Source organism: Ensifer sp. ENS02, from assembly GCF_014851885.1.
Lineage (GTDB): Bacteria > Pseudomonadota > Alphaproteobacteria > Rhizobiales > Rhizobiaceae > Ensifer > Ensifer adhaerens.
Genome location: NZ_JACVAO010000027.1, coordinates 1 through 57,671, shown reverse-complemented (window position 1 = coordinate 57,671; position 57,671 = coordinate 1). Strand labels below are relative to the sequence as shown.

The 57,671-nt window shown below is 58.0% G+C and carries 53 protein-coding genes (1 of these 53 running past the window's edge); 28 read left to right on the top strand and 25 right to left on the bottom strand.

What is annotated here, in order from left to right:
* The 5 genes from IB262_RS33330 to IB262_RS33310 form a co-directional block, all read left to right on the top strand.
* On the top strand, positions 1-3,581 hold the final stretch of the coding sequence (locus tag IB262_RS33330) for an SAM-dependent methyltransferase (RefSeq protein WP_210337814.1). 6,028 nt of this gene lie to the left of the window's left edge; only the last 3,581 of its 9,609 coding nucleotides appear in the window; its start codon lies beyond the left edge, outside the window; its stop codon occupies positions 3,579-3,581.
* Complete coding sequence (locus tag IB262_RS33325; protein ID WP_192494461.1) at positions 3,578-4,144, top strand: hypothetical protein; 567 nt, start codon at positions 3,578-3,580, stop codon at positions 4,142-4,144. Before IB262_RS33330 ends, IB262_RS33325 begins: the two co-directional genes overlap by 4 nt.
* 1 nt (position 4,145) lies before the next feature.
* On the top strand, positions 4,146-4,715 hold the full coding sequence (locus IB262_RS33320) for a hypothetical protein (RefSeq protein WP_192494460.1): 570 nt from the start codon (positions 4,146-4,148) through the stop codon (positions 4,713-4,715).
* 287 nt (positions 4,716-5,002) lie between these two features.
* Entirely contained in the window at positions 5,003-5,890 is an 888-nt protein-coding gene (locus IB262_RS33315) for a metallophosphoesterase (protein WP_192494459.1), read from the top strand.
* A 273-nt stretch (positions 5,891-6,163) separates the two neighbouring features.
* Positions 6,164-6,787 (top strand): hypothetical protein, encoded by a 624-nt coding sequence (locus IB262_RS33310; RefSeq protein ID WP_192494458.1) that lies wholly within the window; start codon positions 6,164-6,166, stop codon positions 6,785-6,787.
* Here the strand turns inward: IB262_RS33310 and IB262_RS33305 are convergent.
* The 5 genes from IB262_RS33305 to glnH form a co-directional block, all read right to left on the bottom strand.
* Complete coding sequence (locus IB262_RS33305) at positions 6,747-8,018, bottom strand: hypothetical protein (protein ID WP_192494467.1); 1,272 nt, start codon at positions 8,016-8,018, stop codon at positions 6,747-6,749. The two genes, IB262_RS33310 and IB262_RS33305, sit on opposite strands and share 41 nt — an antisense overlap.
* Complete coding sequence (locus IB262_RS33300) at positions 8,015-8,989, bottom strand: glutaminase (RefSeq protein ID WP_281435758.1); 975 nt, start codon at positions 8,987-8,989, stop codon at positions 8,015-8,017. The genes IB262_RS33305 and IB262_RS33300 overlap by 4 nt, the downstream gene beginning before the upstream one ends.
* Positions 8,990-9,053: 64 nt before the next feature.
* Positions 9,054-9,782 (bottom strand): glutamine ABC transporter ATP-binding protein GlnQ, encoded by a 729-nt coding sequence (gene glnQ / locus IB262_RS33295; protein ID WP_192494456.1) that lies wholly within the window; start codon positions 9,780-9,782, stop codon positions 9,054-9,056.
* Positions 9,779-10,435, bottom strand: coding sequence for a glutamine ABC transporter permease GlnP (glnP, locus tag IB262_RS33290; protein WP_192494455.1), 657 nt, complete (start codon positions 10,433-10,435; stop codon positions 9,779-9,781). Before glnP ends, glnQ begins: the two co-directional genes overlap by 4 nt.
* A gap of 66 nt (positions 10,436-10,501) precedes the next feature.
* A complete protein-coding gene (glnH, locus tag IB262_RS33285) occupies positions 10,502-11,248 on the bottom strand; it encodes a glutamine ABC transporter substrate-binding protein GlnH (RefSeq protein WP_192494454.1) in 747 nt (248 codons plus the stop codon).
* A 254-nt stretch (positions 11,249-11,502) separates the two neighbouring features.
* Here glnH and IB262_RS33280 point away from each other — a divergent pair, with 254 nt between their 5' ends.
* Together IB262_RS33280 and IB262_RS36225 are read left to right on the top strand one after the other, a co-directional pair.
* Positions 11,503-14,592 carry a hypothetical protein gene (locus IB262_RS33280; RefSeq protein ID WP_192494453.1) on the top strand — a complete coding sequence of 1,030 codons (3,090 nt, stop codon included), beginning with the start codon at positions 11,503-11,505 and terminating at the stop codon, positions 14,590-14,592.
* A gap of 424 nt (positions 14,593-15,016) precedes the next feature.
* A complete protein-coding gene (locus IB262_RS36225) occupies positions 15,017-15,241 on the top strand; it encodes a hypothetical protein (protein ID WP_246802810.1) in 225 nt (74 codons plus the stop codon).
* A 49-nt stretch (positions 15,242-15,290) separates the two neighbouring features.
* Here IB262_RS36225 and IB262_RS33270 read toward each other — a convergent pair whose 3' ends face one another.
* Complete coding sequence (locus IB262_RS33270) at positions 15,291-16,043, bottom strand: helix-turn-helix transcriptional regulator (RefSeq protein WP_192494466.1); 753 nt, start codon at positions 16,041-16,043, stop codon at positions 15,291-15,293.
* Positions 16,044-17,272: 1,229 nt separating this feature from the next.
* Here IB262_RS33270 and IB262_RS33265 point away from each other — a divergent pair.
* The 4 genes from IB262_RS33265 (at position 17,273) to IB262_RS33250 (ending at position 19,814) form a co-directional block, all read left to right on the top strand.
* Positions 17,273-18,187, top strand: coding sequence for a VOC family protein (locus tag IB262_RS33265; protein WP_192494452.1), 915 nt, complete (start codon positions 17,273-17,275; stop codon positions 18,185-18,187).
* Positions 18,188-18,734: 547 nt separating this feature from the next.
* Positions 18,735-18,992 carry a hypothetical protein gene (locus tag IB262_RS36220; RefSeq protein WP_246802809.1) on the top strand — a complete coding sequence of 86 codons (258 nt, stop codon included), beginning with the start codon at positions 18,735-18,737 and terminating at the stop codon, positions 18,990-18,992.
* A gap of 41 nt (positions 18,993-19,033) precedes the next feature.
* On the top strand, positions 19,034-19,378 hold the full coding sequence (locus tag IB262_RS33255; RefSeq protein ID WP_192494451.1) for a hypothetical protein: 345 nt from the start codon (positions 19,034-19,036) through the stop codon (positions 19,376-19,378).
* Complete coding sequence (locus IB262_RS33250; protein ID WP_192494450.1) at positions 19,329-19,814, top strand: hypothetical protein; 486 nt, start codon at positions 19,329-19,331, stop codon at positions 19,812-19,814. The genes IB262_RS33255 and IB262_RS33250 overlap by 50 nt, the downstream gene beginning before the upstream one ends.
* 365 nt (positions 19,815-20,179) lie before the next feature.
* Here the strand turns inward: IB262_RS33250 and IB262_RS33245 are convergent, their stop codons facing one another.
* Positions 20,180-20,617: a PaaI family thioesterase gene (locus tag IB262_RS33245; RefSeq protein WP_192494449.1), complete on the bottom strand. Its 438-nt coding sequence runs from the start codon at positions 20,615-20,617 to the stop codon at positions 20,180-20,182.
* A 389-nt stretch (positions 20,618-21,006) separates the two neighbouring features.
* Here IB262_RS33245 and IB262_RS33240 point away from each other — a divergent pair, with 389 nt between their 5' ends.
* Complete coding sequence (locus IB262_RS33240; protein WP_192494448.1) at positions 21,007-21,492, top strand: hypothetical protein; 486 nt, start codon at positions 21,007-21,009, stop codon at positions 21,490-21,492.
* A gap of 120 nt (positions 21,493-21,612) precedes the next feature.
* Here IB262_RS33240 and sctT read toward each other — a convergent pair whose 3' ends face one another.
* From sctT to IB262_RS33180, 12 genes are read right to left on the bottom strand one after another with little or no spacing between them, the layout of a single operon-like run.
* Positions 21,613-22,425: a type III secretion system export apparatus subunit SctT gene (gene sctT, locus IB262_RS33235; RefSeq protein WP_192494447.1), complete on the bottom strand. Its 813-nt coding sequence runs from the start codon at positions 22,423-22,425 to the stop codon at positions 21,613-21,615.
* A gap of 4 nt (positions 22,426-22,429) precedes the next feature.
* Positions 22,430-22,702 (bottom strand): flagellar biosynthetic protein FliQ, encoded by a 273-nt coding sequence (locus IB262_RS33230; protein WP_210337812.1) that lies wholly within the window; start codon positions 22,700-22,702, stop codon positions 22,430-22,432.
* A gap of 8 nt (positions 22,703-22,710) precedes the next feature.
* On the bottom strand, positions 22,711-23,364 hold the full coding sequence (sctR, locus tag IB262_RS33225) for a type III secretion system export apparatus subunit SctR (RefSeq protein ID WP_192494446.1): 654 nt from the start codon (positions 23,362-23,364) through the stop codon (positions 22,711-22,713).
* The gene (gene sctQ, locus IB262_RS33220) at positions 23,357-24,385 is read right to left on the bottom strand and encodes a type III secretion system cytoplasmic ring protein SctQ (RefSeq protein WP_192494445.1); all 1,029 of its coding nucleotides are present in this window, start codon (positions 24,383-24,385) and stop codon (positions 23,357-23,359) included. The genes sctR and sctQ overlap by 8 nt, the downstream gene beginning before the upstream one ends.
* Positions 24,382-24,876 carry a hypothetical protein gene (locus IB262_RS33215; protein WP_192494444.1) on the bottom strand — a complete coding sequence of 165 codons (495 nt, stop codon included), beginning with the start codon at positions 24,874-24,876 and terminating at the stop codon, positions 24,382-24,384. The genes sctQ and IB262_RS33215 overlap by 4 nt, the downstream gene beginning before the upstream one ends.
* Complete coding sequence (locus IB262_RS33210) at positions 24,873-26,180, bottom strand: FliI/YscN family ATPase (protein ID WP_192494463.1); 1,308 nt, start codon at positions 26,178-26,180, stop codon at positions 24,873-24,875. The genes IB262_RS33215 and IB262_RS33210 overlap by 4 nt, the downstream gene beginning before the upstream one ends.
* 23 nt (positions 26,181-26,203) lie before the next feature.
* Positions 26,204-26,818 (bottom strand): FliH/SctL family protein, encoded by a 615-nt coding sequence (locus IB262_RS33205; RefSeq protein ID WP_192494443.1) that lies wholly within the window; start codon positions 26,816-26,818, stop codon positions 26,204-26,206.
* Positions 26,815-27,459, bottom strand: a complete 645-nt coding sequence (locus IB262_RS33200) for a hypothetical protein (protein ID WP_192494442.1) — start codon at positions 27,457-27,459, stop codon at positions 26,815-26,817. The genes IB262_RS33205 and IB262_RS33200 overlap by 4 nt, the downstream gene beginning before the upstream one ends.
* A 7-nt stretch (positions 27,460-27,466) precedes the next feature.
* Complete coding sequence (gene sctJ, locus IB262_RS33195; RefSeq protein ID WP_192494441.1) at positions 27,467-28,267, bottom strand: type III secretion inner membrane ring lipoprotein SctJ; 801 nt, start codon at positions 28,265-28,267, stop codon at positions 27,467-27,469.
* Positions 28,268-28,273: 6 nt separating this feature from the next.
* Positions 28,274-28,705, bottom strand: coding sequence for a hypothetical protein (locus IB262_RS33190; RefSeq protein ID WP_192494440.1), 432 nt, complete (start codon positions 28,703-28,705; stop codon positions 28,274-28,276).
* Positions 28,706-28,740: 35 nt separating this feature from the next.
* Positions 28,741-28,926, bottom strand: coding sequence for a hypothetical protein (locus IB262_RS33185; RefSeq protein WP_192494439.1), 186 nt, complete (start codon positions 28,924-28,926; stop codon positions 28,741-28,743).
* A gap of 1 nt (position 28,927) precedes the next feature.
* Positions 28,928-29,593: a type III secretion protein gene (locus tag IB262_RS33180; protein WP_192494438.1), complete on the bottom strand. Its 666-nt coding sequence runs from the start codon at positions 29,591-29,593 to the stop codon at positions 28,928-28,930.
* Between the two features lie 213 nt (positions 29,594-29,806).
* On the opposite strand from IB262_RS33180, the gene IB262_RS33175 reads away from it, so the two are divergent.
* The 7 genes from IB262_RS33175 to IB262_RS33145 all read left to right on the top strand — a co-directional run bounded on the left by IB262_RS33175 (position 29,807) and on the right by IB262_RS33145 (position 35,543).
* Positions 29,807-29,959, top strand: coding sequence for a hypothetical protein (locus tag IB262_RS33175; protein WP_192494437.1), 153 nt, complete (start codon positions 29,807-29,809; stop codon positions 29,957-29,959).
* A gap of 77 nt (positions 29,960-30,036) precedes the next feature.
* Positions 30,037-30,921 (top strand): FHA domain-containing protein, encoded by an 885-nt coding sequence (locus IB262_RS33170; protein ID WP_192494436.1) that lies wholly within the window; start codon positions 30,037-30,039, stop codon positions 30,919-30,921.
* A gap of 12 nt (positions 30,922-30,933) precedes the next feature.
* Positions 30,934-31,317: a hypothetical protein gene (locus tag IB262_RS33165; RefSeq protein WP_192494435.1), complete on the top strand. Its 384-nt coding sequence runs from the start codon at positions 30,934-30,936 to the stop codon at positions 31,315-31,317.
* Between the two features lie 67 nt (positions 31,318-31,384).
* Positions 31,385-31,633, top strand: coding sequence for a type III secretion protein (locus IB262_RS33160; protein WP_192494434.1), 249 nt, complete (start codon positions 31,385-31,387; stop codon positions 31,631-31,633).
* A gap of 14 nt (positions 31,634-31,647) precedes the next feature.
* The gene (gene sctV / locus IB262_RS33155) at positions 31,648-33,723 is read left to right on the top strand and encodes a type III secretion system export apparatus subunit SctV (RefSeq protein ID WP_246802808.1); all 2,076 of its coding nucleotides are present in this window, start codon (positions 31,648-31,650) and stop codon (positions 33,721-33,723) included.
* A 37-nt stretch (positions 33,724-33,760) separates the two neighbouring features.
* Positions 33,761-35,113: a type II and III secretion system protein family protein gene (locus IB262_RS33150; protein ID WP_192494432.1), complete on the top strand. Its 1,353-nt coding sequence runs from the start codon at positions 33,761-33,763 to the stop codon at positions 35,111-35,113.
* A gap of 31 nt (positions 35,114-35,144) precedes the next feature.
* Positions 35,145-35,543: a hypothetical protein gene (locus IB262_RS33145; RefSeq protein WP_246802807.1), complete on the top strand. Its 399-nt coding sequence runs from the start codon at positions 35,145-35,147 to the stop codon at positions 35,541-35,543.
* Between the two features lie 4 nt (positions 35,544-35,547).
* Here IB262_RS33145 and IB262_RS33140 read toward each other — a convergent pair whose 3' ends face one another.
* Positions 35,548-36,303, bottom strand: a complete 756-nt coding sequence (locus IB262_RS33140) for a tetratricopeptide repeat protein (RefSeq protein ID WP_192494431.1) — start codon at positions 36,301-36,303, stop codon at positions 35,548-35,550.
* Between the two features lie 163 nt (positions 36,304-36,466).
* Here IB262_RS33140 and IB262_RS33135 point away from each other — a divergent pair, with 163 nt between their 5' ends.
* Positions 36,467-37,504, top strand: a complete 1,038-nt coding sequence (locus IB262_RS33135; RefSeq protein WP_192494430.1) for an EscU/YscU/HrcU family type III secretion system export apparatus switch protein — start codon at positions 36,467-36,469, stop codon at positions 37,502-37,504.
* A 103-nt stretch (positions 37,505-37,607) separates the two neighbouring features.
* A complete protein-coding gene (locus IB262_RS33130) occupies positions 37,608-38,276 on the top strand; it encodes a L,D-transpeptidase (protein ID WP_246802806.1) in 669 nt (222 codons plus the stop codon).
* 20 nt (positions 38,277-38,296) lie between these two features.
* Here the strand turns inward: IB262_RS33130 and IB262_RS33125 are convergent, their stop codons facing one another.
* The gene (locus IB262_RS33125) at positions 38,297-38,998 is read right to left on the bottom strand and encodes a DUF1629 domain-containing protein (RefSeq protein ID WP_192494428.1); all 702 of its coding nucleotides are present in this window, start codon (positions 38,996-38,998) and stop codon (positions 38,297-38,299) included.
* A gap of 158 nt (positions 38,999-39,156) precedes the next feature.
* Here IB262_RS33125 and IB262_RS33120 point away from each other — a divergent pair.
* The 6 genes from IB262_RS33120 (at position 39,157) to IB262_RS33095 (ending at position 46,393) form a co-directional block, all read left to right on the top strand.
* Positions 39,157-39,920 (top strand): IS5 family transposase gene (locus IB262_RS33120; RefSeq protein WP_192494427.1). Its coding sequence is split into 2 segments (ribosomal slippage): positions 39,157-39,484 and positions 39,484-39,920, totalling 765 coding nucleotides; the frame shifts between segments, so codons are not numbered across the junction.
* Positions 39,921-40,430: 510 nt separating this feature from the next.
* Positions 40,431-40,961 (top strand): dihydrofolate reductase family protein, encoded by a 531-nt coding sequence (locus IB262_RS33115; protein WP_192494426.1) that lies wholly within the window; start codon positions 40,431-40,433, stop codon positions 40,959-40,961.
* Between the two features lie 509 nt (positions 40,962-41,470).
* Positions 41,471-43,075, top strand: a complete 1,605-nt coding sequence (locus IB262_RS33110) for a serine hydrolase (RefSeq protein WP_192494425.1) — start codon at positions 41,471-41,473, stop codon at positions 43,073-43,075.
* Between the two features lie 118 nt (positions 43,076-43,193).
* On the top strand, positions 43,194-44,747 hold the full coding sequence (locus IB262_RS33105; protein WP_192494424.1) for an ISL3 family transposase: 1,554 nt from the start codon (positions 43,194-43,196) through the stop codon (positions 44,745-44,747).
* Positions 44,748-44,982: 235 nt separating this feature from the next.
* Entirely contained in the window at positions 44,983-45,537 is a 555-nt protein-coding gene (locus IB262_RS33100) for a hypothetical protein (protein ID WP_192494423.1), read from the top strand.
* Between the two features lie 115 nt (positions 45,538-45,652).
* On the top strand, positions 45,653-46,393 hold the full coding sequence (locus IB262_RS33095; protein WP_192494422.1) for a metallophosphoesterase: 741 nt from the start codon (positions 45,653-45,655) through the stop codon (positions 46,391-46,393).
* A 283-nt stretch (positions 46,394-46,676) separates the two neighbouring features.
* On the opposite strand, the gene IB262_RS33090 is transcribed toward IB262_RS33095, so the two are convergent.
* Positions 46,677-50,303 carry a LysM domain-containing protein gene (locus IB262_RS33090; RefSeq protein WP_192494421.1) on the bottom strand — a complete coding sequence of 1,209 codons (3,627 nt, stop codon included), beginning with the start codon at positions 50,301-50,303 and terminating at the stop codon, positions 46,677-46,679.
* Between the two features lie 83 nt (positions 50,304-50,386).
* The gene (locus tag IB262_RS33085; protein WP_192494420.1) at positions 50,387-53,410 is read right to left on the bottom strand and encodes a peptidoglycan-binding protein LysM; all 3,024 of its coding nucleotides are present in this window, start codon (positions 53,408-53,410) and stop codon (positions 50,387-50,389) included.
* A 1,045-nt stretch (positions 53,411-54,455) separates the two neighbouring features.
* Between IB262_RS33085 and IB262_RS33080 the strand changes: the two genes are divergently transcribed.
* Positions 54,456-55,289 carry a helix-turn-helix domain-containing protein gene (locus IB262_RS33080; RefSeq protein ID WP_192494419.1) on the top strand — a complete coding sequence of 278 codons (834 nt, stop codon included), beginning with the start codon at positions 54,456-54,458 and terminating at the stop codon, positions 55,287-55,289.
* A gap of 213 nt (positions 55,290-55,502) precedes the next feature.
* On the opposite strand, the gene IB262_RS33075 is transcribed toward IB262_RS33080, so the two are convergent.
* Together IB262_RS33075 and IB262_RS33070 are read right to left on the bottom strand one after the other, a co-directional pair.
* Positions 55,503-55,829, bottom strand: a complete 327-nt coding sequence (locus tag IB262_RS33075) for a hypothetical protein (protein ID WP_192494418.1) — start codon at positions 55,827-55,829, stop codon at positions 55,503-55,505.
* 59 nt (positions 55,830-55,888) lie between these two features.
* A partial coding sequence (locus IB262_RS33070; RefSeq protein ID WP_192494417.1) for a LysM domain-containing protein occupies positions 55,889-57,671 on the bottom strand: 1,783 nt, incomplete at its 5' end.

The window sequence follows — 57,671 nt, the reverse complement described above, 5'->3', positions numbered from 1 at the left end:
GACCATCGAGCAATCGGTTGCCTCCGGTTGTATTCTACAGCGATGCAACGGGTATCGGATTGCGTGTTCCGGATGACCCTATCGCACATGTCAGGATAAACTGTGGGTTTGATAGCGAAGGCGATCCGATTATCGCTGATGGTATCGTTGAGGTGACGCATGTTTACAGGGGAGACCTGCCTCCTGGAAGCGGCGCTCAATTGCTCGCCCGTCTCCTTCGCGCATACAATGTTCAACCAACCAAGGGTATCGGCAGGGCAATCGCGAATGAAAACACTTTGGAGATCCATCAAGGTGGCGGTAGTCCGGAAGAATCAGCCTTAGGTCGAAGCGCGATCCGCGCACTTGCGATGCTTGGCCTGGAACCTGGAACTTTCCAATTTGAGCGAGGGCGAGGCGGTGGACTCGATTTGGTCATCGACGTTAGGGCAGGTCTAGGCGCCACTGCCCCTCTTGTTTCAACGGATCCAGCTGCGAAATCGCTTGGAAAGAAGGGCTCCACTAAAAATGGAGTTGTCGATCTAACTTCGAGCCGTAGCGGCGACCCAATTGAAGTCCGCGTCACGGAGCATGACCGAACAGACGACGAAGATCCGCCCGCCGACGGTGTCGGCGCGGGGCGTCCAGAGCCTGATCCTCTTCCACTGCCGGGTCCGAGTGAGCGGCTGCCACAGGGGCAGGACGATGTTCCTGCTGTCGAGCCAGGCAGCGGTGCGCAACCTTCAGCTCAGGGAAGGGCTTTGGCTGAGATTGAGGAAGATCTTGGCGCTTTGGACGAAGCGATACGGCACGGCGATTACAGAGCGTTTGGGGATTGCCTGCAACGGCTGGCAAGCGGCCACCACGGAAAACCCGAGCTGTCTGGACCTGCCGGCGACGACGTCCGCACGTTTGCGGAACTCGCCGACAGGACACTTCTGTCGGGCGGTCCGCCTGGCAATGCTGATGCCGCGCAGCGCGCGGAATATCTGTCGCTGAGCGTTACCCCGCTCAGGGATGCCGCAAGGCGGCTGCAGGCGGGCAAGCCCGTTGACCCAGCCGCGGAGCCGGATCCGTTTGAGACAGACCATTCCCAAAACACAGCCATCAGCCCATTGTTGCCCAGGGATGTGGCTGTGTACAACGCGCAAATCGCTAAAGTGGTGATGGCGAACTTGGCATCCAAGTTGACCGCCTCTGCGGGCCAGTTTCAGCCGGTGATCTATCCGTATCGCGGGAGAAAAGTGCCTGGTTTCGAAGACCAGCGCAAGCGTGAACACCCACGGCCGGTGGAAGCGCGACCGCAACCGAAAGACCGCACTGAGATTGCGCGTGATCAGAAGGCTCTCGACGCCAAGCAGCAGGCAATCGACGAAGCCTATTTCCATACGCTCGGCGACGCCACGCTCTGGCTGAGCACGTTGGACCTCTCTTTCAGGCAAATTGAGGGTGGTGCGGAAGCTGCAAACGCTGTTTCGAACATGATCAAAGGAATTAGAGCCCTGCCACGTGATGTCGCGGGATCTCGCCGCGCCGCGACGCACTATTGGAAGCTGGTGGAAGGCGCTCAAGCGCTCCCGGCACAGCTTGGCGCCTTCATAGAACGGCTGTCGGGCGGCACGGTCGGTCGCGCCGAACCGACTTATGCTGAGGTCGTCGCGGAAGCCGATCTTGCCATGCGCTGGGCCATTACCAGGATCGATCGGCTGGCAGGCGGCCCGATCGATCGGGGCAATCGATTGCGAAACGCGGAAAGATTTCTGCAGGCTCTCGAAACCGAGATGGACGTCGCGACCAAAGGATTGGAAGCGATCGAGGCTACGGTAGCTGTCGTTCCGGCAAATGGCCTGGCTGCGAAAGACGTTCGTCTCGTGCGTGACATGACGGCCGATCTGCGTGGCCTTCTTGGCCCGATATTTGCTCGTGAGGAACCCGATCGTGATCTTATTCTTATGGCACAACTTCTCTTGATGCGGCTCGCGCGCAATGTTCGCGACTTGCGATGGGACCTCAGTTTCCGTTCCACTGAAGACCTTCAAAATCTGCCACCTGAGGTCCGGTTGTATCACAGCACGAGAAAGGCGCTTCGCGAGCGTAAATCACCGATCGAGGATTTCGAGCGGGTTAATGTGAGCCAACGCGATACCGAACATACCGATTCAGCCGGCGCCCGGGAAATGGTCGGGCCGAGCCTGGTGGAACAGGTGGCATATGCTCTTCAGGCAATCATTCGCGATGTTGGCGTCCGACATATTCCGGAGCTCACACTGGGCGCGACCGATATGGCAACGGTGATTGGCAATTTGGAGACGCTCGTAAACCGTGCTTCGAGCTTGCTCAATGATAAAATGCCGAGAGAATACAAAGAGCAATTGGTCTTCGACATGCTCGAGACAATCGCAGACGTCAGCGGGCGGCTGCAAATTATTGTCCTTGCCATGGAGGAGAAATTTGCCACAACGGATGGAGAGCAAAAGCGCGGTTACAATGAACATATCCAATCTGCTTTGGATGCGTTCGCCAATGCGCAATCGACCCTTGCCGCCCTCGCTGGCTGCGAACAACTGCCTGCCTTTGCGACGGTCGCAAGCGGCGCTGCGACGAAGGCAATCCAAAACGTGGAGGAGGCAGCCGACGCGTTGCGCCTTTACGCACTGGAGACGCTTGAGGTTTCACTTGATGGAATCGACAGTGGGACGAGTACAGTTGGCGCGTTTCACCGGGTTATCCCGAGCCTTTCTCCAGAGCAAATGCTTGTGCATTCATCGCGGGGATTGCCGGATCAGGCCGCCAATGTAAGGATATCGCCGGTTACTATCAGCTCAACGCGAGCGCGATCTTCGCAATTGTCATTGCCAATGCTTGAGATAGTCAGGGCGGAAGGGGATCGCCGCATATCGGCGAGCGCCGACTATCCAAGGCTCCGGGCGGCCTTCGACAAACCGACTTCTGTGGGCAGGCTTTCGCATCTTGAGATGTTCGGCAGGCGCCGGCCACGGCAAGATATCGGACCGCCCGGTTTCGCGCCATCAATCAAGCCATCGCCCCAGATTGCTCGATTCCACCAGCGGGATGGTGGCAAGGCGATAACCGAGACAGGTGGTGGCAAGTCGACGTGGTCCGTAGCTAAACCGGCCCTTTACGAGCGTTCCGGGCTCCGCAGGCGCGTGCCGGTTGGGTACGAGACCGAATATCAGAATGAAGGCACTTTCTGGACATCCAGGATCCCCCAACTTGAGGCATTCGTGCAGATCGAAATCGTGGGCGCTGTCGACGGCGCGTCCAGCGAGATTTGCGATTCAATCGTTGTTTCGCATCTTTTTCGCGGTGGGTTGCCAAGTGGAAGCGGTGCTTGGCTACTGGGTGATCTCATTCGCCGTTCAGGATTTTTGCCCCAACGCGCGTTGATCGTGAGGAATATTCGCGAGGAAAACACACTGTTGTCATACGCCCGAAAGGCCGATCCAGCATATTCCTTGTTTGGAAGGCTGGCTGCGAACGTAGCGAGATCTCTCGACCTTGATCCGGTGTCCTTCACGTTTTTGAAACGAGGGGAGGAAATTGATCTTGTTGTTGATCTCCGACCGATGGCTGCAGCATGAGGCAAGCAACACCTAAAGTCCTTGGAGGCGCCGGGTTTGGCACCGCTCTCGCAGTCGCTTTCGCGGGCTTCTTCGGGGCCTTCTCAACGATGCCGCAGCAACAGGCCCCGATTTTTGCGAACGACCGAGCCACAGAAGCCGGTCAATGGAAGCTTGAACCGTCTCAAGTCTATATCACTGCCGAACGGGCATTTGGCGTCTCGCCAGTAAAAGGTGAGCTGTTGCTCGTGTTTGAGGCGACGCTCGAGAACCGCACCAGTCAATCGACCAATGACTACCTTTCGGTCTTTCGCCCGGAAGACAAACTTGGCCCGATACTGAAGGCGCCGATCGTCGTCCTCACGCGCGACGGGTCATTTGGTCCGGAGCTTCATCCCGGCATGCCGGAGCGGATTGCCTATATGTGGCGGATGCCTGCGACTGTGCCCATTCCGCAAGAGATAGGTTTCACAGTTCTCGCCAAATCATTTAAATCACAGGATAATCTCTACGGAATGCCCAATTGGCTTAACCAGCATGCGATCGGGACGTTCCGATTTCTCAACATAGGCAAGGGATCGTAGCGTGAGACGCGCGATACGCAATTTGGCAGCGCTTGGCGCGACAATTTTTGTTTGCTACGGGTTGCAACAAACAAAACCCCGATATTCCGATTTGACTGGTCCGATTGCGGTGAACGGCGTTGTCGACGAAGCCGTCGACGGACGCACGTTTTCCATCAAGCTCGACAGGCTGACGCTTGCCAACAACGTCTCTCGTTCGCGGTTTGGCAAGTTGTCCGTCTATTCCACCAGCGGTGTCTGGATCATCATAGAGGCAACGCTTGCTGCAACGACATCGACGACAGTGATATCGGAGGCTGTTTTGAAGGGACCAACAGGGCTCGAATACCGGCAGTCGCGACGACTGGGCCCCGGCTCGAAGATGGCCCCGCACCGGGCTGAACCCGGGCTCCCCAAAAGCGTTCTGTTTTTCTTCGAGGTCCCACGCAATCAGGTTCGCGGGTCAACGCTCCTGGTTTCGGAGAACCGGGTCCCGCGTCTTGATGCCCAAGTTCGGATAGGATTGGAGCCATTACTCGCCGACCCGACGCAGGGGCCGACGCCAATCTTGGATGCCTATCGTTTGCCGTGAGCCTTGGCTTCAAGACGGTTCAAGTGAGGCTCATGTCGCCGGTCTCGCGCAGCATTCAAGGATGCCGGGGGGTGCCAGCAGAATGGCCGTGACGCACATGAAGTTCGCCCGTCTGATCGCAATCGCCTGGACTTCATCGACCGGTGGGGCGGGGGCAGATCGTCGCGTGGATTGGCCGGCCGAGGTCTTCGACAACATTTCAGTTCGAACGGATCACACTGTTCCTGAGCCGAATCGTGTGAAAATCATTGCAAGAAGGCCCACTGAACCTGACGTTAGGGAGCGAAATGAAAATTCACATCATCACTGATATTCACCACAAGCTGCCAGCAAGCCCGACAGATAGAAACTGGGACAGCCTTCTTCATGTACAGTCCTTCATCGAGGACGCAATCAGGCAAGAAGCTGATCTTATTGTCGACCTTGGAGATCGCATCTCCGACATAGACAGAAAGACGGACTATCAACCATCAACCGAGCTTGCAGACATTTTTGGAACTTTTGCGGGAAAGCGCGTCCATCTGCTTGGCAACCACGACGTTGAAAACCTGACGATTGCCGACCACGAGGAGATCTTTCGCCAACCGATGCAAATCATCGTTCATGACCTCGGCGCGCTTCGCCTCATCGCTTGGCAGCCAGACGTATCTTGTAAGCTGGGCGACGGCTTTCCAAGAGCTGAACCGTATCTTGTTTGGCTGATTGATGCGTTAAACTCCGATAGCAGGCCGGCAATAATTGCCAGTCATGTTCCGGTTTCCGGTCATTCGCAAATTGGAAATTGTTACTTCGAACGAAACCCACATTACGCGACCTATCCTGACCATGCAACGATCCGGAAAGCGGTTGAGCGCACAGGCAAAGTGGCGATTTGGCTTTCCGGCCACGTTCATCGCAATACGATCACTTCCGTCAACAATATTCGACACCTCACAATTCAATCATTGAGCGAGCAGTTCACTACTCTACCCCTCATAGCGCAGTCCTGGGCGTGTTTGAAAATCGAGGACGGCCGTTTCACCCTCGACGTTGTCGGCAATGATCCTTTCCATATCCAGCTTCCCTTCATGCGATCCGGCGATCGACCTTCGATCCCGCCTCACGCGCCCTATTCGGAGACAGATCGGCTCCGCGAGATTGCCTCAGGGTCGTCATCTGTCGTCAGGGAGAACTGAGCTGCTCTATTAATACGATGACGTCATGGCTCTTGGAACCGCATTGCACGCTTCGACCGGCCGGCGTCCCGAAAGAATCGCGAAAATGGATACTGAAGCTTTACGCACAACTGCAGCATGCGTAGAGCGAAAGGGTCCGATTTCATAGGCTTCTATCCCGGGACCCTATGGTCAGCGTTATAGGATTGCGTGTCGAGAGAATGTCGCACCGATTGAGATTTCCCCGGCAAGGTCGTTCGCGGATGCGAACGTGAAAACAGGAGTAAGTGATCGATGACTGTCACCTCGATTAATGCAAGCAACAATGACAAGGCGGAGGATCGTTCGCGCCGGCGCTCTATGTTCGCGCTGTTCATCCTCTTGTCCGTGACCTTCTTCGCGATCACATCCGATGGGATCGAGACGCTTTTGAAGAGCAGCGAGATCACGCCCCGCGGCGTATCATTCGGGGCCGAGGCCAGCTATGCCGGCGGCCGCTGGCGTCTTAAGGAGCTTCGCATTGTTGATGCAGAGGATGTGCCCGAAGGCGCTGCGGCAGTTCAGACCATTTTCGAGGTGACAATCGAAAGCAGCGATCTGATGACAGCTTGGTCAGACTGCGGCATATCGTTGCAAGATACCGATGGACGGCGATGGCAACCGGTTCGGGGAGATTCGCTCCCGATCGCTGCTGGCGCGATGACCTGCGGCGAGGCGATGATGTCAGGCGCTCACCCAGGGGACAAAGTTGCGATCGCCGACACCTTCCTTGTTCCAAAGCAAGCCATCTCGTCGATGCGGCCGTCCGTGAGCGTGTTTGAAGAGCGTTCCGATTTCCTGAGTTTCTCGGTACGTCCCGATCAGAAGCCGCTAGAAACTAGCCCTTCGTGGCGTCAAGCCTTGCGACTGCTGTATTGAGGACCGCTGCAAGGAAACAGATCCGCACGGGCTCGATGAGGAAGCCACGCGAGGAGTCCTGAAATGGACTTCCGAAGAGAAGTGACAGTGCCTGGCTGGCAACCTGCCAGGTCTCAAGGTCATGAGGACCGATCAGGCGACTGGCACCGAACCACAACCAGGCCGAGCTCCAATCCAGCAGCCGGTAACCGATGATCGAGATCGCCAGCAAAGTGACGCTCGTGCCGACTGTCAGCCGCACGCTGTTGGCGATGGGCAAATAGCGTGAACGATACGCTTTGACAAAGTGCTCGACGAATTCCCGGACGAACCTGGGGATCATCGCATAGCGTTCAAATAGATACGCGGTGTGTCTGTGCGTGCGCTTCAGTTCGCTGGCACCCCCAAGATCGAGTCCGTAGATCAATGCAGCCATCGCCAGCCATATCAGCGGTACCAACATGAAAAAAAAGAGGTCAGCGGCCAACGACGCCGCAGGAACCGTACTTCTATCCACCGGTAAAGCGATGCTCGCATAGGCCGCAGGAGCAAAGTCGAGGGAGCCAAGCTCCATCGACTGCACAAGCGACCAGGCTTTTGTCGTCTTCAACCAGTTCAGGGCGTAATCCTGCCATTGGCTGATGACGAAGAGCCCGACAAAGATCCAGTTCGTTTCGCACGCCACGATCGCGATGTGCCAGAGCGTCGATGACGACTTCGACAGCACCTGTTTGGCCAGCTTGCGGGCAGCCCAGGAGATCGCCACCGAAATTAGTAACCACCGCGAATCCATGACATCGAGCACGTTTGCATCCGAGCCGAAAGGCGCCAGCGCCAAGGCGGCCCGTGAATACTCCCTGACAATGTTTCCAAGGTAACCCCACGCGGCGTAATAGGCGAGAAACGGCAGCAACGCGATTGAAACGACATTCGCGAAGCGACCTGCCGCGTCGTTCGGGCCGCCGGGCGGAGGGCCGGAAACAGGCACCGGGTGCCCGGCCGCGTTGGCAAAGCACGGGAGCGCCGGGCGAACGATATGGAACATGACAACGGTCACAACCAACTGCCCGAGAACCATGAGCGTGAGGAAAGCCAGTCCAGCCATATGATTGGCAATGGCAACATGGGCAGCCAGCTTTAAAAGCACATCGGCCGCCAGATTGCCGATCAGTGCCGTTGCGATCAGTTGCGGCCAATATCTCGCCAGCAAACGAACACTCAACGCGATTGGCTTGAAGCTGGGCGCCATCATTCCTTGCTCGCCTCTGGCTGCGACAAATCGGGATGCACGTGGATCTTCTTTGGCGGTCTGGCGAATATCGACCAACCCATGGTCTTTGCAAGCTGCTCGAGTGCCAATGTGCCTAGCAACGAGTTGCCATGCCTGTTAAGACCGGGAGACCAGACCGCAATGGAAGCCACTTCCGGAACGATCGCCAATATTCCGCCTCCGACACCGCTTTTGCCGGGCAACCCGACCCGAAACGCGAAATCGCCCGAGCCATCGTAGTGGCCACAGGTCAGCATGAGCGCGTTGATGCGCCGAACCGCCGCGGCCGAAATGATTTTCAGCCCGCTTGCCTGTTGTCCCGACATTGCAAGGTAGCGGCCAGCTGAGGCCAGTTGGCGACAACTCATCGCCATCGCGCACTGGTGGAAGTAAACGCCCATTATCGCATCGACGGGGTTGGCAAGCGTCCCAAATGATTTCATGTAGTGGGCAAGCGCATGGTTGCGAAATCCGGTAGCCGCTTCCGACCTTGCAACCGCCTTGTCGACATAGATGCCGTTGGCTTGCGTCAACTCCCGCACGAAACGAAGGATGGAGCCGATGGTCGCGCGCGGCTGTTGTCCCTCCAGAATGATATCGGTGACAGTGATGGCGCCGGCATTTATGAAGGGGTTTCGCGGAACGCCATCCTCGTGCTCCAGCTGGACGATTGAATTGAACGCATTGCCTGATGGCTCTCGTCCGACACGCTGCCAGATCTGGTCACCAATCTTGCCAAGTGCCAGCGTCAGCGTGAAAACCTTGGAGACGCTCTGGATCGAAAACGGTTCATCGCAGTCTCCGCCGGCGACGACCTCGCCGTCCATCGTCGTGACGGCGAGCCCGAAACGCTTGACATCGACCTGCTGCAGTTGCGGTATGTAATCGGCAGTGCGCCCACGTTCCGTCTCACGGCGCATGGCATCAACGATTTCCCCGACGGCGCGTCTCAAGACAGCGTTTCGTTGCTGCTTGAGATCCGGGTGCTCGCCGTCGAGAGACCGCAGTCCGGAAAGACTAGTCAACATGCTTGAGAAAATCTCTCAGGCGTGGATTGGCCGGGTTATTAAGAAGGTCCGCTGGGCATCCATCTTCTACGATCTTGCCCTTCTCCATGAAGATAATACGCGTGCCGACCTTGCGGGCGAATGCCATTTCATGGGTCACAACGATCATCGTCATGCCCTCATCAGCCAGCTCCTGCATGACATTGAGCACCTCGTGGCGCAGTTCAGGGTCGAGCGCTGAGGTTGGTTCGTCAAACAGCATCAGCTTGGGCTTGACTGCGAGCGCACGTGCAATCGCGACGCGTTGCTGCTGCCCACCCGACAGTTCCGAGGGATAGTGTTTGGCGTGTGTTGCAAGGCCGACCTTGCCGAGCAGGGCCACAGCCTGTTCGTCCGCCAGTCTGCGGCCAACGCCACGAACCTGTCGCAACCCGAAAGCGACGTTTTCCAGAGCCGTCTTCTGTGGAAACAGATTGAATTGCTGGAAGACCATGCCTGCTTCCTGGCGGATGAGGCAAACCTGACGAGCATTGCCCTTGACGCTCAATCCGTCAACGATGAGGTCTCCGTCATCAATCGTCTCAAGGGCATTGATGCAACGAAGCAGCGTCGATTTACCGGATCCCGATGGGCCGATGAGCACGACGCGGTCGCCGGCCTCGATCGAGAGGTCGACCTCATCGAAGATTGTCATGGGGCCAAAGGACTTCGAAACTTTCTGAAATTCAACGACACTCATAGAATGCGCATCCTTCTTTCGGCCAGCTTAAGGGCGAGCGACACCGTGCCGGTCAGTACAAGGTAAATGAGTGCCACCGCCGACCATATCTCGACGGCCCTGAAATTCGTGGCCATGATTTCCTGCCCTTGGCGGGTCAGTTCACCGACGCCAATCACGATAAACAAGGACGTGTCCTTGAGGCTGATGACACATTGATTGCCAAGCGCCGGGATCATGCGTCGAAAGGCGATGGGACCGACAACATGGACTACAACTTTCCAGAACGGCAGTCCGAGAGCCAGGCCAGCCTCCTTAAGGCCGCGCGATACCGAAATCACCGATCCCCGCACAATTTCAGCAATATACGCGCCGGCGTTGATCATGATTGACAGGATCGCCGCCATCAGCGGGTCGATGCGGATATCGGCGAGCATCGGCAGCGCGAAATAGATGAACATCACTTGCACGACGATCGGCGTGCCTCGGATGAACTCGACATAGGCAACCGCCAATGCGCCAAGCAGCGTGTTGCCAAACGCTCTTAGAAGCCCAACGACTACGCCGATTGCCAAGCCGCCGGCCAAGCCGGCGGCGGCAATCAAGATCGTCTGTCGTGCTCCTTCGAGAAGGTGGGGCAGGGCGCCCCAAAAAGCAGACCATTCAAACTGCACGAGATTTACCTTTCTTCGAAAACCTCATCCTGGTGTCCGAACAAACCAAAACGGTTGGACGGGTGATCAATCCTGCGGCGGCGCTGTGCCGAACCACTTCTGGTAGATCGCAAGGTAGGTGCCATTGCCTTTCAGCTTGGCGAGCGACGTGTTCACCTTGGACACGAGGTCGCTCCCCTTGGGGAAGGCGATGCCGTACTGCTGAGCCTCGATCGAGGATCCGGCCGCTTTCACCTTGCCCTGGCCAAACTTGTGAATGTAATAGAGGATGCTCGGCGTATCGTGCATGGCCGCGTCTGCGCGACCGGTAATAACCTCAAGAAACGCATTGTCACTGTTAGGGAAGAGCCGAAGCTCAGTTTTCTGAAAATTCGCCTTGGCATAGTCAGCTGCCGACGTGCCCGTTTTCACGGCGAGCGTCTTGCCATCAAGGTCCTCTACAGCGGCGATCGGGCTGTCCGCGGGAACAAGAAGCAGCAAACCGCTATCATAATAACCGTCGGAAAAGTCTACAACCTTTCGACGTTCTTCAGAGATGGTCATGCCGGCAATACCGACATCTACCTGCTTGGTTTGAAGGGCGGGAAGGATCCCGTTGAAGTCCATCGGCTGAAGTGTGTAGGTCACACCGATATCCTTGGCGAGGGCGCCCCAAAGATCGATATCAAAACCCGCATACTTGTCTCCGTCCTTGAACTCGAACGGCACAAAGGCGGTGTCCGTTGCCACGACCAGATCAGCGGCGCGCCCTACGTTGGCAAACATCAACAGACCTGTCAGTGCACACAGCACGATGTGATGCGCTGGTTTCATCTTTAATCCTCCTTAGTTGAAATGATGCCTTCCCGCCGCGGACGGTCGCCGTTTCGGGCCATTCGTCGGAACCATGCTGGTGCCTGAGGAATTGACGACGTCATCATCGAGCGGATGGCGATCGGCGGTGTGACTATCACAGCGAGCCGCGTCCGACAACCCGATGCAGCGTGCATATTTTCACGATATTGAATTGTGATGTTATTGTGATACGCTGCACTGAATGTGATGTTGGTGTTGGAAGGGGCTCTATTATGGCGATTACGAAGTGTGAATCCGAAGCGTATCGATACTCGCGTGCGGACGACCTGGAATCGGCGAAGAATTCGTTTCAAACCAATCTTCAAAAGGCAAACAATCCGTCGCCACGGGACGACAGGGCAGGGGCACAGCAGACTTTTGATGGCGATCAACCCATCCCGCGACACCTAACCGAATTCACACTCAACCCGGGTTCATTTTCGACCCGGTGGGATGGTCCGATCCTGGGTATCGCCCAGCAATCGGCTGCCCCCGGTCTTTGGCCCTACCGGATGTATGTTCGCGAAGGCGTTGCCGACAGGCGGGACCAGAAAGCCCTTCAGCTGCAGTTGGCAGCAACACCTTGGCTCGATCGGGAGGCCTTCGGAATGCGTCCGGCCGCTCCCCTTGATGCGGATCGGAAAATCCGCAACGGCGATGCTATTGTTATTCTCGACGCGACCAGGATGAAGTTTCTGGAGGACCAGCGTGATTATCTGGATGTGGCGAGAAGCGCTCGCAATGGCACCGAACGTCTTGAGGCAAAGGGATTGCTGGTCGATGCCATCAGGCGGGAAATCGATTATGCCTCGACGCTGCAAGGCGTGCCGATTTCTGCACAAGACCGAAATGTGGACGGCGCGATCGATCCTTCGGAGCTTGGGAATCTGGTGCGTTCGATTGCAGACCGCGCGCCGGTGGATCCTATTTTTACCGGAGCCGTCGAAGAGGCGCGTGAGCTGATGCAGCGCGAATGGCAAGCCGACGGGCGGACCCGTACCCAGTTGGGCGTGCTGCTTGAGGCAGCGGAAAAAAGAGACTACGCCCGCGTTGCCAAGGAAACAGAGCGACAGCTGTTGGACGTCGCCCGGGCCGCGGCAAATGGTCAACAGAGCGGCACGTCGGAGATCAAGCTGGCGACGCTTTTAAAGCGCGCAGGCGTCTATGAAACCTACTACGCCGGCGACAAGGACAGCTACCAAAAAGCGGTCGCAACGGGGGTGGAGGCCGCCAAGGAGGAGCTCTTCAAGGCGGAACCTGTTCGCCAATTGCAGGCCGCCTGGGGCAATGGCGGCGCAGACGGCGCTTCAGCATTTGCGGCCAGGCTGGCGGCTGTGACCTCTACGGGCTTCACTTTGCCCGGTTACGGCGCGAAGATCATGAGCGATCCGCAGGTGGTCGGAATGCTCGATCAGGCATTGAATGAGGTCTCCTTCGTCCCCACCAACGAGAACTTCGCCCGGCAAGAGGAGATGTCGCACAACCTGGCGGCTGCGTCCCAGAGCGTTCTTTATGGCGACGGCCGAGAGCCGGGCGAAGGCAAGCAGGCCGTCGATCGGCTCGCAAGCAAGCTCCTTGCGAAGGTCAACGCCGGCGTCGAGCGCAACAAGGATAGCCATATGGCGGAGTTCCTTCGGCCATTCGCGGATGCGGTCGGAAATGGGGATGCCGCGTTGATGCTCTCGTTCGCCGCCCAAGCCACTGGCGAGCCGAGACAGCTGGCGATCACGCTCGCAAAGGAAGCTATCGCCAGATTTGGTGATGCGATGAACGCGCATGGCGAAAAGGCCAGTGCGGCCTGGGGCGATCTTTATCATGGTCTTGCGGCGTTTCCCGCCGATAAGTTGCAGCGCGGCGATGATCAGGTGCGACAAAGGAACAATGATCTTGCGAAGCTAGCGGCCCAAAATCCCGACAAAGTGCGCAAGCTGAACGATCTCGGAAACGAATTGGACCGAATGTGGGAAAAGCAGGAAAGCATTGGTCTGGCTCTGGAGCACTACCGCCCTGCTTTGACAGCGGGCAACGCAGACGCAGAACCGCTTCAGCGCGCCTATGAGAACCTGCAACCGTTGCCGATCGAGCAGCTGGCTAAACTTGCAGACGACAATCAAAAGCTTCCCGGCACGCTGTGGGTGCAGCGCTCTACCAGAAACCTGGCGACAATCGTTACTGTTGAACTGTTAACAAAGACGGTGAAACCGGGAAGGCTGCGCGACGTACTGGTCGGAAAACTGCCCCCAGAGCCACTACCCGGTGTACTCGCTCCCCATCAACCCGTCGCGTGGAACGAGAATTTGCTCGGTCGCGGTTCGAAGGGGCTCAGTTCGTACCTCTTTGCCGCCAACACGATGTCCGTACTCAACAGCGATGATTGGCTAGATGTGTTGTTTGCCGTTCCGCACGGTACGGCCGCCGTTGCCCATGGTCTGGACGCAATTGTCCCGAACTGGAAGGCGACAGCCTTCGGCATCGATCCGAAAACCAACAATCCGAATACGCCTTTTCAGAAATGGTACAATTCGGCAGCAAGCAATGTTGATGGCATGCGAGTATCCGACGGCGCAAAGAATTGGATGAAGGGGGTCTTGGCAGCCGTTTTGAAGGATATGGCCGATGTTGGCTATGTGCTTGCAGATGGCACCAATGCGGTGGTCCACGGCGCGCGCGGTGACTGGATCACTTCCCTGGGATACGGACTGAGTGTTGCAGGCGATCTGGCCTTTCTTGCCGGACCGGGCGTAAACGCGGTTCAAACGGTGGGGCCGGCGACTGCCGCCTCCGGGCTACAGGCGGGCACCGGAGGCAATGCTGCCTCTCGCTTTCTCATGGCGCGTGGTAGATTCTTCTACAGCGGGATCGGGGCCGTGGTGATGCTCATGGCATCAAGCGTCGTCACTGGACGCGGCGCGTGGAAGACGGCACACAAGTTCGATGCCGCGGACGCTGACTATCTCACAACCGTGCTGGGGGTACGATCGGACATTGCGGCAAAGCTCGCAGAGCACAACGATTTCCAAGATCGCGATCTGGCAGGCTACGCATCGCTGATCCTGCCCAATGAGAACCTGCTCGGAGGTCCACCATTGATGCGAAGCGCCGGCACCCTCATGATGGCTTCGCTCGGCGCGCTCGGGTACAGCAGATCGGATTTCAGCGACACGGTAAACAGCTGGTCGCCCGACCAGGCGGAGAAAATAGCCGACTATATCAAGGAACAGGCGGGAATTCTGACAAAAACGGAAGACCCATTGGAACCTGAGGAATTGCTGGCATATGCCAAATCTGAAGGCATCCCTTTGCCCGACAGGCGCCTGTCATGAGTTGCTGAAGCGGGTTTAACGGTCGTCTGGCTGTGCTCTTTGCTGGCGTCCAAGATTTTTTTGTGCCGGCACAATCGAGGTGCACATGATCACGAAGACAGCCGAGCCCGTGACGACGTTCAAGCAAGTTGCCCGAGGTTTCCGGCCGACAAGGCCGATAAGCGGCTGTTGCCTGGGACCACGACAAAGGAAAACAATGATGTCAGACAGTATTCTGCGCTACGTTCCAGCCGATCCGTTCTGGCAACCATCTCCAGATGATGCAAGCAAGGCAGTTTCCCTGCTGACATCGATTGTGCCGGAAGCCGACGATGTTGTCTCGAGGTTCGAGGATAAAGTCAGGTTCTAAGATCCCGGTGAAAATTGGTCGGGCGTGGAATGTATCGCTTGTGGTGCCGATGCGCAGCAATGGTGGGGCGACGCCATGGATACAGCACTTGCCGATGAGTTCAGAAATCTCAGCGTCAAGGCGCCTTGCTGCGGCACCAAGGTTTCCTTGAACGACTTGCGGTACATTTGGCCCGCCGCGTTTGGGCGCTTCGCGCTCGAGGCGCGCAATCCAAACATCGTCAACACGACGGAGGCGCAGGATCGGCAGATCGCAGAGCGGCTCGGAACTCAGCTGAAGAAGATGTGGGTCTCTGTTTAGGTCCTACCGGCGCTTATGTTGAAGCAAGTCGCAGGCACACGAAACGACCTCACAAGAGGGGATTTAAGAGGGCACTGCCGTAAGCTGTCACAATATCAGGTGTCGACTTGTCATTCGGATACCAGAGTTCGAGGCGGTAGGAGGTCGTGGAGATATCCTGGACCAGCCCGAAGACGCTCTGGATCGTCAGGAACGACAGGACGCCGAAATCCGTCTCGAATTCGATGTCCAAATTCGGCTGGCATAGTGCGAATTCGACGGGTGGTAGAGGACCAAAACGCTCGACGAGGAACGTTTCGAGCGCTACGGCTTTTGGTGTCAGCTCCGGGCGGGTCCATGCCTCGGCCTTCGACTGCATCAACATCGCCGGGGCAACGACTTCGAAATTTCGCATTCTCGAAAAGAGCCCTTGCGGGTGCATCGCCGCCTCGAGCAGATCGAGGCCGCGATGGTCTTCCCGCTCGCTCCAGGGGCCAGGCATGACGACCGAAGACAGCCACCGGCACCCCGAATTGCAATCCACCACTCGATCGCTGTAGAAGGCAAGTGCCGGCAACGGCTCGTGCGCCTGTAGCATCCTTGAAAGCGCCGAACGGGTAATCGCACGAGCAATCTCCGCCTTTCCATCGGCAGCGCCGCCGGCCGAGAAACCGGCTTGTAGCAATGCCGCGTTTCGCATCGGTTTGGGCGCATCGACCTCTACGAGCCAGGCAATGAGCAATTCTCGACTTGGCCGGGCACGGCCATTTTCGATAAAGCTCACATGCCGCTGCGATACACCAAGGCGAACGGCCAGCTCCAGCTGACTGGTACTTTCATCCCGCGAACATGTCGCAGGAGGCTTCCAAGATTTGCCGACATATCAGCGCCAATCAGCTTTCAATTTCATAGTGGCAAGGGGCCGTTTTGGGTCGTCTCCCCCTTGGGGCGGAGGGAAAACGACTTGCGCGCCAAGCCGTCGGATGAGCACTGTCAGAGTTCATAAATCAGCCCCGAGTTGCGAATGCGCAGCCGCCCTCGCAAGGCATCATTGCGATTCGCCGTCAAGTGTCACAATTGCTACATATGTGCGTCACAGACGTCAAGCGAAGGCTGCGGCCGCCGACGAAAGGGAAGCGCGGACCACGCACCGCTCCCAGGAAAAGGTGAGGTTCTCTGACGCTTTGCGGGCACAATACCCGTCAGACACGACGTCTTCCTCCAAAGCAAGCATGGACAATGCCACGTGCCTGTCTGACGATGCGGAACCAATCCTTGATTTGTTCAAGGGCGCTCTGAAATCCGCGGCATCACACGTCGCGCCGGCCATCAGATCGTTCAGCTGCGACAGTGAGATTGGATATCGGTCCGCCACGCATATACTCAACGCATAAAATACAGCAACGAATCGTTGCGCCCCTCAAAGCTTCTGATGATCATTGGTTGACGTTCATTATTCAATGTGAAACTATGTGATAGTTCACATGTTGGTTGTGGCTTGTCCGTGAAAAGGAGTTTGTCGGCGCGTGGGGAAACAACGTTACCTTCTTCCAGTTGCCTTGGGTTGCGTCAGCCGTTGAGCCGCCGATACGGTACACGTTTCTCCTGCGCCAAAGCGCTCGGTCATAGGCCAGCAAGGCGCCGTCGTTTCATATGTTCGAGACGCTGCAGGCCGAAGGTCGTGATGCAGTCCTCGTCCGCCAATCTTTAAGGACTGCAGAATTGCCACGAACGTTGTCAGCGGATGTTGTTTTTTGGGCCGCAAGCGAGAGCGCGGAACCGGGCGGTCGAAGATCGGTTGATCAGCAAAAAATTGCCGCCCTGGAGATGGTGACTGGTGCACGCCGCGCCGGTTCGGTCAGCGGATGCAGGCCACGTCCACGTCGAGGCGATTTGTCAGATTGTGTTCTTCCTGCCGCTGCTGTGCGCACAGCAAGGCGGGGCCGGTCGATGCGGTCGACCTGGATCGAGAGGGGTGCGTCCAATGATAACGTCTGCTTTCCAGGCGCACTTTGGTGATCGAATTCTTGATCAGTTCTCGAGGAGGTTGAGATGAAGGCTACAGAGCCGATGCTGGGCCAGGTATGCCCCGCGCATTCGCTGCATGTGCCAGCGATGATCCTGCGACATCATATCGGTCCGCTGAAGGGCACCGATCGAGGGCTTCTCGTCAGGGTTGGCGAAGGCACCCGGAAGATCTCGTGCGAGCTCAGAAAAAAAGGCATAGAAACCGATATCTTCGCCAGCCCGTCATTGCGGGAATGGCTCCAGTTTCCTGCCGACACAGCAGTCGATACCGAAACGCTGTCACAAGCGGTGGAAACCGTTCTCGACGGTCTGGCCGTTTTCCAAGATGGTCTATTGTTATTGCGTAGGGACTATCAAGATGTTTCATCGTGGAGCACGGCACCAATGATCATGGGGATTGGCGCCAGTTACTACGAGATCGATCACTTCGCCCTCGTCGTGGCTGATCGCTTAGAACATGCCGACTACCTGTGGCGCCTTGCAGAAGCTGATGCACGACTGGTCGAGGGACCGGGGGTATGGCCAGACGACTTTTGCGAGCATCTGAACGCATCGGGTTCGTACCTCAGCATGGTTTTCGGCACTGCCAAATTACCAAACGGAGGCACCGTCGTGCTTTTGGCGCCCAATGCCCAAGGGGACCAACTCGATCGTTGGAGGCGAAGCCGGCAGCAAGGCGCCCTGCATCACGTGGCCCTGAGCGTGACAGATATCGAGGTGGCGGCAGCTGAGTTCAATGCAGAGGGTTGGAAACCGATGTCGAAGCAGCCTGTTTCCGACGGGGCACTTACACAATGGTTCCTAAAAAATAGCGCAGATCAGATCATAGAGCTCATACATCGCAGCGATCAGAAATCTACGGCGACGTTTTCATGTGCTAACATAACTGAATTGCGCAGCGCCGAGTTGCGGCAAGTACCGGCAAAATCCGATCAGTAATGGTCTGTCGTTCGAGGAAGCCGGCAACCGCTTGTCCGAGATATTTGGCGGCGATGATGTCGAGATCGACGCGCATGAAGTCAAAAGCAGAACGCCTCGGGTTAGGCAGCGATGCTGCCATCGACGCACGTTCACACCACTTAGCGCATCGGTGTCAGATGCATGAACGATGGTTGCAGATCGAAATGAAACCTCTGTTCTCAGACCCACTGTTCCGTCTCGTTCATTCCCCTGTTCGCTGAGGGCAAAGCGCTCCAGCACTGCGTCGCTGGCTATTACGCGGCGTGCTATGCCGGCCACAACCCGATCGTTTCTCTGCGTGACGCAAACGGCATTCTGACCTCGACCGTTGAATTCAGTTTTATCAAGGGTACGCTCAAAGTTGTGCAGCACCACAGCCACTACAACGGCCGGCCTGACGCCACGGGCAAGGCTGCCGCGCAGCTGAGTAGTCTACGGCCGCACACCAAGAAGCCCTGGTCGTCGCAAGCGTGTCCGCCCAGCGCAGCAGTGGCCATAACTGCTCCTACATCCAAGGAGTTTCAGTATGTTCACGTTCAAGAGGTTACCGCTGTCCTTTCTGATGATTTCCGCGGGCTTTTCCGGGTTCGTTCCGATAGACGCCAAGGCCGCCACGGTGCGGAGGGGGAGGGTCTTGTCGGTCGGGATGCGATGGCCTGACGCACCCATAGAGGGTGATGTGCTCCTTTTGTCGATCGGTATCAAGCATTCTGACGGTCGCGTCGTCTATTACAGCTTCCAGCACAAAGCCAACCTGGATATCCGATTGCCGAACGCGAGCTGAATTCGACCGAGCGCCTCACGCCGCACCAGATCGCGGCTGTGATGGCGCCGGCCGCCGAACAGGCCAAGAGGGACCAGGAAGCGCAGGAGAAGCCCGCGGCGCCGGCCGCGCCGGTGGTAGCGACGTCCGCACAGAAGCTCACAAAGGGGCACAATCAGATCCGGGATTTCTCCGCGCTTAACAATGCGGCCGCACGCGACAAGCTGGTGCCGGCCGAGGTCGAGGCTGCTTACAACCGCGATCCGAAAAATCCGGCAAGGTTCGTCACCAAGGAAGCTCCTTCGCGGACCGCTTTCGAGGACAAGGGCAATCGCCTCAGTACTTCGCGGACCTTCGATGACCAGGCTGTGGACGCCATCGCGGATACGGCGGACGCTCGCGGGTAGACAGAGGCGACCGTCAAGGGCGACGAGGGCTTCCGTCGGCGCGCCTGGATTTATCGCCTCTCGCGGGGTCGAGGTCAAGGGTTACCAGCCGACCGAGCAGGACAAGCTGCGCGCTGAGCAGCTGGGCAAGCAGACGGGCCACGCTATTACCATCGAGAAGAACGAGACCCTGGAGGCCTATCGCGCGACCCGCGACGGCACGCCGAAGGACAAGCGCGTTGCCGCCGAAAAACACCCCGAGCTGGGCAACGCGTTCGCCTTTGAACAGGCAGCCCGGTCGTTCGCCCAGCAGCGCCTCGCCAAGAACGATCAAGTTCGGTTCGTCGATCAAGCCCGTGCGATCGTGGAACGCGATCTCGCCCAGGGCAAAGCAGTGCCCGAGGTCCGCCAGCGGCTCGATGCCGAGCGTCGGCAGGGTCGCGGGTTGGAGCGGTGATTTATCCCATCGGAGAAACGATGATGAAAGCAGCAATTGTGGCAATGGTGTTGAGCGGCCATGCGGACGTCGCGTTTATGACGTCGTCGGGCATCCAGGTAGCAATTGTCGCAGATGCCGGGCATTCGATGGGTTTGGAAGACCCGCATGGACTTGCAAAAGCACTTTGGCAAGCGACGCTGGAGCCTTTCGACCAAGATAAGCACGGCGCGGTGAGCGAGCAGCCCCCGCCGAAAGGCCTGGAGGGCAATGCCGCGAAGTCCGCAGTGCGGTTGAGACGCAGTGGATTGCCAGACCCAGAAAAAGTGCTGACGACCGCATTCGTGCCATCACGACCAGTCGTCAGCTTGAGAAAAACGGCGAGGTCAGGCCGCGTTGACCAGGCTTTCCCGGTTGAAAATCCGACAAATGACAGTCGCCTTGGCAACCGCCCGGTCCTTGTCGTCCACGATGTGCACGTCGGCGATGGTCTGCCGTGCCGTGCGATGAGCAATGCAGGCCTTTGCCTCGAGATATGCTCCTTCGGCCGGCTGGAGGTATGTAATATTCAATTGTGAGGTTGCGCATCCAAAGGCGTCGTCGTCCGGTATACCGGATACGCCGGCCACCGATCCAGCGATTTCGGCAAAAGCCGCAATGACACCTCCGTGGACGAGGGCGCCCACATTCCGATGTTCAACGCGAATTGGTAGGCGAAGATGGGCTTGATCAATCGCGACCTCGATCGACTTCACGTCCATGGGTCGCACGAAGGGTGAATTGAGTATGATTTCATCGATCCACTTTTCCGTCACATAGCGCATCATAATATTTCCTGTCCGCTGCTGCTGAACTGAACACGCGTCATCCAGACGAATGATCCTTTGTTAGCCTTCGCGGATACATCCCGCAATTATCAAGAAGGTAATAGTTTTGCATCTCGGCACAGGGTTATTAAAAAATAAGATTAAATATCAACGTCTTGCTTGCGTTCCTGAGGGTCGTTTTTTCCTCGCAGGCACAGGAGAGACCGTTTCCGGCTCTGTGGATCCATTTGATAGGCGTCTCCGAGCGACAGAAAAACTCGCTCGTCGCAGGAAATGGAATGCGTTTCCGACAGAGGAATGACGCATCTTGGCGAATTGTCACAATTGCACTATGATAGGCTGAATATGTGTCGCCACAGGAAACCAGAAGGAAATTCCCACCCAAAATGTCAAATGCAAAGGTCATAATCAACACACAGGCGGTATCGATAGAACTTGAAGGAGAGGATGGATTTGTCCGAACCTACCTCGACAAGCTGATGCCGATCATTGAGCGTTCGCGGGCCACAACAACCGACTTGCCGAAAGTCGCCGCACCGAGCGCGCCTGAGCTTAAGGCCACTCCGGTGGTCGTGGAGCAGCCCGCAGAGGTTGCACCGGCAGCAGTCGCCGTTTCGCGAGGGTCAAAGCGTGTGGCTGGCAATTCCTGCCGTGACAAAATCAAGGTTTTGCGAGGCGAGGGCTTTTTCGACGACCAGCGCAGCATTTCGGACGTCGCCAAGGCCCTTCGGGCAAAAGGGCACGAACACAACCTCAACCAGGTTGGGGCCGCGCTGTCAACGATGCATGATCGCGGCGAGATCCAGCGGCAATCCGTTGACGGTCGTTTCAAGTACTCGTGGAGCGAGATGGAACATCCAAAGGCCGCTTGACAGTCCAGTCGCACCAAGCACCGCTCCCCTCGTTCTTGTCGACTTCAAACGGGACGTCGGTCTTGCTTTGCACGTTCCACTAGACCGCTTTCTTCCGGACACCTCATGGCACTGTGTGTTTCACCTCGGGTCGCCGGATGAGGCGGTCAATCGCTCCAGCCAGTCCGTTGTATCAGAGAGGCTGAGGACTTCAGCCTGGATCATCGGCAGAAGAAATGCCGAGTAAAGGACGATCAGCAGGGAAAAAAGCAGATTCTTGACCGACATCGATAGATCAAAGACATGCAGCTGCGGTGCAATTCTCGATAGGAATGCCAGCATTATGTCGGCGACGAGCAGCGCCAGCACCAGTGGAGCGATCAACAGGATCGCCACTTCCAAAATCCGGTCCAGCGTCGCCAGTAACATCACGCCAGAGTGCTCGGCCAACAAAGGCGAAAACGCCATGATGGGCCAAATGGCGTAACTCTTGTAAAAACTCTCCAGCAGCATCGTCAGTCCGCCCGAGCTTACAAATACGAGCATCGTTGCAAGTGTGAAGAACGTGGCCGTTATACTGGATTCGGTAACAGAAGACGGATCCACGAGCTGGGCTGCGGTCGATCCGCGCTGCAGATCGATGAGGTCGCCGGCGATTTCGGCGGCCCAAAAGGGCACACCAAGGACGACACCGATGACAATGCCAAGCGCCAATTCCTTGATGGTGAGAACGGCGACCATGACCGATGCCATATCGGCCGCGACATTCGCGTTCAGTGTCGGCATGACCGGCATGCAGAATGCGAGTGCGACGCCAAATCGCAGCACTCCGGTAAGGCCGAGGCGAACAAAAAACGGCATCACCAGCACAACTCCCAAGGCCCTTGACATGACAAGCGCCGTGTTCGCAATCGTAGCGAGCAGGTGCTGCGAGAGAAAAGCCAGTTCGGACATCCGATCACCGTGTCATAGCGGGAAAGGCGTCCAAGATCCCGCCCGCCAGGCTGGTTATGTTGAGAGCGAGTGCGGGGCCAAAGACGATCAGCACGAGCATCACAGCCACCACCTTGACCGTTTGAGGCAACGTTTGATCCTGAATTTGGGTCAGCGCCTGCAACAGCCCGACACTCAGGCCCACGACGATCGCGATTATCAGGGCCGGCGCGGACACCAGCAGCACGGTCAGCAACGCGCTTTGCATTTGTCCGAGGAATGCGGTTTGGCTAAGCATGTTGACAACTAGCGATAGCTAAGGATCAGTCCATGCATCAACCGCGACCAACCGTCAACGGCGACAAACAGAAAGATCTTGAGAGGAATGGATATGAGCGTGGGCGAGACCATCATCATACCCATGGCCATCAATATGTTGGACACAACGAGGTCGATGACGAGGAACGGAAGGTAGAGCAGAAAACCGATTTCGAAGGCGCGCGTCAGCTCAGAGCTCACAAAGGACGGAATCAATACGATCAGGTCGTCCTTTTTGAGGTTTGCGCGCGCTTCCTCCGACCACACCCCCTCCGTCGCCTGCATGAAGAAGATTTTCTCATTATCGTCGGTGAAACGTGCCAGGTGAGCTCGAATGGGCGGCTCGATCAGTTCCGCTGCTGCCTTGATGCCTTCAACGGTCTGCAGATCCATGGTGTGTGCCTCGGCCAACCGATAAATATCTCCGGCAAGCGGCGTCGTCACATACACCGTCAAAATCAGTGCGATGCCGTAGAGCGCAAGGTTCGGCGGTGACTGCTGCACGCCCAGTGCGTTTCGGATCAGAAACAGCACGATCGAAATCTTGAGGAAACCCGTCATCGTGACGACGGCCAATGGCAGCAGTCCGACGACGGAAACAAGGAGGATGATCGGCAGAATGTTGGCCTGTGCGTCAGACATGGGGCACCAGTTGAACGATCCGCACTCCAAGCCCGCTGCCGATCTTGAGCAAGCTCCCACGCCCGATAAGGCGGCCATTGGCGACGATCTCGACGCAATCTTCGATTGTCGCCGCCACGGGCAAGATGCTTCCCTGATCGAACTGCCGGAGTTCACGAAGCGATATCTCGGTGCGGCCGACCTCGAAGGTCAATCGAACCGGCAGGTCCGCCAGGCTGCCATCTTGCATTGGCTGGTCGCTTGCATGCTTGTTGAAAGGCTCCATGTCCCGGCTCCCGTACTTTGACAGGGCGCGCCATCGCGTCACCAACGCGCCGTCACGACCCAGGTTAGCGATCATCTGATCGCCGATGATTGCAAATTGTCGCGGCTCTTCGGCGGCCTCACACATCACTGTGTCGCCCGGTCTCAGATCACGAAGGTCTGACCATGAAACCCTCTGGAAGCCAGCACAGCGTCGAATGGTAAAAGGGATGTGGTCGACCCAGGCGTCGTGGTCCTCGCCGGTGCTTGTGTGTCTGGGAAGCAAGGCGGGGACAGCGTCCAAGGGAAGCCAGATTTCGGCATACCCTTTGAAATCGGGTCCAAGGAGCGCGACCGAAAGCTTGAATTCGGCTGTGGCCGGCACGGATTGTTCAATCGTCACGCTCTGGCCGGCTCTTTGCTCAAAAGCCGCGAACGCATCCTCCAAAGCCGTCGCAAGAAGGATACGGCGCTGAAGGGCTGTGAACGAACTGGAACGTGGCCCCGCACAATATTGATCCAACAACCGCTCGGCTGTTGACGGTGCCAATCTGATATTGGCAGTCCACTCACCGATCGTAAGAGGAACATCGTCCCAACGATCACAGTGCAGAACCTCGGGGGTCGGCCGGCATTCGACAGCTTCGCCTGCGATGGCAACGTGGAAGGCGAGTTTGCGCGCGTACACGCGATTGTTGGCGCCAACTGCCCTTGCCGAAATGACGGGAAGCCACTCCAGATCGGCGGCACTGGAATGCGCTTTTGATCTTCCTCTCACGGACAATACCCCGCCGAGGAGTGTCTGCGAGCGGCGAATTCCTCCTCGTCTTGTTCGGCTTGCGCTTCGAGGCGCCGCCGCGCGCGCTCCTGCTGACGGCCGGTCAGCGCACCCAACTTCTCCCAGTCACGCCGCTTTAACCTCAATGTTTGTGACTTGCTTGCGAAGACTTCTGCGTGTGACGCCAGACGCTCTTCGGCTTCTGTTGCTACCGTCCTCAGTTGCGCCGTTTCAAAGGCCATCGCCGTCATCGTATCGATCATCGCATTCAGGGCAGTATGGCTTGCTGGCGATCTGGCGATTTCTTCGAGCCAACTAGCCTCGCATTGCACATAGGATTTCTCCTGCTCGGCCGCTTGACGGTCGGCTACCACGAACTGGCGCTCTGCGTCATCGCGTTGACCTGCCTGGTGCGCGAGTGCCGTCTCCGCGATTTCAAATCGCAGCTTGCGCAACTCCAGCAATTGTTCGAGCTGACGCAGCATTTTCATGATGCAAGCTCCTTGAGGTGTCGCACCGTATCGTCGAATGACGCAGTCCTGTCACCCACCTGTTTTAGGAAAGCCAGGATAGTGTCGTGCTTGGCGATCGCTTCATCGGAGCGCGGATCGTTGCCACCTTTGTATTCGCCAACACGCACCAGCAATTCAACTTCCTCGTAGCGAGCCATCAGGTCCCGTACGCGGCCGGCAGCGATCAGATGCTCATTCGACACGATGCTGTCCATCAACCGGCTTCGACTGCGCAAGATGTCGATCGCTGGAAAATGGTTCCTCTGTGCGAGATCAGCGCTAAGGCGGATATGGCCGTCCAGAATGGCTTTGGTCTCCTCTGCGACAGGATCAAGCGCGTCATCTCCCTCCGTAAGCACCGTGTAGAGCGCCGTGATGGAACCCCCACGGCCCGGGCCTGCCCGTTCGAGCAGCCGAGGAAGGGCGGCAAAAAGAGAGGGCGGAAAACCCCGGCGGGTAGGGGGTTCTCCCGCTGCGAGCCCAATCTCACGCTGCGCGCGGGCAAAACGCGTGACGCTGTCCATGAGCAGGAGAACATGTTTGCCCTGGTCACGGAAATATTCGGCGATTGCGGTGGCGCCGTGGGCCGCCTTGACGCGCTCGATCGCCGGTCTGTCGGACGTCGCGACAACAACCACCGAGCGGGCACGGGCCTCTCGGCTCATCTGCACGTCAATGAAATCGCGGACCTCGCGTCCACGCTCGCCGATGAGCGCGATGACGACGATGTCCGCCTGCGTCCCGCGCACAATGCTCGAAAGCAGCGTCGATTTGCCGACGCCCGGTTCCCCGAAAATACCGACACGCTGACCGCGGGCAATGGTCAGGAGACCGTCGATGGCCGAGATACCCAGTTGCAAGGGAACCTCAACCAAGTCTCGATCCAGCGGCTCGGGTGGCGTTGCATGACACGGATAATAGGCTGTGATGTCCCTCGGGCGGAGGGCTCTGTCGTCGCCGAGTATCTCTCCCAGGGGGTTCAATACGCGTCCGAGAAGACCCGGTCCGACTGGCATTTGTAGGGCATAGCCCATCGGAATGACTTCGGCCCTGTTGGACATGCCTTCGAGATCGCCGATCGGCGTCAAGATCGCTTCCTCGTCGCGAAGCCCGATGACTTCGGCCGGGACTTGCCGTCCCGAAACCGGGTCTCGCAACTGGCAAAGCTCACCGATATGGGCAAGTGGCACCGCGGCATGAACGACAATGCCGGTGATCTGGCGAATCCGTCCCCTGACAGACAGCGGTTCGATCGCTTTCGCTGCGGAATTTAACCGCTCCATGAAAGGAACCTGGCGTGCTGTCATCAGCCCCACTCCGGACTTGGCGTAACGGCTTCTTGCGCCGCCATTAGCGCCGCCCGTATCGTGGAAAGCTGCGCATTCAACGTGGTGTCCACGACCGCGGCAGGCGTCGTCAAGACACAACGACCACGTTCAAGGTTGGGATCGGCCACGACCTTGATCGGATAGGATGCCGCGTCGGTGAACTCGCTGTGAATTAAGTTCTCGATCGCTTCGCAAGCGCCCGGAGGAACATTGATCGTCAGATCTCGTTCGTGTCGGAGATGGCGCAGGGCCTGGCGCGCCATTGCAGTCGACAGACTAACGTCGCCCATTGGGCCAATAACTCTCTCGACAATCAACAAGACCAGATCGACGATATCTTCCTCAAGACTTGCCAAATACGCATCCACTTTCGCAGTCGTGTCGGACAGGAGCTTTGAAATCTCAATCTCGCCTTCGGCGCGGCCAGCGTCAAAACCGTCTCTTCGATGTGCTTCGCGCTCACGCTTGGCTGCCTCCACTAAAGAATCGGCTTCGTGTCGCGCGGCCTCCAAAAATGCGTAACCATCCAGCCAGGCTTGGCTTTCCTTTGATTTGATAATCTTCGGCGACGGGTAGGGAGGAAGCTGGTTCATATCCCGTCCTTCGCATACGGTGCGGTGACCAAAACCCGGTTCACGACCTCGCGCATGCGAGCTTCAGTGACCTCGCCACGGGGAGAAACGTTTGTCTGGAACGGGGCGAGCTTAAGTCTCATCCACCCCTGGATTGACGATGGCAGGCCACCAATCCACGACGCCAAACATGTCGCTCCGTCTCGTTCGATGCCTTCAGTGAGCGCTTCGATATCGCACGATGCGCGCTCGGCATCGCTCGACAAGTCTCGATTTTTGAGGGCTGATGTGTATGCAAGCTCGCCAATCCGCTGCTTTATCTCCACAATGGCCGATGCCCTGATCTCTGCTGCTATCACATCCGCCCAAATGATCGCCCCGCAAGTCCGGCCGAAGCTTGTGAACGCATCGCTGGACATCAGCGCCAGCATCATTTCCTTGCCTTCGAGCACGGGAGCATCGGGCAGAGCTGCAAGGTCGTGCTTGCACTTGATCAGGGCTTTCAGATCCGCCTGGATCCTCGCATTGGCCTGCATTTGAACGATGACATCCATCCCGAGCGCATCGCCAAAGCAATGCGCGAGGCTGGCTGGATGCACATAGCGTGCTGGCGCTTCCGTCCACTGTGCCCATCGGCCGGCTGCGGGGTTCGCGTTGCTCATTGTGGCGTCAGTCACTGGAGTTCAGGCGCCGTAGCCCGGGAAGCGAGCCTGCGCCAAAGGACCGGAGCAAGACCATCAGGCCGGCGCCGAGCAATGATGCGATGAGACTGAAGCCGCCAAGAAGCCAATAGACCTGATGGACGCTTCGCACGTGAACCCAGGCTCCCATGACCGATGCGAGTTCGAGGTTCTGAAGTCCGCTGTGTACCGTCTTCGGCACAGCGATCGGTACCACAGACACTTTTTCGTACGTCAGGCCGGCGATCCCGTTGGCGACCAGGGTCTTGATCTGGGGGATCAGAGTGTCGATCGTCAAATCCGCCTCGTGACGGATGAACACCGACGCCGATGCTGGCGCGGCAAATCGCTGAAGCGGATCGTTGTCTGGCAGCACGACATGCACTCGGGCGGTGAGGACCCCGTCAATCTCGGAAATCGTTCGTGACAGTTCCTCACTCAGCGCATAGATCATCTGTGCGCGCTCCTGAACGGGCGAGGCGACGAGTCCCTCTTTCTTGAAAACGCTTCCGATTGTTGCGAATTCTGTCTGCGGCAAGCCGGCGTCCGTCAATATCGAGACCGCGGCTCCAAACTGATCCTCTTCCACGCTGACAGTGAGCTTGCCATTCTTTTGAACGGTTCGATCAGCATCGATCCCGCTTGCCAGCAGCGTCGCGACCATGAGATTTGCCTCCCGCTCATCAAGATTGGAATACAATTCCCCCTTGCACGCCTGCAACGACAGTGCCGCGAGTAAAAGTGCGGCGCCAGTAATGAATTTCAGTGGTCGTTTTGCGAAGTGACGCACGGAGAATCAGCCCTTCACCAACATCTGGACCCCATCCGAGACCCGTTTGGCGGTTCCAGCAACGAGCATGACCCCCAAATTGGCGTCATGGGTTGCTTGAAGCGCTGCGAGCAGACGTTTGAAATCCGTTTCAGCCAGAAGTCGACCTGGCCGGTTCGCCAACTCGCCTCCAAATGAACCCACCGTCTCACTTTGCGCCATTGTTCGGGAGCTGCCGAGATCGTCGACCGCGGACTGCGCCGTAACACGCTTCCTGCTCATTCGATCGAAAAACCCTTGAAGGTCATCGACCCATTTGCGTCCGACAGATCCTGGGCCTGCATGGGCGGGAAGGTTCTGTACATTTCCCGCCATGAATTCGAATAGGTTTTGCGCAGCCCTGTTGCGGGTTATTTGCTCTATGGGCTGCACAAGAACAGCGCTGAGTTGGTCAGACATAAAATCGGTCCCAGCCGGGGGCGCGTGCCCTCTTTTCAGCTTTCAACGGAGTCTTGCTGGATCTCCAGCTGCTGGCTCATCGTCGATTGCATGATTTGAAGAATTGGTTGCTGCAGAGCTTCAAGAAGCGCCGAGTTGAAAAGCTCGTTTTCGTCCTTGGTTGGACCCGCCGCGGCAGGCGTCACTTGCGAGGTATTGTTACCGACCGGTTGCGTAGGCATTCTATTTCTCCTGATTTTCCATGTTTGACGGTTGTTGAACACTGTTTGTGACGGCGTCTCCCGACCGGGCGTCGCCTTGTCTTGTTTGGGCAGTCACAGCGACCTCACCATCGCGTTTGCCGCGAAATACCCGCACCCTCGGGTCGCTCCCCTCAAGCTGAGGGGTAGGCTCTATTGTCTTGATCACTTGCCGTACGACGGCAACGAATGCAGGCGGTCCAGAGATCCGAAGCGCCGAGGGGCTTGCTCCAATTTCGAGCCGGAAACGGTCCTCCATCAGATTCAACCGCCGCACCTCATCGATGACCGCTGTGCCGTCTATGCGTCCGAGATTCACGATCTCGGTGATTGACTCCTCTGCCAAAGAGACGTGCAGCACGGATCCGTCAAAATACCAGACAAGTCCGTTTCCATCGGCGAGCCTCTCCAGGAACTCGATCGCCGTCTTTGCCCGTACGTCCCCTCGAACACTTCCCCGGACCCTGTCTGAACACAACACCGGGACGTGCATGTTTCTACCAAACTCCGCCAATGCACCGCGGATATCCTGGTTGATCACCACATACTCATAGGTTCTGTTCATCCAGTCCAGATGCTCGGCCTGTGCTGAACCTGCAAATGTCGCCAATGCGGCACTGAAGCAAAAATATCCCGCCAATGAACGCATTGATCGTCATTCACTCGTTTTCGATATTCACAGAGATAATGTGTTTTGCATTGGTTGGCAACACAAAAGCGCGAACATAATGCATGTTGAATATCACATGCTCAATAGATGATAGTCATTGCGCGAAAGCTGTTGCCTTCACATGCACCGTGGTGTACACAGATGACGTCCAGAAGACTGGATGATGATATTCCAAAAAGGAGCGTATGAATCATGAGCAACACAACCGGCAGCGCCAATTTTCAGGCGAACATGGACCAGCTCAAGCAGACCCAACAGCAGGCGCAGAAAGAATTCTTCGAGCTGACCATTCACAACACGCAGAACAAGACGGCCGAGGCTGTAGCCAGCTCGAACATCAAGTGATTCGAGACAAGGCTGGTTTCCTTGAGCGGTTGCGCCGAAAGGCGTAACCGCAGCTTAGCTTTGATCGGGTGGCGACAATGGGCGAGACCGTGCGGCATCCTCTGTTGCTGTCCGTGTTGGACGGTATTCACAGAGGGGCGATAGCTGAACTGACCGGGCCGATCTGCCGAATAGGCAGCGGGCCTATGTGTGATGTGCTTATCAGTGACGTTGATGTGGCTGAAGAGCATTTTGTGTTGCGTGTCGATCGCAAGATGGTGTCGATCGAGGCGGCTGGTGGGTCGGTCCTTTTGGGTTCCGGGACCAGGATCAGCGCTGGTGCGCGCGTCAAGGTTGCTCTTCCTGTTCGGTTTGAAGCCGGAAATGTTCAACTCGGGCTCGCATGGGCGAGCGATGCCAAAGTCGAGCCGGCTGGTTTGACCAGATTTCGAGGCGCCTGGATCTGTGCTGCGGCGGCTTTTGTGGCGACCTCGGCGTTGGCCCTGCATGTGAACGGCGCGGTCGGCGAGCCTGATCGAATTCCACCCCGTGGTGCGCAGCCTCCAAACGCGGTGTCCTCAAAGCGAGGACCAGATATTGATGTCGCGGCGGTCTTGAGGGGGCACTTGCGGGAAGTCGGCATCGATGGACTGGCTGTGAGCGCAGATGGCGCACAGGTCAATGTGAAAGGTGAATTGCCGGCGGCGCACATGTCGGATTGGCTAGATACTCAAAAGTGGTTTGATGGACGTTTCGGGGCGTCCTACGTCCTGAGCAGTCAGGTGGACAGCAGCCCCGAGCGTCCCGAGCCGAGGTTCAATTTTCAGGCCGTGTGGTTCGGTGACAGGCCCTATGCGATCGGCTCGGACGGCACGCGCCTTTATGTCGGGGCCGCCCTTGAGGGTGGGTGGATCATCGCGGACATTCGCGATGGTCGGTTGACCGTGAGGCGCGACAACGAAAACTTCGTTTTGACGTTCTGATTGGAGACGGTTTTGGCACTCGATCTACGCCGCCTCGATGAGCGAAACCGATTGGAGCGAGGCCTCGTTGACGGCAAGCAGGTCAGCGGCGTTGCTCCAGCTGGCATGCAGGAATTCGATGCCGTCATTGCTGGCATGCGGCGTCCGGCTTCACGCGACCGGGCGAACGCGCAGCCCGTTCGGGGAGCGACTTCGAAACGGCTTACGGCACGCGGCATCGCGACTGAGGACGTCGAGGATCTTGTCGAATACATCATCGGCGAGCTTTTGCCGGGACTGGACCTCGCTCCAGAGATGGCGGCCATCGCCACGGAAATTCTGGCAGAAGAGGTGGAAGCTGCCCGGGCGGTCAGTCGCAGAATAGCGGAGGCGCAGGCAATTGACGTGCGGGCATAGCGATAGCGTCGCTTATCTTTACAACGTCGGGATGTTGCATTGGCGCGGCGGCAACAAGGACAAAGGTATGGTTCTTCTGCTGCTTGCCGCGACAATCGCTCCAGAAGATGCAAACGTCCTGCGATCGCTCGCCGAAGTTTTCATTGAACAAGGCGAGGGAGAAAGGGCGTTGGCGACCATTCAGAAAATCTTCGAAATCGAGGGCATGTCAGGAGACCTGCACGCTCTCACAAGCCGTGCGCTTTGGGTCAACGGAGACATTCCATCCGCACGCCGCACGTTCCAGGAACATATGAAAAGCAGGGTGCTGAAGTGATCAGGATCGGATCATTGAACAGATGGATTGAGGTGGCCGCCAAGCGAACCGACCTTGTGGTGATCGTCTTGATCTTGGCCGCGATCCTGATGATGATCCTGCCATTGCCAACGTTCCTGGTCGACATCCTTATTGCTATCAGTATTACCTTCAGTCTCCTGGTTCTGGTGGTGGCACTGTACATCGCAGAGCCCGTTCAGTTCTCGACGCTGCCTTCCGTGATCTTGCTCGGGACGCTCTTTCGGCTGTCCCTGTCGATCACCACCACCCGCCTCATCCTTGTTCAGGCCAATGCAGGTGACATCGTGACTGCGTTCGGCGAATTCGTCGTCGCTGGTCAGGTCGTCGTTGGCCTGGTGGTGTTCCTCATCATTACCGTCGCTCAATTCGTGGTCATCACGAAGGGCTCCGAACGCGTAGCTGAAGTGGCTGCACGGTTCACACTCGACGCCCTTCCCGGCAAGCAGATGAGCATCGACAACGAAGCTCGAAACGGCGACATCACCCAGGAGCAGGCCAAGCATAAACGTCAGTTGCTGGAGCGGGAAAGCCAGTTTTATGGCGCCATGGACGGCGCCATGAAGTTCGTGAAAGGTGATGCGATTGCCGGGTTGATCATCATCGCGGTCAATCTGATTGGTGGCCTGCTCATAGGTGTGTGGCAGCAAGGGATGGCTTTTGAGGAAGCGGCCCACACCTACTCGCTGTTGACCGTCGGTGATGGCCTCATTGCGCAAATTCCCTCCCTCATGGTCTCGGTCGCCGCAGGTGCTGTCGTTACCCGCGTCGCCTCACACGGGGATCAGAATCTGGGCAGTGAGGTCGCCCAGCAACTCGGTTCAGATCCGCGCGTGCTCGCACTGGCGTCAGGGATATTGCTGGCACTGAGCTTGGTTCCCGGGTTCCCCGCTCTCATCTTCATTGTTTTGTCTTGCCTCATTGGCGGCCTGGCGGTTCTGGCCCGCAACAAGCAAGGCGGGCTGATGACAAACACTGAGGAGGTCATGCCAGCGGAAAGAACGGGACGGATTGAGATGGAAGGCGCGAACGCTCGGTTGAAACTTTGCCTGGCCGACGATCGCGCAAGCCTTTTGCCGCCATCCTTGTTCAAAGAGCAGACCAATTCCATCCGCGCGCAGATTCTCGACGATCTTGGCGTCAGTATTCCGCCCATCGGCTTGCGAACGGAGGCCGGGATGGAAGGCGCGTTTCGTATCGAGTTCGATGGCGTGCCCATACGGCACGGCGAATTGCCGGAGACGTTTGTTTGGGTCAGAAGCGACCCGGTCAATCTCGACCTTCTCAACATGCCCTATCATCATGGTATCAGCCTGATCGATGGCGGGCAGGCCTTGATGGTCAGCAAGGAACATGCGTCAAAGCTGGCGGAGGCCGGCATCCGGTTCTCTTCCGCAGCGGCTGTTCTTCTGGAAACGGTGGATGTTTGCGCGCGCCAGTACGCATCCCAGTTCCTTGGGTTTCAGGAGACCCGTGACCTGCTATCGAGTGTCGAGGCCGAACTAGGCGAGCTCGTGAAAGAGGCAATTTCTGCCTCTTCGATACAGAAAATGTCCGAGATCCTTCGACGACTGGTCGAGGAACGCGTCCCGATCACCAATCTGCGGGCCATCCTCGAGGCGGTCGTCGAATGGGCGCCACATGTGGCAAGCGCGCAAGGGCTTGCTGAATACGCGCGCGTATCCCTTGCGCGTCAAATCTGCCACCTGACCTCGGTCGAGAACCGTGTCATTGCCGCATATATCTTGACCAGACAGGCCGAGGAAGTGGTTCGAGGTTCGGTTCAAGCCGGTCAGTATACGCCCGAGACGGTTTCCCGACCAATCGTAGACCAGATTGTCGCGGCCAACCGAGCAAGCGATCCCGATCTCAAGCGGGTCGTGCTGACGTCCATGGACATCCGGCGCTCGGTCAGAAGCCTCCTCGTCAGGCACGGTGTCGATCTCCCGGTGCTTTCCTATCAGGAGATCGCACCCGAATTCCGAGTGCAGGCCCTGGCATCGATATCGCATCAGCCAGGACCACATACGCAACATTTCCAACCCGCAGAGGAGGCGCAATCAGCAGCCTGAGCGCCTGCGCACTCATGCCGGATTGGCCAAGTCCAACATGCATATTGCCTCTTTTACAGTTCAAACAGCGCACCGATGTCTGGTGCGCCTCTGCGTCACTGTCATTGCCTGGATGATGCTCAGTGCATCGATGACGGCGCTCGCCCAAGGCATCACCATCGATGCATTGTCCGGCCAATCGGTCGATCTCATCGAGGGTCAAGGCCTCGTATTGCGATTTGATCAGCCGGCGGAATCGGTCTTCGTCGCCGACCCGGAAATCGCCGACGTGCGTGTCGTTTCTCCCGGCGTCGTCTACCTCTATGGTTCCAAGGTCGGCGAAACCAACCTGATCGCACTGAGCCCAGACCAAAGTGAGAGAGGCACTGTCCGCATCAATGTCGTTGCCAATGGGCGCGCAGCCAAGCAGGCCATGCGAGCCCTTCAACCGGACTCGCTGGTGCGCATCAGTCTCTTCGGTGGGGAATTCGTCGCAGCCGGGCGAACCAGATCCGTTGGCGAGGCGCTCGATGCGAGCAATGTCGTGGAGACGTTTTCGCCCTCAGACAACCCCGGCCTGAACAACACGACGTTTGACGGCTCAAACCAGGTCAACATCCGGGTCAGGTTTGCCGAGGTCTCCAGAGACGAGCTGCGACGCTTCGGGTTAAGCTGGAGCGCCTTCGTTGAAAACGGCTCCTTTTCCTTCGGCATCATTTCCGGGAACCCGCAAGGGCAGGTGCCAGGCGGCATCGCCGCCAAACTCGGTGTGGGTAACGTCAATGTCGACGTGCTTTTAGATGCGTTGCAAAGCAACGGCATCCTGACCATCCTGGCCGAACCCAACATTACCGCCGTGACCGGTCAGACGGCGAGTTTCCTCGCCGGCGGCGAGATACCGATACCCATTCCGGCCGGCAACGAGCAGATCGGAATCGAATACAAGCAGTTCGGCGTGTCACTGCAATTCACCCCGACACTGCTGCCAAACGACCGTATCGGCCTGCAGGTGCGCCCGGAGGTCAGCACGGTGTCATCCTCAGGCGGCGTCACGATCGCAGGGTTGAGTGTTCCAGCTCTTCGCGTGCGCCGCGCCGATACGACCGTGGAGGTCGGCAGCGGACAGACATTCGCGATCGCAGGCCTGTTCCAGCGCCAGGAGTCACGCCAAATCGACAAGACGCCGGTCCTTGGGGACCTGCCCATCTTGGGGGAATTGTTTAAATCACAGAAGTTCCAGCGAAATGAGACCGAACTCGTTATCCTGATCACGCCCTATCTCGTCAAACCGCAGTCCGCGCGAAACATGAAGACGCCATTGGACGCGCCGTCAGGCGCCACATTCTCGCCGCGCAAACAGAAATCCAAGCAAAGCACCGAGCAGGTACATGGCTTCTATATCGAGGACTAACTTCACCAACCGCTTTGGGCTATGCGTTGTCTTGATCGGAACCCTGGCAGTCGACGGTTGCCAGTCAACCGAGGATGCGCAACCCTATTCGGCAAACTATCGAATGGTGCCGCTCGGCGGCCAGGGGTTTCAAAGAAAGAGTGCGTTCGTGACGAAAGACCATGACAACATGGTTCAAACCGTTTTGGTGCCCGAGGCATGCATCTCGCCAGATACCGCAGCCCAACCCTTGTACCTGCCGTCGGGATGCGCCAACAATCTCAATCTGGAACTAATGGTGCAACGGCAGCAGGACCTGGCCCGGGGACGCCCCATGGGGCCTGCCATGGCCGAACCTGTCGCACGGGCGGCGCGCGATTACATCGATGAGAAAGCGCCTGAACGTTTGGGTGAGGCGACAAATGTGAACATTGATTCGGTGGGCCAATGAACCATTACCCCGAGGCGAGCACGCCGATCGCCTTGGCGCGCTTGGAGGGATCCTGTAGCTTGGCGACCTGCGTGGCCTGCCGCATGATACCGTCCCGGGCTTGGGGCTCCATGTCGGTGATGTTTAAGGCTCGGGCCTGATCCTGCCGTCCTGCCAGGACCATCACGATCATGGCATTGACGAGATGACGGCTCTTCACCGCTGGCGATCGGACGACCTCTTCCATGAGCGCGGATGCCTCGGGCAACTTGCCTGCACTTGCCTGCGCCAGCGCCAGATTGGTCTGGGAATCGAGGTTTCCCGGTTGAACGACAAGTGCCTCGCGAAAGGCCGCTTCTGCCTCGGCTGTTCGCCCTTGCAGCACATAGGCCGTGCCCAGGTTGTTGTAGGCTCTTGCTGACTTGAGTATTGGCGCTACCGCTGCAAGTGTCTTTGCGGCACCCTCAGCATCGCCACTTCGAAGCTGTACGCCACCGAGGCCCAGGCTTGCCTGCGCATTGTCCGGAGCAAGCTCCAGCGCATGCCGATAAGCGGCCTCGGCGCCCTTGACGTCGTTTGCTTTTGTCCGCGCCTGTGCCAGCTTCACTTGCGTTGCCGCATCCGTGGGCGCCAGCGTCGCTGCCCGCTCATAGAGTGCAAGAGCGGTGGTGGCATCGCCCCGCCGATAGACGTCATCGGCAAGGCTCATCAATTTGGTTTCGGCACTTGTTGCTTTCGGTGTGTCCTTCAAGTCCGTCGTTGCGCAACCGGGCAGCGCCACAAGCCCGCCCAGCATGCATGCACAGAGATAGATGTTCTTCATTGTCGCCTCACCGATGTTGTGATATCACACATAGCACGATGATGTGTCGTCATCAATTTGTGACTTGAGAATTTCACAGAGTGGCGGACTGTTCCTGCGCTACCTGCCACAGAGCATCTACATGGACCAATCAAGCGAAGAAAAGACACTCGCGCCGTCGGACAAAAAGCTCAGAGAAGCGCGGCGGAAGGGGCAGGTCGTACATAGCTCGGATATGGTCTCTGGCGTCACGGTTCTGTGCAGTATGATATTCTTATCAAATAGCTACCAATCGCTCGAGCAGCAGGCGCGAGCGATGCTGGATGAGGCCTCCCATGTCAATGAGCGAGCATTCTCGGAGGTGTTTTATCGGCTTTCGGCCATTTCTGTCGATGTGCTGCTCTCCGCGACGCTGCCTCTTCTTGCGATCACTGTGATCACTGCTGCAATGACCAATGTCGCGGTCATGAAAGGATTTATCTTCTCGGTTCAGCCATTGGTTCCGAACTTTGAACGCATCAATCCCATCAGCGGTCTGACGCGTTTGTTCGGGATGAAGGCTGCGGTCGAGTTGTTGAAGGCAGTGTTCAAGATTGTTGCCCTGGCAACGGCTTTTATCCTGGTATTTCGCTCTGGACTTCAGCCGCTGTTTCAATCGCCTTCCTGTGGCTCCCAATGCACTACACAGGCATTTTGGGCGATGATCAAGCCTATGGCGGTCACGGTCATCCTGGCCTTTTTGGCTTTGGGGCTGGCGGATGTGCTGGTGCAGCGGTGGCTGTTCATGCGCGACATGCGGATGACGAAGACGGAGGCCAAGCGTGAACGCAAGGACATGGATGGCGATCCTCAAATCCGGCGGGAACGCGCTGCGCTGCGCAAAGCAATGGCAGCCACCAAGACAGGTCTGAAGAACGCGCAGATCGTGATCACGGCAGGGTCTGATCTGGCGGTCGGCATCCGGTATGTCCGCGGTGAAACCTCCGTACCCGTTTCGGCCTGCCGAAGCTATTCGCAGGCCGCGCGCGAGGCCGTTGCCGAAGCCAACAGGCTTGGCATCGACGTTTTCGAGGACGCACTGCTTGCCAGGTCACTGGAACGTGTGGGTGTGGGGGCGCCTGTTCCGGAGCGAACGTTTCAACAGGTGGCCGGCTATCTGGTCAAGGCGAATGCGATCTAGAGCTTGTTGCTTGCCGACATGCGGCGGGTTGGCGGCATATTCGTCAGTAAAATTAAATGGTTGCAATCGTTTATTGATGGCGCCCTGAGTGAGAAGGAATTTGATGATGCGGATCCTTAGTGTCAAATTGCCGGCCGCACCCGCTGTGCTGGCTCTTTCTGTGGCCTGTCTCTCGTCGCCGGTGCTGGCCGACACTCCGGAGCCGCCGCGTTACGAGGCTGATCAAAGCGCGGTTTTCATAGAGGATGACTACATACGGTTCCTCTTCCGGCAAACGCAGAGTCCGACCCTTTACCCAGACAGTGACGGCTTGCAGCGATCCCGGCAAGCAGACGCATCCACCGCAGAGCTCATTGCATATCAATCCCAGGAAAGAGCGGGCACCATCATAGTCGAAACGTCCGATCACGCTCTGTTCCTGATCCTTAAGGATGGACGAGCGATACGCTATTTAGTCGGTGTGGGGAGGGACGGCTTCGCCTGGCGCGGGGTTGAAGCCATATCGAAAAAGGCAGAATGGCCCGCCTGGGTGCCCACTGCGCAGTTGCGTCAACATCGCCCGGAATTGCCGGTTCACGTGGCTGGCGGGCCCGACAATCCGCTTGGCGCAAGGGCCCTTTATCTCGGCGATACGCTTTATCGTATCCATGGGACCAACGAGCCCGAGACCGTAGGCGGAAACGTTTCGTCCGGATGCATTCGCATGACGAATGCCGACATCATCGACCTCTATCGGCGTGTAGCCGTCGGGACAAAGGTTATTGTCCGATAAGGGTCAGTTGGGCGGAGGTGTTACGCACGTCGCCGTAAAGCCCGCAGTAAGGCTGCGATCCAATTCGGGCGCCAACGATCATCAGGCTCGGCGTGACTCGGAAAAGACAGTGTTTCCTCCGTGGTCTCCGGTTCATCGCTCCAGAGCAGTCGAAACGCGACGCCTTCGAGGCCAGCGGCTGCTATCCGCGATACGAACGCCTCCGTTACAAATACGGGAGAACTGCGCATTGGAAGCCTGAACATTTCAAGCTGACCGATCGCCACCGGATCGAAGAAAAAGCGCTCTATATTGAGAATATCACCGTCCTCGAAGCGTACGATCTGTGATCGCGACGGATCAAGCGCATCGACAATTCTGGTGGCATTGAAGAGCGAGACCGGTTCAGGCGCGTTCAAGGGAAGAAGTTCGCCGTGTGCTGCTAGCGTCTCTTGTAGCGCGCTCACCGCCCTTGGGCGCAAGATCGGAGCATGCTCGCCAAGCCAGGGGAAATCGGAACGAAGGCGGCGCGCGCCGTCGTCACTTTCATGTAGAAATTCCATGCTGAGTGAAACCCAACCTGGCCCGACGACGCCGCTCAGACTGAAAAGAAGCTCGTAAACACTTGGATCGGTCGGCAAGATCCACTCGTGGTTTTCGAGCACAGTGAAACAAAAGACCCTCAATCTCCCTCCTGATGAGCTATTGAGCACCGATGCGTAGTCGCGAGCAACGAAACGCAAGACGTCTCTGACCGTCACGGTGAGGTTAAGGTGATCGCCTGCTTGCGTAAAGCGCCTTCATTCTAAGCGTCGACCAATAACCTACAGCGTAAACTCATAAAAGTTCTTGGCATTTATCTGCCGCCGTGATTCAAGGCTTCGAAATAGGGAAGCATTTGATGACGCGTCGTCGCTACGAACTGACTGACCACGAATGGTCGATCATATCGCCGTTGTTGCCCAACAAGCCACGCGGTGTTGCCCGCGTTGATGATCGGCGGGTACTGAATGGCATCCTCTGGCGGTTTCGAACGGGCTCGCCTTGGGCGGAGGTTCCTGAACGCTATGGCCCACCGACGACCTGTTACAACCGCTTCGTCCGCTGGCGCAAAGCCGGGGTATGGGATCGGCTTCTTGAAGCGGTGTCCAAGGCCTACGATGGCGACATTGTGATGATCGACTCGACCTGTGTCCGCGTTCACCAGTACGCGGCCACGGGAAAAAAAGGGATGGAGACGATGGTGACATGGGACGTTCCCGCGGCGGGCTTACGAGCAAAATCCACGCGCTCGTCGATGCCGAAGGTCGCCCGGCCAATCTGCGTCTGACTGGTGGACAGATCGCCGATTGTGCCGAAGCCGACGCGCTGACGGATGAGCTTGGCGAGGGGGGCATCCTGCTGGCCGACAAGGGGTATGACACGAATGCCATTCGGGCGAAGGCCGCCGAGCGGAAGGCCTGGGCCAACATCCCGCCGAAGAGTAATCGCAAGGGCTCTTTCGTGTTCTCGCGCTGGGTCTATCGGCAACGCAATCTCGTGGAACGGTTCTTCAACAGGATCAAACAGTTCCGAGGCATCGCAACCCGATATGACAAGCGCCCGGAAAACTACCTCGCCGCCGTAAAGCTCGTCGCAACAAGAATCTGGTGCAAGAGTTTATGAGTCGACACCGTAGGTGATATTTGCGCTAATCTGAGCGTTTCGAAACCAATCGAAGGGCGAGGCGGGCCGCATCCCGTGCTGTTTGTGACCGGGATGCGGGTTGCAAAGTATTGGCGAACAGCAAAGCATCGGTAAAACCAGTTTATGCCCTCTGTTGGAAATCCATCAGAGCCCGGACCTGGTCTGGAAGTTTGAGCAAAGACGTTAGCATGCCAGTCTCCTGATAGGTGAAAATCTTATCGGTCACATTAATAGTGACTGAAGGCTCGCTGCTTTGTGTACACATGCGCCGCCCGCATCAAGTGGGCGCGCCGAAGCGGCATTGCATGGGGCGTTGTGTTGGCTTGCTGTCCGATTTGTGTGGCTGCGCACGTTGATACTGGCATCACGAATATAGCCTTGAGGATGTCACATTGAATTGTGATGTCAGAGACTATGTGATAGTGCTAAGGACGATGGAGACACTGGGTGCCCGGTGATCGTCCGAACTCTGAAGCAAGGAGAGTCTTTATGGCGAAAGTAATCGTGTCTGAGTTCCTGACCCTGGACGGTGTTGCCGAGGCGCCTGAAAAATGGTCGCTGGAGTTTTGGAACGACGACCTGGCCGCGTTCAAGCTGCAGGAACTTCAAAATGCCGATGCTTTGCTGCTTGGTCGCGCCACCTATGACATTTTCGCAGGATCGTGGCCGTCGCGCTCGGGGGATCCCTATTCCGACCGCATCAATGCCATACCGAAATACGTGGCGTCGAAATCAGGAAACGACCTTGCCTGGAACAATTCCACGTCCCTTTCCGAAAATCTGGTCGAGGAGGTTGAGCGCATCAAGAAGAGCGCATCCGGGGACATCCTCGTGTTCGGCAGCCTGTCCTTTGCCGAGGAGTTGCGCAAGGCAAACCTTGTCGATGCCTACCAGTTGCTGATCTACCCGGTGTTGCGCGGATGTGGCAAGCGGCTCTTTCCGCAAGGCGTTGAAGGGACGCTCAAGCTTGAGAGCTTGCGCGCCTTTGGCGAAGCTGTCCTCGTCACCTATGAGGCATAGGGCACAGTCGATAGGTTGTCACTCGACACGGATGCAGACGAAATTCCCGGCCATTTTTTTGGCCGGTAGCAACACGGCGCTGAGGGCGGGTAGAGGCGGCGGGAGAGTAATCCGACGAGGCAGCGTCAGCGGAACGGAATGGAATGGAATGGCCTGGATCTCAGTGCAGCATCACAATGGGGGGGCCGTGGCCATATTTCCGTCCGCTCGATCCGAACTGGCAAGCCACGCCGGCGCACGCGGGCCCGAAGCCCAGCTGGCGTAGGGCAATGCCAGGGGCGCAGCATCACGCCAGCCGATACCCGGTCGGCGAAAGGCGGAGCCGGCTCAGACAATGCGAGTGCGCGCGCCACGGGCTTACGCGCTTGTGTTGAGTGAACTCCTCTTACATTCCTTGATCCCGGCACTTCTGGCAATGCCGGCGTTCCGGTACGGGGCCAGAACGGAACGCGAGTATTCAACGCGAGCTTTCGCTCATATTCTGGCGCCTCGAAAAGTGCGGAGGTGGGATGAGTGAGCAGATACACAAACGGCCCAACGCAATCGGGTCGCTTATCATTGTCGGGGCGATGCTCGCGCTGACCAGAACGGTCCACGTCTGGCAAGAGGGCTCGATCTTGGCCTGGGCGCTGTTGGGTCTTGCAGCGGGCTGCACCGCCGCCTTGCTGCTCGGGTGGACAAGGCTGGTCAAAGGGTCTTTAAGGAAGAACCGCGTTCGTATCGCGCTTCTGGCGCTTGTGGGCGCGGGCGCGCTGACCCTCAACGGATGCGAAAGCACCTGGAAGGTACTCGCTGTCCCTCCCCACTTCGTCAGTCATCAACTTTGTTCCGCTGTGTTTGTTGCCGGGCTGGAGCCGGTTGGGTACTACCGCGAAGCGATCCAGCCAAAGTTTGGCGCTGCGAGCAACTTCATCCGATACGAGCTCGATCGCCAGCGTCGCGAAGTGCGGGTCTCGTTTATGGGTGTGGTTAAAAGCCGTTCCATTTACGAAGGCCCATTGGGGTGCCGCGTAACCCATGCCGCTGAGCCCGTGCCGGAGCGCACAGCGATGGTCCCGTCATCAGTACCTGCGACCCCTGTGGAGACCATTGCTCCTCAAAGCGCGGCCTTGGCTGACGCCCTTCAGCATGCCTTTGCTGATCCGCAGACCGCTCCGCACCGCTACACGAAAGCGGTGGTGGTCGTTCACCGTGGCCGCATTATTGGTGAACGTTATGCTTCAGGCGTCACGAGCGCCACCCCGCTTCAGGGTTGGTCGATGACCAAATCGGTCACCAATGCACTGCTCGGTATTCTGGTGCGCAAGGGCAAACTTGACATGAACGCGCCTGCACCGATCGCTGAATGGTCTTCGCTGGGCGATTCGCGGCATCGTATCACCAGCGATCAGTTGCTGCGCATGGTGAGCGGTATCGGCTGTGGGGACTCCTTGCACACTGCCGGCTGGCATACGTTGTTCGATCCTGACACCCAAATGGAATACGACATTCCGGACCAGGCCAGCTTTGCAGCAAAGGCCGGGTTGCGTGCAAAGCCCGGTGACCAATGGCAATACACGAATTGCAATTACGTCCTTTTGTCTCGGATCATTCGCGATGCGATCGGCGGTGACCCGGTTCGTGTGAGAACCTTCTTCGAAAACGAAATCTTCAAGCCGCTCGGCATTGAAACCGCCACGTTCGAGTTCGACAGTGCCGGTACACCGCTTGGAACGGCTCAACTTTGGGCAAGCGCGCGCGACTGGGCGCGGTTCGGTCTCCTCTACCTGCGCGACGGCGTCACTTCGAGCGGTCAGCGCCTTCTTCCTGAAGGCTGGGTGGATTATTCCGCGCAACTGACAGCACAGAGCAGCGATCTTGGCTACGGAGCGGGATTTTGGACGCAACGCGGAAATTCAAGCGGCGGGCGTGCGCGCATTGCGGCCGGAATGCCCGCCGATAGTTTCATGGCGGTTGGAAGCCAGGGCCAATACACCATCGTCATCCCCTCCGAGGATCTTGTGATTGTACGGTTGGGCTGGTCCTATACGCCCGACGACGACATCATTGCGACTGAACGCCTGACACGGGAGGTCATCGCAGCCGTTCACACAAGCAAAGAACTGCAGAATTGACGGCTGTCAATCAGCGTCCAAAATTCACCCCTTATCGGCATCCAATTTTGGCTCTGACTCAGTTTTGATGCAGTTGTAACGATGCTGCTTTGTGGGTTTCCACAAAGGAATCAGCTTGATGAGCACCAAGTTTCGCCCCTCTGATTTGGTACCGGTTGGCTTCATCGCCGAACGCATCACCCACATTGACGATGAGACCTGCATCTTGCTTTCTCGAGCCGGCGCTACTGCGACGTGTCCGGCATGCGGACGGATGTCGCGAACGGTTCGAAGTCGCTATTGCCGCCAGGTCGCGGACCTCCCCCTGTCAGGAAGGCGCGTCAGGCTTCTCGTGCGTACGAGGAGGTTCACCTGTGACGCGGTGCTCTGCGGCAAGCAGATATTCGCCGAGCGGTTCGGCGATGTGCTACCTCCCTACGCCAGACGAACCGGGCGTCTCGAGCATCTCGTCCACCATCTGGCCCTAGCGCTTGGAGGACGCCCGGCGGCGCGTTTTGCCCAGCGGCTGATGCTTCCCGTCAGCAACGACACCCTGCTACGAGTTATCCGCAGGCAGGGATTACCGCTGTCGACCCCACCCTCGGTGATCGGCATCGACGACTGGGCCTGGCGGCGCAATCATCGCTATGGCACGATCGTGTGTGACCTGGAGCTTCGGCGGCCGATCCGTCTGCTGCCGGACCGTGAGCCAGCGACGGCAGAGGCCTGGTTGCGGCGAAATCCCCAAATCCAAATCGTTGCTCGTGACCGCGGCGGCGCTTACGGGCTGGCGGCAGCAAAGGCGTTGCCTGATGCAGTGCAGGTCACCGATCGATGGCATCTGATGGAGAATGCCAGCCGTGCATTCCTGGACTCCGTCCGCAAATCGATGCGACAAATCCGCAGGACGCTCGGTGCAACGCGCATCAATCCCAAGCTGCTGACCGCGGCCGAACACCTTCAATACGAAGGCTATCTCCGGCGCGAACAGACCAACACAGCCATCATGGCGTTCGCTAGGGACGGTGTCGCGATCAAGGAAATCGTGCGCCGTACTGGTCATAGCCGCGGCTTGGTCCGTCAGGTGCTCAGAGGACAACGAAACGACGTCTTTCGGTCAAGAGAAAGTTCGTTGGAAACCTATCTCGAATGGCTCGACGCGCAATGGGCTGCCGGCAAGCGGAACGCTACTGAGCTATGGCGGCGGTTGAGAACGCAGGGCTTTCGTGGTTCGCGCCGGGTCGTGAGTGAATGGGCCACACGACGGAAGCGGGCCGACAAGGCAGATGCGGAAACGTTGACCCGCATTCCCTCCGCCCGGACGATCGCCCGACTTTTGACAACCAGCAGAGACAACCTGACGAAATCCGAGACCGTCACCATCGCCGCAATAGAAGGTGGTGTTCCTTTGCTGGTCAAAGCTCGTGATATCATCACCGACTTCCATCGCATGATCCGGCGCAAGGCGGAAAACGAACTCACGCCGTGGATCGATCGCGCCCGCGACAGTCTAGTAGCCTCCTTCGCCAACGGTGTCGTCAACGACCGTGCAGCCGTTAGCGCTGCAATCAGTTCGCCATGGTCGAACGGGCAGACCGAGGGGCAGATCACCAAGCTCAAGCTGGTAAAACGCCAGATGTACGGACGCGGAAAACTCGATCTCCTTCAAGCCCGCTTGATTGGCGCAACGTGAGAGAATTGCACCAAATCTGCGTCAGAGCCAAATTTGCACGCCGGAACACAGACGGCCGGAAACATGTCGTGCGCTGGTTGCGCCGGGTTCGATGCGCGCATGTCGATTGATCACAGCATCGCCAAAAGCCTATTTTGATAATCACAATGATGAATCTGCTTTTGATGTGATGGATTGCCTGCTATGATGCACTTGTGTCTCAGCATTTCACCCTATGCAGATAAGGGAGACGAGCATGGCAGTGACAAAAAGTGAGTTTGACGGCGGCAAATGGTGCGTGTCACGCGAAGATAATGCCGACAAATGGCAGGGAACCGTGGACACGTTCAAGGTTGACCGGAAAGTCGATCAAAAATGGTTTGGTGACTATGACATCGTGGATGTCGATGTTTTCGATCCCAAGGGCGAAAAGGTCTATCGCGTCGAAGTCCGGGCGTGGGAAGAAACGGTGACGGTCTATGATGTCAATGACCGAGCACTAATTCAGTGGGATGAGGACGGCCATAACACTGAGAATACCGATCAGAATCATCATCGGCTTCTGCTTGAGGCGGACCATCTGAACAAGTTTTCGTGCGTGCAGCAAAAGCCTTGCATGACCGTCTCCGTATTTGCCTCGGGATTTTCGGTCAAGGAGGGTGAACAAATAAACGGCGTGTCCATCACCACGCAGGATGGCAAGCATTCCTCCAGCCTAAATTTGGCCGCGATCGATGACGATGGCGCGATTCCAGAGGACTTTTCTGACACTGGAAAGATCCGGATCGTCGATACTATTCCTCGTCGGTGAGAGGCCTTTTGGCCTCAGTGGCGTCGCGTATAGCATTTGATCGCCAGGTGATGCGCATGCGAACCTGTCTCCGCAAGAAGCACAGGTTCGAAGTCGTCAATGCGCCGGAGGGCCAATGGTTGTCGTCTGTTCAGAATGGATCCCTGCAATCCGCAAGGTTGATCAGAAGACCGCTGTCTGTGCAATTGGCGATGTTCATGGATGCGCCGACCTTCTGGAAGAGATGCATGCCCGCCTTGCTCACGAACTTGGCCTCATCTCGCCGGGTGCTGCCCATTGCATCCATCTGGGTGACCTGATCGACCGCGGGCCGGAAAGCTTGCGCGCGCTCAGGTTGGCCATGCAGGGGATTCCCGGCGCGACCAACCATACCATCATTGGAAATCATGAACATCGATTGCTGCAACTGCTTGCCGCGCCGGACACCAGGATAATGGAGCGATGGTTGGCAAATGGCGGTCGTGAGTTCTTTGAAGAGCTTTGCGTCGACCCCACGGCCGGGTGGCAAAAGCGGGTGTCAGAGATTTTAGGCAGCCACGTGATTCAATGGCTGCGTTCATTGCCTCAAAAATTGCTGCATGGACGGTTGCTTTACGTCCACGCAGGCATAGACGTTACGGTTCCGGTTGAACAACAGAGCGCGGCAACGCTTGCCTGGATCCGCGAGCCGTGGCTTTCATCGGTGGGGCCATATGAAAATGACGTAGCCGTCATACATGGCCACACAGCCGTTTGTAATGTTGCTCTCGACAACCAGCACCGGATCAACCTCGACACCGGCGCTTGCGAAACCGGTGTCTTGAGCGCCTTGCTCATCCACGGCAGCCGGATGAAGCTCTTTCAGACCAGAAATTAGCGGCTGCCAGCGGCGTCTGTGACGCGCATCGACCGCTTTGCCCTTTTTCGCAAGGGCACCTGAGTGCCGTCGAGCGGCGGCCAAGCGCCTTTCCTTCAGGAACGCGTGACGCCAGAACTCAATCGGATGACCTCGTTCCAACTGTGGCAATGGTGGGAGTCTGGCGCCGGTGCCTGGGTGCGGCCAGCGCCTATTCTATTCACGAGATCGATGGGGACCGAGGGCCGCCGTTACAGATTTTTCACGCCTGCGTCGTTGCTCGCCCCGCAAGGGGATGCCCCCCTCATGTGGCGACGACATGGCCGGGCGGCAAGAGCAGCCTGTCGCCCGGAAGCAGGAGATTGGGATTGCGCCCGTGCCTTTCTGCGGCGCCTTTTTGATCAAAAAGATCTGCGTTCAGCCAGGGATTTGCCTCCAGGATCGCTTTTTGTGTCGTCGCGTCACCGTTTGATATCCTGTCGAGATTGTCGCCTGGACGTACGGTGTACAGGTTTATGGGCGCAACATCCTCGCTGGCTGGAAGGTCCGGCACGGTGACGGCCGGCGGCGGCTCTTGTTGGGCATAGGAATTGGGCCGGGGGAGAAGAGGCGCGCCGTGAGCATGGAGCCAGTTCTCAAGCCCAGTCGCGCTTTCAATCAAAAGTCCCCTCGAATTGCTGCTCGAGTAAGTCAGCCTTCGCTTCTTCGGGTCATAGTGGCTGTGTTCATCGAGCATGGGATCGAGGCGCATCTCCGGCGAGCCGATGCGGCGATCAAAGCGCCATAGTCCGCTGTTGGTTTCCCAGTATGAATGGGTCGTGGGATCTTCCCAGCGATTGGACGCCGTGTTGAAACCGATATAGCTGTAGTTTGCCAGCTCGATCTTGCGCGGATCTTCCGGCAGCGCCAGGTATGCCTGGTCAGGTTGGTTCATTTTAGCCTCGCCCTTGTCGAGATGGGCGACGTACTCGGCCGATGCGTCCATCGCTTGTTCAGTGGGGCCCAAGGCTGATAACCATTGATAAAAGCCGGCCGGGTCGCCGCCCATCTCATGAAAGGCGCGCGCCAATCCGGCTGATTTCGGGTCACCGGACCACCACTTGAACTGTGACATGAGATCAACCGATTGTGCGGGCATTACTGCACCTTCAAGGAAGGTTCGTTCGATCGCTTCGCTCTTGGTGATCGCTCGATCCTGATCGACACCCCAGTTGATGAGCGTCGTTGACAGGTAGCCAATGTTGACGAGCCAGCCAATCGGGTTCGTTCCAATGACGGGAACCCTTCGAAGCACCGCCTCGATGCCGTCAAGAACGACCTTGCTTTGTGAAAGGCTGCCAATCACCGATTTGTAGACACCCTCTCGCAAAGCGGGCGACTGCATCAGCCGCTTGGCCAGTTCGCGCACCTGAAGCCGAAGGAGAACGGCGTCGTTGAAGAGATTGACACCGTGCGTCCACGTTTTCACGTTATCCTTGCCGGCATTGTAAACCACGCCGGACGTGTCCCAGACCGTCGCTACAGCCATCAACCCTACCAATGAACCTATCAGTCTGGGGGTCGGTTCAACCACGTCACGCGTGACGATGTCGCGTCGGCTGCCGGGCTCGCAAAATACCCAGGGCGTGTGTTGCTTCATGGCCTCACGAAGCGCGGGCAACCCATCAAACATGTGCGGTCGGAGGCGCGCCATCGCCATGGCGCCTTCGAGCAGATGGAACGCGGCGAAGCCGCCCACAAGCCCCAACAGGATCGGCTTTCGCCATTCCTGACCCGGATCGAACTTTACCTTGTCGTAAAGGTAGACTGTCAACGCTGCCTGGAACGTACCACCAATCCCCCATATCGCCGGTCCGGCGAAGAACGGCAGGTGCCCGACGCGCGTAGCGTTGATGCGCCTGGTATCCTCTTCGGTTGCCCCAAGCGGGACCGGGCCGACCCTTTCCATGTTTTCACCACTGTTGACGCCCCGCACGACATAGGTTTCGGCAAGAAACTCGGCCATGTCGCCAACCATCTGCGCCCGCACGCCGTAAGTCTGTGGAAGTGCGACGTTCTTGGGGGGCAAGGAATTCAGCAGCGCCTCATGGGCCGCTTGCGTGCCGATCCGGCGCGTTGCCTGGTCACTCAGGAACAGCAAAGGCGCAATCTCCTTTCCTTCCATTATCTGGCTGCGGCCAAGCTCGACATCCGAATACTCCCGCAACTTACCGAGCGGCGCCTGATAGAATGTCACGCTTTCACTCATGCGCAGGATTCGGTAGCCCAACGCATCGATCGCCTTTCGATCCTCCTGCATGGCCGCAACGTGCTTCGGATTGGCTTGCCGCAGTGCATCCCGACCACCGGCAAGCTGATCGGGCGTCAGCGTCTGCTCATAGCGAAAGGCTGGATTGCCAAACTGGCCGGCATGCTCAGCGGCCTTGTCATAGGTCTCCTTGCACTGAGCCGAAAACCGCTTCTGTCCAGCATTGATGGCGCGAAAGATGTCGGTTGTGGTAAGGCGTCTGTCCGTGTTCCCGTTGGTGATGACCGGGGCAAGATCCGTTGGCCCGAGTTTGCGAAGTTCGTCAGCCGTCGCCAAAGCGAGGGTCGGATATCCGGCAGCAACACCGTCTTCCAACATGAAGCCGTAGAGCCTGACATCCGGGCTATGGGCGATCGTGCGCGCGACACCTTCGACAGCTGTCTTCGCGCCATCGGATCGCCACTGGCCACTGACCGGACTGGTGTCAGCGCCGATAAAGTCCAGGGTTGCCGCAAGGTCGACGGCAAAACCGGACAGTTGATCCTGTCGAAGGGGAGGGCGTTGTGCATTCGCCTGGGATCTGTCGGTTGTCGCGGCCGTCACCAGTATCTGCCGAAGGTCTGTTGCGACCAGACCGTTGACGATGCGCGCGGACGTCTCACGGGTCACGCCTGGAGTAAGATCGCCATCGGCACGATCGCGAAGCACCTTTGCCGCAGCCACCGGACCCTCCTTGTGAAAGGTCTCGCTGACGGCCTGGATGGCGTTGCGGACGTAGTCGTCGAGGATCCCAATAATGCGAGGGCTGGCCACAACGATTGCGCGCGCGGACGGATCGAACGACGGCTGCATCGCCGCGCCCAGGACGCTCAGCTGAAACGCGGGCGGAGCCGACAACACCTGCTTGATGACACGCGCGGCGTCCACTGCGTTTGCGAGTTCAGGATCACCTTTGTAGCGATCGCCTATTCGTTGCCAGATCCGGTCGGCTGGATCGAGGTCTCTGGGAAGAAACGCCGCCGGCGCCTTCTGGAACGCCTCGTCGAACTCCGCAATCAGCGCATTGACGAGCATCTGCCGGCTCAAGGCGAGGTTGTTTTCGACGTCAGGAAAATCGCTGATCGGTGGGGTCTGACCGGGTTCCTGCTCCGCCAGTCCATCCGCTTTAGAACCAGCCAGGCCCACCATCTGCAAGCTTTGATCCGTCTTGCGCATGGCCGCAGTCTCGGTGCGCACCGACTGCAAGGCGCTCGTCACGATTGTCTGTGCCAGTGCATCATCTCGAAACCGATAGGCGATGTCGCGTGCGGCTGCCTCCATTCCTTGGGCCCGCTTCGGGTCGCCGCCATAGAGCACCCGCAAATATCCGCTAACCGCTTGCCTGGCCTTGCTTTCGTCGTCGTCGGCCGCCGCCTTCTGCCCAAGATAGTAATTCCAACCGGCCGGGTCCGTCTCCGGGGCCTTGTCAAGAAACGGGCGTCGCATCTCGTCGGCGCGCTCACGCGACTGGCCCATCGTCTTAAAGGCGCTGAACACCTCTTCCTGGCCAGGTGGCCGCAAGGTCTCTGTGATTGCGCGGATCTGCCGGCACGCCCGAATGAAGGCTCGAAACGGGCCCGATACAGGGCTTGCGGGCGCGGGATCGGATCCTCGCGTGACGTACTCAAAATCCATCCTGGTCATGTTCACTGCTTTCGTTAAAAACGAAAGTATAGCCGTGATACACTGTGAGTCACAACCATGTGAGGGTAAAAATGACCCATGCATTACGTCAGCGCCGGAATGCCGAGTTCTGCAATGACGACGTCGAGCTGGGCAACCGAGACAGGCGTGACGTCTCCGGAATGAACCTTGGAGGCCGTGCTGCGAGAACCGGCAAAGTTCATTTGGAACAGGTCAGTCCGCGTGAATGAAGGGTCAGTACCGGCCTGATGCGCAAGCCGCGATGCATCGCCGTCGAAGCTGTCCATCGAATTTTGCAGATTTCGAACGAGCACCTCGACCTGTTCGCGCTTCATACCGTTCAGCCAGGCGGCAAGGTTTGCATTGCCTGCCTGATTTCTCGGATCCACCCCTTTCGCTCGGGCATATTGCGCAAGCAACGGGGCGACGCTGTTGCCGTCGTCGCTCTGATCGATGAGCACGTCAGCAACCTCTTTCGACAGACCGTGTGTGGCAAATTGCCGGGCCGCGTCCGTTTCGAATTTGCTGGCTTCGCGTTCTCCCGTGACGATGTACTGCCCGGCCAGGGCGCCAAGGACGACGGCCAGGCCAATTGGCCCGGCAATTGTTCCCGTGCCGAGGGCGGCCACGACCCCGCCTGCGGCGGCCGCACCTTCGAGGGTGCCCATCAGCGCGTCGCCGTTTTCGAAATACCCGACCGCCGTCCAGGCGCCGAGACCCGCCGAGAAAACACCCGCGACTTTCGCTGCCGGAAGACGGCTGCTTCCCAAGTATTTCACGGCGGCGGTATCGTCACCGATCATTCCAATGCCGTTGCCAAACTCGATCACTCTTTGAGACAGGCCGATCGCATTGGCGGCCGTTTCAAGGCTCGCTTTCAAACTTGGATCATCCATTAGATAACTGCTTGAGTGGGCGGTGACGGCGACCGACGCGGCAACGCCGACGAACCTCAGCAACTGGCCGGGACGCGTCTTGCTATCGAATGCGCGAACACCATCGGAGCTCGTAAGCGCATTAAGTTCCCGGTTGGCTGATGCGAAGTTTTCGACGGCCTTGTCGATCGCTTCGCCGCCGGCCGGGATCGATCTTTCAATCGAATCGACCGCTCGCGCCAAATCGGCCTTGGGAATACCAAGCAGCTTGGCCACGTTGCTATCTTTCAGCATAGCGAGAGATTTCCCGACCTTTTCGGGGTCTCCGCTCGACAGAACTGGAACAACGATCTTGCGGACGATTTGGGTTGTGGCCTCTTCCAGCAACTTCCGTCCGCGTTCGAACCCGTGCATGACCCTGGCAAGAGCGTCGGTGCGTGGATCATCGAACAGCTCTGGCTGCTGTTGAAGCGTAATTTTGACCGCAAGGAAGGTTTTGTCGTCGCTGAGAACGTCGGCGATCGTCTGCGCTCCTCCGCTTTCAGGTGGCAGTTGCGCCAGTTGGCCGAGTTGCGACAACAGTTTCTTGCCGTCCGCGGCGACACGTCCCTCAAGCGCGTTGGCTTGATCGGACCAGCCAGCGCCCTTTGACAGCGTATAGTCCTTGATCGCCTGCGCGGTCTGAGCCGGTGTCTGACAGGAACCGATATTGCGTATCAACCACTGAAGTTCTGCGACGTGGTTGGCATAGTCGCCGACACTCTTACCAACCACGGCGTCGGCGAAGCTGCGCACGCCTGGAAAGACCTCGGTCGCAAAATAGGTGGAGGAGGGCCCAAGTTGCGAGGAAAGCGCCAGGGGATAGTCGAGCGATGCGCCGTTTGCGATTGCCTCCTTGACCGAGGAATTGTTGCCGCCAAAGGCTGCGACACGCTTGATGAGGGCATCGCCACCAGGCGCACCGGAGATGCGATCGCAGATCGCCATCCAGTCCCTGAGACCGCCATTGCCAATCAACGGGCCACCCAGCTCCTGTTGGCGGCGACTGTTGGCAGCCTCAAGCGTGGGCAGTGCGTGGGAAAGCAGACGCACTGCAAGGTCCGGATCGGCCCCGTCGACAAGCCTGCGCAAGTTCAGCATGGCGTCAGCCGCGGCACCCTGATCGTTACTTGCGGTCCGCGGATCATAATTTCGAAGTGGCTCGGTCGCCGAACGCGACGCGGCTTCAATTAGTCGCATCGCCTCCGGCGAATGCCGGAGCGCCCGACGGACCTCCGGCGCCGCGTTCGCATAGCCCGCAGCCAGCGCATGATAGGCGCCGTTCGGGTCACTTTGCTGCAAGGCCTGATCCACGATCTTGCGCGCCGCTGGCTCCACGTCCCGCCCGCCATGAGCGGAGGCGCGCAGCCCCACACCCATCCTGCGGGCGGCTTCAACGATAGCACCTTGCGCCGGACCGGCGTCGTCCCAGTTTTCATCAAAGAGGCGCTGCAAGACCGACGCCTGATCGGCCACAGGCACGCCGCTTGCGAAGCTGACTGTCTCGGTCGCAAGTTGCGTCTCAAGGTCGGCGAAGGGAACTTCGGAGGTTTCGGACCATGCCTTCGACTTTTCCCGGAGCTGCGCGTTGTACGCCGCTTCCGGATCGGCTTTTAGCCCGCGTTCACTGATGGCCTCCCTCACGCTCCAGCTTGCTGGTCCGCCTTCAGTCCAATCATGCGTGGCGAGGCGTATCGCTGCGGCCTGCCGTCCGGGTCGTGACAGACTATCCAGATAGACCCCGACATCGCGCTTCATCTTGCTCGCTTCGCCCTGATAGTCGACCCCGTCGGTGTTGGCGATCAGCCGGCCCCGGTCGAAGAGATCCTGAACGAAGAGTGGTTCGCCCTTGGGCACGCCGTCCGCGCCCGTTTTGCTTCTTGCCACCAGTTCGGGTGAGCTCCATGGAATGCTCACGATATCGCCGACATGAAGCTTCGCTTGAGAGTTGGCGGCGACAATGGCGTTGAACGGGACGTAGTAGTCACGGCCAAGGCCCCAGAGGCTGCTGCCGGGCTCGGTGGCGACGGATTTGCCCGCCACGTGGACCGTTGGCGTTTGCCCGCGAGGTGGCTCGTTCCTGGCGAGGACCTGCGTCAGCTCGGCCAGAAACTTGGTCGGATTGTGCAACAGCGACGTCGTGATCGATACGCTCTGGCCCCCGCGCATTCTGTCGTCAAGGCGATTGGACATTAACAGCTCCGATCCGATTGGAAACACGTGGCGCCTAAATGTCCGAGATGCGTGACATTGTGATGACAATTTAATGAATCCCTGGGTAACTATGCAGCTTTCCCGTCGATAATGAATTCATATGCGTTCCAGGATTTCCGGAACTGTTCCGGTCGCGCACGCATCGGGGTGGATCGTTACGATGCTAGCGATTGAAAGAGCACGATTCGAACGCCGCTATTGCGATCGGGCGGGGTGTTGCCAATGCGAGGCTATCACAGGCGACACTTCACATTCTATCCTGGATCGTTGCCTTCTTTGATCATTGTGATACGGTTCTGTGAGTTTTGGTCGATCTCGTGGAAGGCAAGAAATGTACAATATGCTTCGAGGCATCGTCCTTCTGCTCGCCTTGGTAACCGTCAGCGATACCGATGAGGGGACCGGGCATGCGTTTTTCTCCGAGACAGTTCGATCTGAAGAACAGAAGAAGGCCGACAAGCCCAGGCGTTCGCCGCCTGAGGTCAAAGTGAGCGCGATCTGCTGCGCAACGCCCTGAGCGTCCCTGCCGCGTCGGGCAGTCCTTCGTTGTGGTTGCTCCGAAAGGATGTTGCCGCCACACGTTCGATGAGCGGGCGAGGCGCCGATAATCTCGAGCAAGCCAGGTGAAACGGTCCTTTCGGTCCGGGCCGAACAATCACGAAATGCGCTGGACTGGGTCGCATGGAAGAGGCCGGCCACAAACTCCGCCCTGCTTGTCACTGCAACCTGCAATGAGCGCAAAACGCCAGATAATCTAGGCAACGCTGGCAAAAACTGCGCCACCAACGGGACAGCTTTCCGCGAGATGTCGCGCCCGTTGCGCCGGTTCCGAATGCGAGCACACGTCTGCATGATCGCTTCTGCCGTCATCTGAAAACGAACCGTATCGCGGAGCGTTCACCTCAGTGGTTCCTGTTTCGGAATGCGAGTAGACAACGGGCTACTCTCACACAAAATATGAGCACTCGCTCACGTTTTGTAAGAAGGGCAGTTCGCAATGCCGAGTTTTGAGGGTCACGGGAACATGGGTTTGCCGAACATTTTGCGCCAGACACGCGGCGCGTGTGGGCTGAGCCAATTGGACCTTGCCGCCGATATCAATGTGTCACAGCGGCATGTGAGCTTTCTTGAAAGCGGCCGGGCCCGGCCGAGCCGGGACCTATTGATTGCCTGGATGCATCGGGTTAACGCATCCGCCTCGATACGAAACGCCGCCCTGCTTGAGGCCGGTTATGCGCCAACGGGCACCCAGCCTGGTGGAAAGGGGACGTCCAAGCATTGTCTGACTGCGCTTCGCCGGGTGATCGCCGCTTATCAACCGTTCCCCGGGTTTGTGCTCACTTCGGACATGACCTTGGCCGCCTGGAACGATGCCGGCGACTGGCTGTTTTCGACGCTGATGCCGGACCTCTGGGATGCGGGAAGCGATGAGCGCGTGGGGTTGGACATGATTGCGGCGCTATCGCGGCCAGAGGGATTGCTTTCAAGAGCTCTCGATCGCCGCAAAGCGACCGCGGCGATACTGGAACAGCTTCACCTCGAAGCCTGGCTCAACCCCGGCCTTCGTCCGCGGGTCGATGCGCTGGCCGCGTGGCTCAAGGCGTCGACCGCCGACGCCCCGAACATATCCAACGCCGGCATCGATCCGGAGATGCCGCTCGCTTTTGGCACGACCTACGTACCACTGACGTTTCAGACCGACCATTCACTGGTGTCGTTCCTGCGCGTACAGGGTGTCTTTGAACTGCCGCAAGACGTGACGGCGTCTTCCTTGCGCGTCGAGCTGTGGCTCCCCAATGACGACCGTACGCGCGCGCTCGTCACAGGCCTTCCGGCCCAACAAATTGCAAGCCTTTAAAGACGTTCTCACTGCCTTTCCGGCGAAAATCGGCCCCGCTCAGTAGCGCGCACCCTCTTTGGCTTTCGCCTTCTGGCCGCAGCCGAGGAAACCGGACGAGCTCGGGTATGGCGTGGTCGTAGCAATCCATTCGGCCGCTCGAAATTGGGATTGCATGAGCGCGCGAGCACTATCCACCTCCGTGGCCTTTCGTTATTTGACAGAGCGCCCCAATCATGGGCCGCACTTCGGCAGACAAGTTCCCAAAGCATCAAAGCCTGGCGATAGCTTCAGCGGCGTGGCCGCGCAAGCCATTGCGATGACGTCTCTTGTCGCTCCGGCAACAATGCCGTTTTGGTTCGATGAAACGATGGCCTTGACGCGCAGGCAGTTGGTGGATTTCTGAGAATGGCAGAGCCGCCCGCAATCGGCAGACAACACGCCGCCAAAGCGCTGGTCAGTCCGTGCAGTCGACGAGAAAAGATGAGTGACGTCAACTACTTGGTGCGCTTCTCTCAAGTTTGACTTGACAACGCCGAGAAATGACTTGGCCGATGCCACAGTCGGCGCTCGACGAGCCTTGCAGGAACGATCGTGACGCTGATCCATCGACGCGACGATCAGCTGCGGGAAGACTTCACTGCGGGTTCAGCGGCTGGCAGATACACCATGTCGCCCGGGAAGATTAGATTGGGTGCAACCAGATGATCGCGGTTGAGCGACAGCACGACTGCCAAATCAGCACCGTTGGCAGTTGCGATACTCGTGATCGTCTCCCCCGATTGAACTGTGACCGACCTCAGGCCGCGCCCAGTCAGCGCCGGATTATCGCGACCCGAAGGACGCTGGACGCCCCGAGAATGCTCTACTAGGAACCGGGCGGCGGCCCATCCGATATGTTCTACAGCATCGGTACCGAACGCCCCGACGGGAACCCAGATGTTGCCCGATCGATCGACCACAGGCTCGCCTGTTTGTTGCACGAGTGTACCCGACTTCAGGACGGAAATTTTCGCCGAGCTCATGGTTGGACGTTCTCTGAGCTTCAGGCCTGCCTCGGGCAGAACGGCCAGCTGCGGCAGTCGGTTCTGCGGATCCGGAACGCCACTGCCAGGTGTTGCAGGTCCTCCATCGAATGGATCGCCTCCCTCTTTTGTTGCCGCCATGCGTTCTTCTTCTTTTTCTTGTCCGTGACTCGATAAGTTGCCCAGAACCGTTGAGATACCAAATCCCACCATGCCAGTGGCCAGACCTGCAATGGCAAACTGCAACCCTCTGTTCGGTTCGCTTCCTGGCGACTTGGGTGCGGTCATGCCGGGGCTTTTCCTGCTTTTGTAGTCGGCAGCGACCTCTCGCCCGTAGCGCACGCTCATATAGGCCTCGCCTGCCGTCACGAGAATCGCTGACGCATAGATTGGCCATTGAGGTGCAGCGGGGCCTAGGTTTTGTATGAGCTCATAGGCCAAGACCCCGTTTGCGACGGTATCCAGAACGTAACCCCCCATTGAGTGATGCTTAGGGACGGTGACCGCTTTGCCTTTCGTCGCGGCTTCCAGGTTCTCGGCATACCAAACGTGATCGGTCCAGGCATAGATCAGCGCATACCAGGGCGGCGCGCCAACGTGCCTTGCCAGGTTGGGAACCAGAGTGGCCACATTCACCCAGCGAGCGATATTTCCAGCACGGGTGTTTTCAAACTTACCTAGGAAGGCTGCAAGCGGCAGGTAGTTCATGCCCCGAAGCGCCAACGCGGTTCCATGCCAAAGAGGCAATTGATCGGGCGGCAAAACGGACATGAGTGAAGTGCCGGCAATGGTGAGCGGAGCGTAGCGAATTAAGTTCTCTTTCACCCGGGAGCACCCATTTCCCCGTTTGCCTTTCGGATTCGGCTTTGTGACATCGGCGGACTTTGCTTGTTGACCCCGCGCGGTGACAAGTTGGCCGACAAAGTCCCGATAATCGAGGGTGTGTTTCATGGCCGGTATTGGCGGCCGAGGGCGCGCGCCAGCAGCCTTGCGTTCATGATCCAGAAGCCGGAACTCGTCTTTTAGGCGCGATCCTGTTTTCATGTCAGGTAGATTTGGCCTGCCATGAAGGCCCATGCGTTTCGTCGAAAAGCCCGACTTAGCGTTTACCTGTGAGCTAACGCTGGCAAACAGGATCGGATTTGGATGTGGGGTGCGCAGCGAAGCGGATGGGATGGTGTGCATGCCTGCCTTGTCGGTGACTGCGCGCAACGCCTTGGGGGAGGGCGCAGGAACGGAAGCGTCACTCGCTATCGTGGCCGGTTCGAGGGCTAAATCGGTGCGGATGTGATCTCTGCCTGCTGGCGGATTGCCGTGCGGCAGTGCGACCGGGAACGTGTCGGCGCCGATGTCTGATGCTGGTCGGTTTGCCGGGCTG

Bases quoted from the DNA above. Each gene is read 5' to 3' on its own strand.
- IB262_RS33325 (WP_192494461.1), top strand. From the start codon at position 3,578: ATGAGGCAAGCAACACCTAAAGTCCTTGGAGGCGCCGGGTTTGGCACC.
- IB262_RS33315 (WP_192494459.1), top strand. From the start codon at position 5,003: ATGAAAATTCACATCATCACTGATATTCACCACAAGCTGCCAGCAAGC.
- IB262_RS33310 (WP_192494458.1), top strand. From the start codon at position 6,164: ATGACTGTCACCTCGATTAATGCAAGCAACAATGACAAGGCGGAGGAT.
- IB262_RS33305 (WP_192494467.1), bottom strand. From the start codon at position 8,018: ATGATGGCGCCCAGCTTCAAGCCAATCGCGTTGAGTGTTCGTTTGCTG.
- glnQ (WP_192494456.1), bottom strand. From the start codon at position 9,782: ATGAGTGTCGTTGAATTTCAGAAAGTTTCGAAGTCCTTTGGCCCCATG.
- glnH (WP_192494454.1), bottom strand. From the start codon at position 11,248: ATGAAACCAGCGCATCACATCGTGCTGTGTGCACTGACAGGTCTGTTG.
- IB262_RS33280 (WP_192494453.1), top strand. From the start codon at position 11,503: ATGGCGATTACGAAGTGTGAATCCGAAGCGTATCGATACTCGCGTGCG.
- IB262_RS36225 (WP_246802810.1), top strand. From the start codon at position 15,017: ATGGATACAGCACTTGCCGATGAGTTCAGAAATCTCAGCGTCAAGGCG.
- IB262_RS33265 (WP_192494452.1), top strand. From the start codon at position 17,273: ATGAAGGCTACAGAGCCGATGCTGGGCCAGGTATGCCCCGCGCATTCG.
- IB262_RS36220 (WP_246802809.1), top strand. From the start codon at position 18,735: ATGTTCACGTTCAAGAGGTTACCGCTGTCCTTTCTGATGATTTCCGCG.
- IB262_RS33255 (WP_192494451.1), top strand. From the start codon at position 19,034: ATGGCGCCGGCCGCCGAACAGGCCAAGAGGGACCAGGAAGCGCAGGAG.
- IB262_RS33250 (WP_192494450.1), top strand. From the start codon at position 19,329: ATGACCAGGCTGTGGACGCCATCGCGGATACGGCGGACGCTCGCGGGT.
- IB262_RS33245 (WP_192494449.1), bottom strand. From the start codon at position 20,617: ATGCGCTATGTGACGGAAAAGTGGATCGATGAAATCATACTCAATTCA.
- IB262_RS33240 (WP_192494448.1), top strand. From the start codon at position 21,007: ATGTCAAATGCAAAGGTCATAATCAACACACAGGCGGTATCGATAGAA.
- sctT (WP_192494447.1), bottom strand. From the start codon at position 22,425: ATGTCCGAACTGGCTTTTCTCTCGCAGCACCTGCTCGCTACGATTGCG.
- IB262_RS33230 (WP_210337812.1), bottom strand. From the start codon at position 22,702: ATGCTTAGCCAAACCGCATTCCTCGGACAAATGCAAAGCGCGTTGCTG.
- sctR (WP_192494446.1), bottom strand. From the start codon at position 23,364: ATGTCTGACGCACAGGCCAACATTCTGCCGATCATCCTCCTTGTTTCC.
- IB262_RS33215 (WP_192494444.1), bottom strand. From the start codon at position 24,876: ATGAAAATGCTGCGTCAGCTCGAACAATTGCTGGAGTTGCGCAAGCTG.
- IB262_RS33210 (WP_192494463.1), bottom strand. From the start codon at position 26,180: ATGGAGCGGTTAAATTCCGCAGCGAAAGCGATCGAACCGCTGTCTGTC.
- IB262_RS33205 (WP_192494443.1), bottom strand. From the start codon at position 26,818: ATGAACCAGCTTCCTCCCTACCCGTCGCCGAAGATTATCAAATCAAAG.
- IB262_RS33200 (WP_192494442.1), bottom strand. From the start codon at position 27,459: ATGAGCAACGCGAACCCCGCAGCCGGCCGATGGGCACAGTGGACGGAA.
- IB262_RS33190 (WP_192494440.1), bottom strand. From the start codon at position 28,705: ATGTCTGACCAACTCAGCGCTGTTCTTGTGCAGCCCATAGAGCAAATA.
- IB262_RS33185 (WP_192494439.1), bottom strand. From the start codon at position 28,926: ATGCCTACGCAACCGGTCGGTAACAATACCTCGCAAGTGACGCCTGCC.
- IB262_RS33180 (WP_192494438.1), bottom strand. From the start codon at position 29,593: ATGCGTTCATTGGCGGGATATTTTTGCTTCAGTGCCGCATTGGCGACA.
- IB262_RS33175 (WP_192494437.1), top strand. From the start codon at position 29,807: ATGAGCAACACAACCGGCAGCGCCAATTTTCAGGCGAACATGGACCAG.
- IB262_RS33170 (WP_192494436.1), top strand. From the start codon at position 30,037: ATGGGCGAGACCGTGCGGCATCCTCTGTTGCTGTCCGTGTTGGACGGT.
- IB262_RS33160 (WP_192494434.1), top strand. From the start codon at position 31,385: ATGGTTCTTCTGCTGCTTGCCGCGACAATCGCTCCAGAAGATGCAAAC.
- IB262_RS33150 (WP_192494432.1), top strand. From the start codon at position 33,761: ATGCATATTGCCTCTTTTACAGTTCAAACAGCGCACCGATGTCTGGTG.
- IB262_RS33135 (WP_192494430.1), top strand. From the start codon at position 36,467: ATGGACCAATCAAGCGAAGAAAAGACACTCGCGCCGTCGGACAAAAAG.
- IB262_RS33130 (WP_246802806.1), top strand. From the start codon at position 37,608: ATGATGCGGATCCTTAGTGTCAAATTGCCGGCCGCACCCGCTGTGCTG.
- IB262_RS33115 (WP_192494426.1), top strand. From the start codon at position 40,431: ATGGCGAAAGTAATCGTGTCTGAGTTCCTGACCCTGGACGGTGTTGCC.
- IB262_RS33110 (WP_192494425.1), top strand. From the start codon at position 41,471: ATGAGTGAGCAGATACACAAACGGCCCAACGCAATCGGGTCGCTTATC.
- IB262_RS33105 (WP_192494424.1), top strand. From the start codon at position 43,194: ATGAGCACCAAGTTTCGCCCCTCTGATTTGGTACCGGTTGGCTTCATC.
- IB262_RS33100 (WP_192494423.1), top strand. From the start codon at position 44,983: ATGGCAGTGACAAAAAGTGAGTTTGACGGCGGCAAATGGTGCGTGTCA.
- IB262_RS33095 (WP_192494422.1), top strand. From the start codon at position 45,653: ATGGTTGTCGTCTGTTCAGAATGGATCCCTGCAATCCGCAAGGTTGAT.
- IB262_RS33090 (WP_192494421.1), bottom strand. From the start codon at position 50,303: ATGACCAGGATGGATTTTGAGTACGTCACGCGAGGATCCGATCCCGCG.
- IB262_RS33085 (WP_192494420.1), bottom strand. From the start codon at position 53,410: ATGTCCAATCGCCTTGACGACAGAATGCGCGGGGGCCAGAGCGTATCG.
- IB262_RS33080 (WP_192494419.1), top strand. From the start codon at position 54,456: ATGGGTTTGCCGAACATTTTGCGCCAGACACGCGGCGCGTGTGGGCTG.